This window comes from Pseudomonas sp. Hz4 (genome assembly GCF_054898165.1).
Map to the genome: position 1 here is coordinate 3,776,876 of NZ_CM142719.1, position 57,671 is coordinate 3,834,546.

The following is a 57,671-nucleotide window of genomic DNA, read 5'->3' on the forward strand; positions in this document are numbered from 1 at the left end:
CGCCCATTCAATTGGCGACTGACGTTTGCCGCGCCGCCATTGAACGATCAGGGCTGGCACCTGAACACATCGGTCACGCGGTGATGGGCCATGTGATCCCGACGGAAGCACGTGACGCCTACATCGCTCGCGCGGTGGCGATGAATGCCGGCCTGCCGAAAGAGACGCCGGCCTTCAACGTCAACCGCCTCTGCGGCTCTGGTTTGCAGGCCATTGTCAGCGCCGCGCAAAGTTTGATGCTGGGTGATGCAGGTGCTGCATTGGCCGGTGGCGTCGAGTCCATGAGCCGCGGCGCGTATCTGTTGCCGCAGGCACGCTGGGGCGCACGGATGGGTGATATGCAAGCCATCGACTACATGCTCGGTGTTCTGCACGATCCGTTTGCCGGTTTCCATATGGGTATCACCGCGGAAAATATCGCCGAACGCTATGGCATCACTCGCCAGGCCCAGGATGAACTGGCGCAGGTCAGCCAACAACGGGCTGCCCGGGCAATTGCCGAAGGCCGGTTCATCGAGCAGATCGTGCCGATCGAAGTGGCGTCTCGCAAAGGTACTGTAACGTTTGCGACGGACGAGCATGTCCGGGCAGATGTCAGTGCCGAGCAATTGGGCAAGATGAAACCTGCGTTCAAAAAAGACGGCAGCGTCACCGCCGGCAATGCGTCGGGACTGAATGACGGTGCCGGCGCACTGATCATGGCCACAGGTCAGATGGTTCGCGAGCAAGGCCTCAAGCCCATCGCCCGACTGGTTGGTTATGCCCATGCCGGTGTCGAGCCTGAACTGATGGGGCTGGGTCCGATTCCGGCCACCCGGCTGGTACTCAAACGCGCAGGTCTGACGGTCGCTGATCTGGATGTGATCGAGTCGAACGAGGCTTTCGCCGCTCAGGCGTGTGCCGTGGCGCAGGAATTGGGCTTCGACCCGCAGAAGGTCAATCCGAACGGTTCGGGGATTTCGCTGGGCCACCCGGTCGGCGCGACCGGCGCGATCATTGCCACCAAAGCCATTCATGAACTGCACCGTGTTCAGGGTCGCTATGCCCTGGCGACGATGTGCATCGGCGGCGGCCAAGGCATCGCCGTGTTGTTCGAACGCGTCTGATCGACCCAAACGCTGACGGCGCCCATTGCGGGCGCCGTGTCGTTTTACCACGATGGAGTCATTGCTCAATGCACTCCCATTTCAGCTCGGTATAAGCCTCAAAGACCGCACGTCCACGGGCAGTGGCAATACGGTTAGCACTACACGAAAGGGTGGCGGCTGTGTGCGAGTTAGTAGACCGGTGACACCACCAAACGCTTTTAAACAAGCACTCCCGAACACCCAGTGATCACTGCGCGTCCAGCCTCTCTGCGAACAGTCCCGACTACTGACAGAGCACTGATGGCAGACGCCGCGATGGGGCTTGCTGTTGTCTTTTCAAGCGTTAGCGACGGTCTGGAACTCAGGTGTCAAGCCCAATCAGCTCGACGTTGCGCAGAAGGTTGACTGAAACCGTTTCGTTTGAGTGATTGATTGCGCAGTGGTGCTAAAGTGATAGCACGTCACCATATTCTCCCAAGTCTGCTAATTTCGATGGTGAAGGGCTTATAAAAAGTATGAGTAGCTTGCCGGTGACGCTAACGCTATCAAGCGTGGGCAATTTGAACTGATTCTCGTCATCATTGAGCGCGAGGGGAAGTAAATGAGGTCTGAAAATGATTTTTGAACCCAACAGTACCCGTTCAGTACTCCAGCGAAGAAGCAGTACCAGTATCGTCATTCAGGCCGGTCTCGATTGCGTTGCGGTGACCGGCGTCGCGTGGTTTTTGATCCATTATCATATCGGCTTCATAACGCAGGACTACGTCATCCTGCTCCTGCTGCTGCTTGGGGCGTTGGCCGTCGTGTACGACCACTATGCTATTTACCGCAGCAACGTTGGATTTACCGTCAAAGCCTTCAAACTTTTAAAGGCGTGGACTGCAACATTTGGTTTTCTCGTTGCCATGGCCTTTCTAACCAAACAAAGCGAACAGTACTCGCGATTGTTGGTTGGGGAGTTATTTGTTATTGGATATTTTGCTCAGTTGGTTTTGCACCTGGCGACACGCGAAATGCAGAAGAAGTTTTTGGCGCATTCGACGCAGTTGGAAAACGCTCTTATTATTGGCTCGGGTGAACTGGCCAGCTATCTTCACAAGAAAATCAGCAATAATCCCTGGCTCGGTGAACGCATCGTCGGATGTGTGTTGATTGGCGCAGACGATGATCGGGGAAAGGACGTTTTGGAAGGCACACAACGTCTGTTGATACTGGGCGATATCTCCGAACTTGATGAGATAGTCATTAAACACGCCATTCGTACCGTCTATTTTGTGACGCCTCTGGGTGGCTCAGAGGTTATCCAGGATGTTTATTTAAGGCTGTTCGATAAACACATCTCTGTTAACTGGGTGCCTGACATCTTCTCGTTGCGCCTGATCAACCACAGTGTTCGCGAAATTGCCGGCATTCCCGTGCTGACCTTGTCTGAAACTCCGCTGATGGGGATGCGTCTGTTTCTGAAGAACCTTGAGGACAAAGTCCTGGCTTTTCTCATCTTGCTTTTTGCGGCACCCGTGCTGGCCGTTGTTGCCATTGCGATTAAGATCGATAACCCCGGCCCCGTGTTCTTTCGTCAGCAACGTATGGGGTGGAGTGGAGAAGTTTTCCGTATCTGGAAATTCAGAAGCATGGTCGTCCATCAGCCGTCAGACGGCATCGTCAAGCAGGCACAAAAAAATGATCCACGCTTGACCAGGGTTGGAGCTTTTATTCGGCGAACCAGCCTGGATGAGCTACCGCAGTTATTCAACGTTTTGATGGGAGAAATGTCTCTGGTGGGTCCGCGCCCGCACGCTATTCAACACGATGTGCAGTACTCGCCCGACGTCTCGGGCTACTTTGCGCGTCACAACATTAAACCGGGCATCACAGGCCTGGCTCAGGTACGTGGATATCGAGGTGAAACGAGGGATATAGAGCAGATGATCCGGCGCGTTGACTCAGACATCGAATACATCAACAACTGGTCGCTGTGGCTCGATTTCGTCATTCTTGTACGGACTGTGTTTGCCTTCTCCGGCAAGCATGCTTACTAGCCCGACCTTCCCCAGGAAGCTGTCATGACGGAAACAGATTTAGCGTACGCTCAACCTCATCGGGGTCGATACTAAAGCCCTTGACCTCTTTCTCTACATCAGCAACCTATTCAGGTGGATACAATAGTTTCCAGGACAGGGGGTAACGTCAGATGCGTGTAGCGGCTGCGCAAGGTGTCGAGAAGCACCTCTCCAGGCTTTCTGGAACAATGAAGGTATATTTTGAATAGTCCACCAAAACCCATTTCACGATATCGACCCGCAACCTCCTCATCACTTGGTCCGTCCGGCAACCCAAGATGAAGTGTCAGCATTTTGCCTTCGACAGCAAATAGAGGCGTTTCCCAAAGAAACTGGGCTGCGCCCACCTTGGGCAGTCGAACAAATAAATAGCCGTGGTTGCCCAGCGTATCTACATCACCGCCACGCCGTCTTTTCCACTCGAGAAGTCCGTCGTCCGGGCGTGCCAGACAAGTTCCGATATCATAATAGTCAAAACCATTTTCTATTGCCCACTCAAGCGCCATGAACGTGGTAATCGAGTTAATCTCACGTAACTTCTTAGCATCTGAAAATACAACATCGGGATAACCGAAACGGACTGTGCTCCAGTAGCGTTTTCCTGCCCTGGTAATTACGCACCCAAGATGGCATGCAACAATTTCATCCTCCAACAGAACTAGATCGAGCCGTCCGACATTTTTTGCCACCCTTTGAACCTCATTCGATTCAATTTGAGAGGCGGCTGCTCCATGCCTTGCGCTGGCATAGGGCTTAAGCATTTCCCGATCTGCGATTTCAATTTCGTCATCGTTCAAGGCCTGTTTCATACGATAGCGCAGTCGATTCTTGCGCAGATTTCGACGTAACTCGGTATTGTATCTGGCGGTAATATCCTCAATTGACCTGCTCAGCGGCACGACAGCACTCAAATATTGAGGCACATACAATGCTCCCAAGGTCGGCATTTCACTGACCCACACCGTCCGGTCTGAGTTATCCAACTTCAACGGGCTATCAACCGCTTGAGATTCAGCGCCCAGTAGAACCTTCACAAATTCCCGCTGTGTTTTCCTGCCCACATAGAGAATGACATGGGTGCTGTCCTCTCGCAGTTTGAACCTGGCAACTTCCCAACGCCCAACATACCCTCCCAAGTATATCTCGCAGCCAGGCGGCAGCTTTCCTTAGCTCAAAGCGAATTGAAGGAGATATTAACTTACGTATGAATGCTGTTATGTATTTTTTCATGTGGTTATCAGCACAATTCAAGGAAGGGCCATTTTAGTTTACAAATCAATAACCTAACTACTCGAAATGAAAGCTCGACAGTTGAGTACATTTTCAAAATCAAGATTGTTCGACAACATTTTGTTGACGCCAATCTTAATGAAGAAAACGCCCCCAAACACACCCGTCAAGTCGATAATTCCAACCTGAGTAAAGGTGTAACGCCGGAGTTTTGCAAGATAGTCCAGCCGTGTTTTTTATGGCGCCAGTCAGGCGCCAAATACCCGTAACGTCAGGAATCCCTATAGATCAATGTGCGCAACAAGAACATCGGATTACCCACCACATAGCGACTGAATAATCGCTTTGGCTCACCTATTAGCCTGAACACCCACTCACAACCGAGACGACGCACCCATTGCGGAGCACGAGTCACCTTGCCGCCGAGAAAATCCAGAATCGCCCCGCCGCACACGACCAGACATGGCACGCCGCTGGCGGCTAACCTGGCAGCAACAGCTTCTTGCTTGGGCATGCCCATCCCCAGCACCACCAATTCTGGCTGCAACTGCCGGGCAAGGTTGAGGTAGGCATCCACCTCAGCAAAACCATGGTGAGCAGAGACGATATTTACCGCAAATGTCGCTTCGCTACGCTGCACCGCATTGGCGAGAAAGGGCTCTTCAGTCCCCCAGAAAGCCACGCGCCGGCCCTTGAACGCTGCCAGTAATTTGGGGATGAAATCTGTGCCATTCATATTCAGCCCCGGCTCTAAGCCGAATCGACGAAACAGGATGGCCATGCCGGAGCCATCCCGTAATAACACGTCAGCAGCCGACAGCGTTTCATAGTATTCGGTGTTGCCCGCCACCAAGTTCATGGCTTGGGCATTGACGAATCCAAGCACCGTCGTCGACTCAGTCTTGGATAACGCATCAATCAATCGTTGTTCATCACCCACATCACTGACCACCCTGAGTTTCTGGATAATCGTTTGCCAGTTGTGCTGCCAAGCCAAAGTGCGCATTAAGTGTCATCTCGCTTCGAACGCACCCATTCAACTTGGCGCTTAAGCACAAAGCCTATGTACAGGGGAATTTTCTTCACCGCGTAGAACGGCGCATACAACAAGGCCGAAAAAGAGATGATCTCGCGACCAAATTGGCTCCATGCCAACAAGATAGTCACGCTCAATATTGCCAGCCCAACAGAAGCTATCAATGCTGGCGCCAACGCTCCACCGAATATAAATACTAGCCATGACAGGGTAAAAAACGCCCCCAATACCAAAGTCAGTAACGCCAACGGAGGGACCCATAAATCCACCGTCATAGCCAGCAGGCTCCAGTTACGCCGGGCAATCGACTCCACTACCAGCTTTGGCGCATCACCCAGAATGACCCCCAGATGACCATGTTCCCAGCGCGTACGCTGGGCAATTAAGCCGTCATCGCTTCGCGGAAAATAACTGATCACCAGAGCATCGGGGCAAAACAAAGGCGGCTTGCCGCTTCGACAGAAATCCAGGCCCATCTTCAAATCTTCAACGATGTGGCCACTGGCTAAATTGATCAAAGTCAGATCCTGCCAGACGAAAGCCATTCCCGTACCCATTAACTGACAGGGCAAACCAAGCCGGGTCCAACCCTGCGGCCGTACCCGATTCTTCACACACCAGGCAAACTCGGCAAGCCGCACTTTTAGCCCCGAACCTGCTGGAGCACGCATCAAATTAAGTGCTTGCACTGGCCGCCCTGAGTCGATGCAACAGATTGCCAAACGCTCAATAGAACCCTCAGCCACCTGGCAATCGGCATCGATAATAATCATGACGTCCGGCGCATCGCTCGCCAAATGACGCACCCCACAGTCCAGCGCATAACCCTTGCCACGCTGCTGATCATTGCTTCGCTCCACCACCTCGGCGCCTGCCGTGCGGGCCAGCGCGGCCGTGTCATCAGAACAGTTATCCGCCACCACCAATAGGCGATCACCCAAAAGCAACTGCGGCCGAATGCTATTTAACGTCGCGACTATGATCGAGGATTCATTGTTTGCCGGTATCAACACCGCCACCCGCGGTCGCGATCCTTGCGCCGACGAGCGCGACCGTGCAGGCAGACAGGCCATCAGCACCTGCACAAACAGCACCAACACCGGCAGGACGATGAGTATCAGCAGTGAGCTGAACAGCCAATCAAATAACGTGATCATGCTTGCGCCTTAAACAAATTAGCCAATTTGGCCGCTTCGGTATCGATGTCGTGGCGCTCCAGCACTCTCTGATAAGCCGCCTCGCCCATCCGCTGCAACACCTCGACAGGTTGCGCGAGGCAGTCCGCCAGCGCCGCCGCCAACTCATCCACCGCTCCAGCGGGAAACAACCAACCGTTCTCACCCTGACGCACTAACTCGGGAATGCCCGCCACATAACTCGTCAGTACGGGTCGGCGCAACGCCATGGCTTCCATGATGACCACCGGCAAGCCCTCGGCGAAGCTCGGCAACACCAAGGCCCGCGCCGCAAGAATTTCCGCGCGCACCTGTTCGCTACTGATCCAGCCGGTAATTCGCACCCGCGCCTGCAAGCCATGCCGTGCAATCAGGGCTTCGATTTGCGCACGCATTTCCCCATCGCCGGCCAGTACTATCTCGAACTCCACGTTTTGCGCTGCCAGGATGCGGGCGGCCTCAAGCAGCAACAGTTGGCCCTTCTGCTCACACAAACGACCGACGCAAACCAACCGCGGCGCGGATGGCACGGCAACGGCCGGCACATCGTGAAACGCCCGCTCCAGCCCACAGTGCACCACCTTTACCCTTGGCCAATGCGCATGAGCTACCCAGCGATACAGCTGGCTGCGCCCATAAGAACTGATCGCCGCGACAAAAGCCGCGCGCCGGACTTTCTCGCCCAAATGAATAAACTGCGGTTTGTCGAACTCTTCCGGGCCGTGCACGGTAAAGCTGTACGCTGGCCCGCCGAGTGCATTGGCCAGCATCACCACCTCGGTTGAGTTAGTGCCGAAATGCGCGTGCACATGCTCGGCGCCGAACACCTGCAACCAAGACAGCACGCGACATGCCTCAAGCAAATAGATTAAATGGTACGGCCAGGGGCGATCGGCACGCCGGCCCATGCGTAGCGCCAGCCACAGCGCCGAAAAAAACCGTCGCGGCTGGGCGCGCAGCACCTGCAGCGCAGGCACTAACAGGCCTTTGACTCCGCCCTGCAGCACATAACACGTTTTACTGCGTTCGGACACGTCCTCGGCATCCACCAACTCGGCATCCCAGCCACGCAGAGCAATGCGCTGCACCACAAAGCCCTGACGCTCTAACGCCAGAATCTCGCGACGAATGAAGCTATGGCTGACCTTGGGGTATTGATTGATGAAATAAGCGATACGCATAGGAACCAAGCTTAGTTGTCGTTGCGGTGGATTATTACTGCAGGTAATCCCACAGCAGTACAGGTACCAGGAACATCAACTCGCAACACGGTGGCTGCTATAACTGCCTATCAATACGCTGTCTATCTTTTTAAAAGTATCATCTAAAAGTTCGTAACGTCTGCGGTACATCGCGCGTTTTTTTGAAGGAATACTTTCAAGCGCCTTTTTGGACAGGACCATGGGGATTTCAAAAAAATCTTCGCGCTCTGACGGAGTCGCTCCATGTTCCAGCCAGATCAAATCATAATTGGCAGCAAGCTCTTTAGCTTTTTCAGCGCCGAAGTACGGATGACGATGATGACGATACCCATCCCCTACCGCATAAATCCTCCCAACACCAATATTGATTGCAATATATTTAATCACTTCAATCAGAAAACTTCTTGGCCGAAGACCTTCAAAATCTTTTGTCAGGTCCCTATAAATACTCAAGGACCGATCACTCTCCACGCCTTTGTGTATTCCTTGAACTGCACCGATAAAAATACACAACTCAGTGTCCGTGCGACACAAGGTGAATGCTATTGATGCAATACGCAAATCTCCCTGAAACAGGTTCAGCACCAGCTCCCCTTCACGCATAAACCATACTGGACGATCCAGAACCAAGGAACAACCCGCAGCGAACGCCGATAAATCACTTAATATCAAACTGTCATTTCGCCCCAACAGCAACAGCTGCGGGCAACTTTTGCTGACGACTTCGTAATGCGAGGCTAATACGCTAAGTTTATGCTGAGAACTCCAGCTTCTACTGATGTAGGGCCAATGAACAACACCCACACAATCCCTGCCCAACTTCTCAACACCGGACTTCCCCAGAGCGCTCGACATGCGCCAGAAAAACAATTTTAGCTCAGACCAGTTTTTTATAATCAAAATCAGCATCTTAAACTTATTGTTCAACGCCCTTAACGAATACCCTGCATGTAAAAACAATACACTTTTTAATATCACCCAATTATTCATTGCAGTCTCACTTGTATTCGATCAACGCCGTCTTGCCGGCGCCGAATCTGTTCAAAAGAAACTTGACTTGCCCGAGCATTTCGGGAAATTTCCCCAGCACGAGAAAGAAAGCCCGCAGCCAGTTTTCGCGCGTGGATCTAACGCCCCTGCGGGCCAAGCGCACGACCTGCAATGGATAGACCAGCAGCAGAAGCAGCCCAAACCACTCCAACATCAAACTCGCGATAACAGTCGCCAGCGGGACACCCAATCCCCAGAACCAGGCACGGCGCGACTCACGTAACCAATGCTGCTCCGGTGCGGCCCCATGCAAAAATGCGCCCTCGGCAAAGGCATAACCACCGCGCAGAGTACGCTGCCACCATTGGCCGAACCGGGTCATGGTGGCATCGTGCAAAGTCATTTCCTCACCCAGACGCCAGACCTTCCATCCATTCCCACGCAGACGCACACACAATTCAGGCTCTTCCCCGGCAATAAGTTCCGGTCGAAACCCGGACGCTTCGGCGAAGGCGTCAGCCCGCATCAGCGCATCGCCACCACATGCCATGGCCTCACCTACCGGCGTATCCCATTCGAGATCACACAGCAAGTTGTAAATCGAGAGCTGTGGAAAACGTTCGCGGCGCCGTCCACAAACCACCGCAACGTCAGGATGTGTATCAAGAAAGGCCTGTGCCTGGGGCAGCCAGCCACCGACAACCTCGCAATCACCATCGACAAACTGCACATAACGCATCGCCGGCAATAAGCGTTGCACGCAGGCAAATCCTTCATTGCGCGCGCGCGCAGCCGTAAACGGAATCGTCATATCCAACTCGACCACCTCGACCCCAAGCGCCAAGGCCATCTGCACTGAACCATCCGTTGATCCAGAGTCGACATAAACGACCTTCTGCGCCGCACCGACCAGTGAAGCCAGGCAACGTTCCAGACGTGGTCCTTCATTGCGACCGATAACAACGACACCCATACCCGTAGCCATGGCGTTCACTCAGCGACGCAATTGAAGGAATCCATCCGTTGACTCATGAGCATTCCCTCGCGTCTGCGTACTTCCTTTTCTTGATAGTCGCAGGCACACCCACTGCCACCGAGTCGTCTGGCACATCGGTCAGCACCACAGCATTGGCACCAATCACGACATTGTTACCAATGCGGATATTGCCCAGCACCTTGGCCCCTGAACCGATATCAACATTGTTACCCACCACCGGGGCAATCGGCTCATTCACATTCTTAAGTCCCACGACGACGCCATTGCGAATACGGCAATCATCGCCAAACTGCGCATAGCCGCTGATCACGATTCCACCGAAATGATCGATGACGAAGTTACGCCCGATCACAACCTCACACGGCAGCTCGATACCCGTGACGATCTGCACCAGTTTGAAGAGCACTTTGTATATAAAGGAGAGCAATTTACGCAACAGCGCTGGGCGCACACCGTAGCGCCAGCGCCCAAAGCGATAAACCACCATCACCCAAAACCCCTGAGCCCCCCAATCTCCCGCGTAGGCACGCAAGTCAGCACGTATGTTTTCGAACATAAATTGCTCTACCGTGTGGGTTGGCTAGCGAGTTTGGTATCACGCAGCAACGCCCAGGTCACACAAGCATGCTGCCAACACGCCCCTATGGCAGCCCAGCCGTGGCCTTTCAATAGCGCCTTGAGCGCCAAAATCAGATCACCCAGACTCACCAACACCATATGTGAGGCCAAACCCACTAGACCGTGATGCTTGCGGAAGTACAAAAGCTCACTTTCGATTTGTAATGTGGGGAGCTGGTGACAAATCGCACTGAGTTTGGCAACAGACTTGGCACTTTCACCGCCGATATGCACCACCGTGGTATGCGGGTAGTAAACCACCTTCCAACCCGCCTGTTTAACGCGCTTACAGTGATCTATCTCCTCGAAATAAAGGAAGTAGCGCGGATCGAACAAGCCGACCTGGTCGATGACTTCACGGCGGATCAGGTAATAGCACCCGGGCACCCAGTCGCACTCACGCACCGAAGCATGATCCCAGGCCATGTCGTCGACCCTCTTCACCACAGGGAAAAAGCGCTCAAGCCCTGTGCGCGAGAGGAAGACATTTAACGGCGTCGGAAAATAGCGGCAGGAGGGTTGCAAATCTCCCTCTCGCCCAACCAACCGAACGCCCAGGACACCACAATCAGGATGAGCCTCCATATAGTCGAGGGTCTTGCTCAGCGTATCCGCAGCAACGAAGGCATCGGTATTGAGGAGCAACGCATACTTGCCCTGCAGGTGTTCAACCAATTGATTGTTGGCACGCCCAAAGCCAACATTATTTTCATTGGCCAGTTGCAACGCCTCAGGACAAATAGTTGCCAGACACTCCAGCGAATTATCGGCAGAGGCATTGTCCACCACCAAATAGCGCGTGCGACCCACACTATTAGACTGGCGTAACGCATTAAACATCGGTTGCAACAGAGCCGCTGTATTGTAATTAACGACCAACACGTCAAGGGGAGCACTAACCATTGGGCTGCTCGCCAAAAAAATGTTGCACTCTCATTGCTTTAAGTTTCGGTTCAAATTCCGGATCGAATAGTCCGCTGCGTTGCCTGATGAGGTCAATCCACGGATAAGTGGCGCAACGCTCTTCGACTTTTGCCAACAGATCTTCCAGCGTACAAATAACCTTGGCGGGATTACCCCCAACCACGACCCCAGGCGGAACATCTTTCACCACTACTGCACCGGCTGCAACAATTGAATCCGGACCAATAGTCACACGTGGCATGATGATAGCGCCATAACCGATAAAACAATTATCACGTATATCGATAGGGCCGACGGAGTCAAGTTTCGTACCAAAGCGCACATCGAGCAAGCCGACTATGCCATCGTGGCCGAACAGTGTGCAATCAGATAAAGCTATATTATTTCCGAGTCGTACTAGCGTAGGGTCCGTTATGTTGCACCCAAGATTGATCCATACGCCTTTACCGACAGAGTGCAGAGACCCCCATCGAGCCAGGTGATTAGCCCATTCATACCCGTCCGGTTTACAGAATTTTTTATAGAGCGAGGTTCCACGCCCCGTTGTTTTGGCAATATGAGCAATAGTGCGCTTTAGTAGACCAATCATCCTGTCAGCCTCAATAATTCAGCGATATACATCTGTGCCAAGGTTAGATACACCCTGATTCTTGATTACCACTACCCTAAGCGTAGACGCCTCCCTGAAATTCAACACTCAAAAAATCCACAAATGCTCCCTCTCAGGAATACCTGCCCAGCACGGGCCCCATTTGATGGTTAAGATAATCCGCCAGCCTTAAAGCAAGCTGCAAAAGAGGCATCGTGGGGTTACAGGCACCGCCTGTAGCGAAAACACTGCTGCCCGCAACGTATAGATTCTCGACACCGAACACTTTGCAGTTCTCGTCGACCACGCCAAACTCAGGCGACGTCGCCATGCGTGTGGTCCCCATATGATGAGCATGGGGATTGACCTTCAGTGGCACATTGACGTCATACACGCACTCTTCCAACTTGACAAAGCCCAGCCCTGTGTCAGCAAAACACTTCGCCACTTCGAGCCCGATGGACTTGACGGTATTTCTGTCTTCGGGGCTTAGTTCCCAATGAACGTTTACCTTCCTCACCCCCAACGCATCTCGTTCGTCGAGCAATGAAATACGGCTATTGGGGTTGGGAAACTGCTCGATCAGCGTGCCGAGCACCCCATCCCCAGGGCAATCGAACTTGGCAATAAATTCAATCTTGTGCTCCGCACCCATCTCGCAGGCGAGATTCTCGAAAAAGCTCTTGATGGCAGCCATTCGCCCATAGGATTTCACTTCAGCTACAAGCGAGGCCGTCACATTCCCTTTACCCGACCCGTGCGCCATCACGAATGCATCGGTCGTGAAGTACTGTCGAGCATCTGTACCCTGCCCGTCTTTCAGGATGAAGGCACCCAGATCGACGTTCAGGTGCTCCATGAAGCATTTACCGACGAAACCATCCTTGCTTACGATACCGCCAGCTGCCAGGGACTCACTGTTGAGCAGGTGCCTGGCATTCTCGATTGCGCCTGTCGCCAAAATGAATTGTTTTGCCGTGACTCGCTCTCGATGCAACTCGTAGTCCGAGACGACTATCGTTGCTATGCGGCCGGTCTTGCTGTCGAACTCAAGATCGACGCAATTGCAATTGATGAAGACATCCAGCCCCTCGGTCTCATTAAGTGCCTTGGCATATTTCTGTGCAAATCGCGTCGGCGGGCTTAGCAGGAAACGATCAGCGTCAAATTCGGTGCCGTCCAAAGTCGCATTGATAGCCTTGAATCCGGAGTGCGGCGCAAGATCTACAATATCCATGGCCGCCGACAGATTGCGCTCGATCTCGGAAAACGCGATGGGCCAACCGGGCACGTGCACCGGAGGGCCTACGGTAAAGTCCGACTGTTCAAATGGACGGCATCGCCCGGCCCAGTGATTGGAAGTCCCGCCAAGAAAGCGCAGGCGTGTTTCCTGAGCGTAGACCTCGAGGCCTGACGAGGAGACCTTATAAAGGTTCTGCGAGGCCGGTGAGTACTCGTGCCCACCGCCCTCGACAAGCACTACACGCCGACCATTACCGGCTAAACGCAAGGCCAGCGTAATGCCGGCTGGGCCCCCACCGATGATGCAGACGTCATAGTGGTCGCGGAGCTCTTTCTGCGATTGGTAGTCTTTGATCATGCTTGTGTTTGCCGAAAATGCTGGGCAGGCAGCACCCATCCGTTGATGACAACAAACTCGGATTTAGCAGCAGAAGGCCGGGCAACGGCTTTGGAAAATCCAAACATGAGCCCCCCAAGACTCAACAGAGCAAAAGCCTGGAGGAAGCCTCTGCGGTCCATCACAGAGGTATTCAAATCAGTTTCTCTCATGATTCAAAGCTCCACGACATCGAGATTACGCTGGAAATTTCAGTTGCACATCAAGGTCACATTTTTTTGGCGACCACCATCAACACCTCAATGGCGACGCTGTGCCACAGCTTTGGAAACATCAAGAGAAATAGATCAAATCAAAGCCAGCTAGCAATACTCGTCAACAACTCCCCACACAAAGCCCCCACCGCCAGCATTGGCAGCACTACCAGTTCACGCTTGAGATTGAACAGCCCCAGAAGACAATTGACATAAAAAACCAGGATAAGCGTAGGAAACGTATACAGGGCAGCACCCCAAATCGCATATTCGACTCCGCCAATCGCCAGCAGCAGAGGCAGCAGCACCCACAACGAGACCACGCGAATAATGTTATCCATGGCCTGGTATTTTGTGTGCCCCAAGGCAATCCAGACCTGATGCGCCAGCATGTAGCGCATTGTGAAAAAAGAGAGTGAAAGAATGGCCATCATGTTGCCGGCCTGGGCGTAACGCTCATCGTACAAAACGCTGATGAGCAGTGGACTGCCAGTCAAGAACAGTCCACATAGAAACAGACAGGCAAGATCCAACATCAATTTCAAGCGGTAGTACAAAGCCAGGAGCCGTACGGGGTCATTAGTTCTTGAGGCCTCACTGAAGGCCGGTAAGGCCACGGCCCCGAATATCTTTTGCATCCCAAGCTGGACAGCTCCCAAAATCAGCACGGCAATGGAGTAAACGCCCAGTTCGCTGGCCGTCATGCTGCCGCCGAACCAGACACGATCACCGTACATGGCCAATACGCCCACAGCCGACGACAACAGTATCCAACGGCCGAAGCCGACTAATTCCTTGAGCGCAGAACGTTCCCACTGCAGACGGTTAGGCGGGCCCTCAAACCAGAGATGCCCCACCAGCGTGCTGACCATCGCTGAGACCAGACCCGCAGCCACCAGTGACCAGATGGACCTGGTGAAGTAACCGATGCCCAGCATCACCAACAGCCCGGTGAGCTGGGACGCAAACTCGGCGAGTACCACTTTCTTTTGCTGGAAAGCGCGCACTGCCAGGTCGATTTTCGTCGACTGAAAACCAGTGATGATTGCCGAGAAACTGGTCACGGCCAACACCAGCGGCAACTCGGGTGCGGCGTAGGTGGAATTGACCGCCCACAGATTGTGGGTCTGTGCAAACCAGGCGAGAGCCGCGAGGAGAAGTGTCGAAGCAAAAAGGATAAAGCCGCGCACGATCTGCACGGTCCAGATGGTATTGAGAAACACCGGATCGTCGCCACGCGGGCTCTGAATAATGTTCTGGCGCAAGCCGACGTCGGAAAGCAAGTGCAGAACCAGCGAAACGGTGATGGCGATCATCATGATGCCGAACATTTCCGGCATCAGCAGACGGGCCATTACCAGGTTGCCACCCAAGCGAATGGCTTGAGACGTAACCAGCGCCCCCAGATTCCATGCCCCAGCAGAGATCGCTCGCTTACGAAGGCTGAGCGTTGGCGATAAATCAACTAACGACATAACATCAACCCCGGACCCAATGGCTCAAAAGGTACTATAGTCGCGTTTTGCCATTCCACTAGCCGTCGCTTCAATCAATAAGTCCAATCATCCATGCCTGAGCACTTTCGCGCGTTAATCGTCATTCTGGTCCTTGCTGGCGTCGTTTTTGCCATGGCACGTCGACCAGCAGCGGACCTGATTCCCGACCGTAATTTCACTCGTCGGCGCAATCTGTGGTTCGTATTGACGCTACTGGCCTTTGTTTCGCACAGTTTTTGGGTGTACGCGGGCATTGCCGCGATCGTTTTGACCTTCGCACGAAAAAGCGAACGCAATCCCGTGGCGCTATTTTTCCTACTGCTGTTTCTCATCCCGCCGTCCCCAGTGGAGATTCCTGGCTTCGGCCTGATCAACTATTTTTTTGCCCTGAACCATGTTCGTCTACTGGCACTGTGTGTGTTGCTTCCGGCTTTTTTCGCTCTGCGCAGGCGAGCAGACACGGTCCCTTTCGGGCGCACCTGGCCTGACAAGCTGTTAGCCGCCAACATCGTGCTGACGAGCCTGCTTTACCTGCGTGACACCACGGTCACCGACACGTTGCGCCAAACGCTCTACCTGTTCATCGAAGTTTTTTTGCCTTACTACGTTGCCAGTCGGGCGCTAAAGAGCCTCAGCGACTTCAAGGACGCTCTGTTCGGTTTTGTACTCGCCGCCATGGTGCTGTCGCTTATAGGTCTCTTCGAATATTCCAAGCACTGGCAGCTGTACAGCGCGGTGGTCAACGCCATGGGCATGCAATGGGATCCCGGCTACTTGAGTCGTGGTGGCTCATTACGCGCCAGCGCCACCACCGGCCAAGCCATTGCGCTGGGGTTCGTCATCAGCGTGGCCATCGGCTTTTACCTGTACTTGCAGGAGAATGTACGTAGCAAATTGCAGCGCAGCTTCGGCGCGTTGTTGCTCGCTGGTGGTCTGTACGTGCCGCTGTCGCGTGGGCCCTGGGTCGGTGCAGCCGCCATGATCGTCGTGTTCATCGGCACCGGCCGTAAAGCGGTCAAACGCCTGATGCTGCTGGCGGCCGCCGGGGTGCTCGCCCTTCCCTTGCTGGCCGTCGTGCCGGGCGGGCAAAAAGTGCTTGATCTGCTACCGTTTATCGGCACGGTGGAAGTAGAAAATATTACCTACCGGCAGCGCTTGATTGATAACGCAGTGATCGTTATTCAGCGCAACCCTTGGCTGGGTTCTTTCGATTACCGCAGCACACCGGAAATGCAGTCCTTGACTCAGGGCCAGGGGATCATCGATATCGTGAACACCTATATCGGCGTAGCGCTGTCGTTCGGTTTGATTGGTTTGACGCTTTTCGTGGTTTTTTTCGTCAGCGTTCTGCAGGGCATCCGCAAGGGGATGCGTTCGTTCCCCAACAAAGACGATGAGGCACGCCGACTCGGACGTGCACTTCTGGCGACATTGGCCGGGATCCTGGTCACCATCGTTACCGTCAGCAGTATCTCGGTGATCCCCGTGGTGTATTGGTCGGTGGCTGGGCTGGGAGTTGCCTATGCTCAGATGGCGCGCAGGCTCAAGCACACCTCAACTGCAGTCTCTGCGAGTGCCAACCTTCAACTCAGGTAATGCCAATGACTACTCTGTTTCGTCGCACTCCTATGCTGCTCCTCGTTCTCCTGTGCCTTGGCGTTTGGCCGTTCAGGACCTGGGCGTTGGACTGGGTCGTCAGTGTGGATGAGCGCAACGGCCTGCCAATGCTGGTGCGTGGTGGCAGTCCGGTAGTTGCTACGACATTCTCGTTCTTTGGGAGGAACTGGGACTGGACGTATTTGCAGACCGAATTCAAGGTAAACACCCCTTATCGATACTCCCTTGCAGGCAAAAACAAAGCGCTGGATTTCGACTTGACTGCGCAGATTCAGAAGCAAGACGAGCAAAAGCTGACCTGGAACTTTGTCCTGGATGCACACAGCATGAAGTCGGGCGTGTCAGGTGGCGGCATCGTCTTCACGTTCGACCCCGCCCTTTTCGCTGGAGAAATGGGCGAACCCACTTTGCTACCCGGCAACCGCGGCTGGTCCTGGGGGAATGCGCAAGGGCGACGCATCGAAATGCGCTTCGAGCCCGCCCTGGCGAGTGTGTACTTTGAACCGGGCGGTAAATCCGAGGTGCGCGCTTTTTTCTACAAGAACACCATCAAACCTGGGCGCCAGGATTTCACAGCCACCTTGAGCGTTTCTGGCGATGTGGCGGTCGGCCCAACCAATACCGAGCGTTTCGGGCTGTCGGACCCAAAGAGCTGGCCGACTGACAAGCTCGACAGGAAAACCTCGCCGGTCGACCTGTCCTTTCTCAACGCTCAGGAAAAACCTGCAGGCAAGCGCGGCTTCATCAAAGCCTCCGGCGAGCAATTGCTATTTGCGGACAACACTGCGGCACGTTTCTGGGGCACCAACCTTTCGGCCTACACGCTCTTCCTCACGCCAGACGATGCAATCAAGCTGCAGGCCAAACGCCTGTCGGCACTGGGCTTCAATCTCGTACGACTGCACCACCATGACTCGCCATGGGTCTTCCCGAACATCTTTGGCGACGGCAGGGTCACGCGTAACACCCAGCAACTGAGCCCGGAATCGCTGAAAAAAATCGACTGGTGGATCAAATGCCTGAAAGACGAAGGCATTTATGTGTGGCTTGATATGCACGTCCAGCGAGTCTTTACAGAAAACGACAACATTTATGGCTTCGATGAATTGCCAAAAGAAGAGCAAAATTTTGCCTATCTAAAGGGCTATTCCTATGTGAATCTCACCATTCAAAAAGCCATGAAGCGCTTTACCGAAGCCTACATGACCCATGTAAACAGCTATACCGGTCTCGCCTACAAAGACGACCCGGCGATCGCCGCCGTACTGATTACCAACGAAAACGACGTCACCCGCCACTTTGGCAACGCCCTATTGCCAGACAAGAACGTACCAAAGCACAACAAAATCTACATGGCGGAGGCCGAGGCCTTTGCCAACCAGCACAATCTATCTGCAGACCAGACCTGGCGCGCCTGGGAGCCTGGCCCCTCCAAGTTGTTCCTTAATGATCTGGAGCGACGTTTCAACGTCGACATGATTCAACACCTGCGTGGGATAGGCGTGAAGGTCCCCATCGCCACGACCAGTAGCTGGGGCGGCGATAGCCTGAACTCCCTGCCGGCCCTTACCGCCGGCGACGTAATCGACGTTCATAGCTACGGGGGCTCGGGACAGATAGAGAAAAACCCGCTCTACAGCGAGGGCATAGTGAATTGGATTGCCGCCGGCCAGGTCACCGGCAAACCCTTGACCGTCACCGAGTGGAACAATGAGCCCTTCCCGACACCAGATCGTCACTCGCTGCCACTCTATATCGCCGGCACCGCCCGCCACCAAGGCTGGGATGCACTGATGCAATATGCCTACAGCCAGGAACCACTGGGGGGCGAAGGGATGAGTGCCGACAACTGGCACGCCTATAACGACCCTGCAATGCTGGCCACTCTGCCCGCCGCCGCCTTGCTTTATCGCCGTGCAGACGTTCGCGAAGCAACAACGACCTACGTCTTCGCGCCGACGCCAAGCACCCTGTTCAACCAAATGATCACACCGGCCAACTCTGCTCTACTGCGCACAGCCATGGAGAAAGGCAAGCTGGAAATCGCGATGCCACAGACGTCGGAATTGCCTTGGTTGCAACAGAGCGTTATCCCAAGCAATGCACAGGAATTTCATGACCCTGACCAGTCGCTGCTGGACGCCAATGCCAGCGAGTCCACGACAGACACGGGTGAGCTAAAGCGCAACTGGAAACAAGGCATCTACACCATCAATACACCGCGTACCCAGGCCGCTACCGGCTGGATCGGCGGTGAGTCGATCAGCCTTGGCAACATTCAGGTTCAAGTGAAGACCGCCAACGCCAGTGTGGTGGTGCAGAGTCTGGACGACGCGCCTGTGGGCCGATCGCAGGATTTACTGATTTCGTTAGGCACCCGTGCCATCCCCCAAGACGACGAAAAAGTACCTTTTTACGTTGAGCCGCTCGAGGGCACGCTAACCATCCAGGCGCCGCAAGGCTTGACACTGTTCACCCACGGCATTTTGGGACAAATGAAGAAGCTGCCCGCGACCTACTTTGATGGCCGCTATGCAATCAAGTTCGACGGCTTGCAGGCGTCGAACTGGTTGTTTTTGAAAAAAGGCGTCACGCAAGCTCAACCTTAGGCGACGCGCAGCCGACCCCTGCCAATACAGCATCATCACGCACGCCGGCGAGCCAATAACTAGCCCGAGGGTTGCTTAATAGGTGTCAAAATCAAACGATGGAACATAGCCTGCGCCGAGCATGTGTGGACATTTCGACGATACAAAATCATCACTTAATAAATCATCCGAACTTTTATACTTACTCGTGAAAACCCCTGTGATATTTAGAAGAGTATGTGGCAAGGATGAGATGCTGATTTTCTGACTCTCTCTTTCCTTCAGCTTTAAAAGCTTGAGCGATTGCTGGCTTGAAATATTATTGGATGCCCAGATAAATGCCGAAACAGGGAGGTCATATTTATTGCCAATTCCATGACCCAAGAGCCCTCGGCGGTCATCCATCATGTTTTCACCATGATCCGATGAATAAACCAAGACAGATGGTTTTTTGCTTGACTTCAATTGATCAATAATGGTGCTTAATAGCCAGTCCGTATATAAAATAGTATTATCATACTCTGCGGTAATTCTGTCTTTGAAGCTGTTGGTTGATGGCTTGAATTTATCGAAATGTTCGGGGTATCGGCGTGAATACTCGAAATGGCTACCCTTGACATGAATGAATATGGCTTTCTTTTCTGTATCGCTTTTCTTTAATATTTTTTCATATTCTGAAATCAAAGCTCCATCATAGCTTCTCTCAAAATATTGACGGTATTGTGCCTCTGCAGCTATTTGTGGAATTATTCCACCAAAACTATCAACTTCCTGAGCAGACAACCAATAGGTCATGTATCCAGCTGCGCGATATATACTCACCAATGATTTTGTTGACGCAATGGCGTCCCAATCCCATATAGGCTCAAGGCTCAGCATTGAAGGAACCGCGAACGAGGTATAGGGGGCTGTCGTGCAGATATTATTAAACTTGAAAATCCCCGCCTGCTTACCGAGATTTGGGGTTGTTTCCTTGTTATAACCGTAGAGGGACCAGTTGTGCGGCCGTGATGACTCACCGATCACAAAAACAATGGTTTCTATATTTGATTGATTCGACAGGCTGGTTATTTTTACATCAGATTCTCGACGGCGCTTGATAAGCTTCTCCGTCCCCAAATACAAGTCTGCAGTAAGGGCAATTTGCGATAAATAACCTATTGGCGTGCTTTGATCTTTAGCAAGGAGATCCATGACTGCAGATTTCCCGAAAGAATTAACTTTGACGGTTTTATAAAAATACGCCCCATACCCCACTAGCAAGGCGCTAACAACCAGAACAAAAATACCTTTGTTTTTATATAATTTCCGCTTATGCAGGCCTATTAATCCAGCCCCGTAGCAAAATATGAAAATCACCAAAACGATACTGATGGACCGCCAGTAGGTCGGTAGAAACTCGCTTGCCTCCTTATGGTTTGTCAGGCCAATAAACATATAGGCAGCTGTTAATCTCGAGTTGAAATTTAAAACCAAAAAGAGATCAACAGTTGCTGCCAAATAGAATGGCAATAGAATGATGTGAGCTTTGAATTGATTGGCTGAAATAAATCTAATTGCCAAAAGCCACAACACCGACATACTAATGGTATAAAAGACCAATAAATCAATTTTAGAATATTGATAGTTTGCCAGCAATCTGACAATCAAAGGCGATAACAGATATGACCACAATACTAAATTTGGCCATTCTGCCTTTAATATTGTTACTGAGTAATCAGTAATTATGGCGGAATTTTTCATTTTATAATTGTTCTCGCAAGATCCCCATATACCTCCTCAAGGGTAGCTCTAATTGGCGCGCACGCTGTATCTTGTTCAAAATATTCTCTCCTTTGGCGTTCCAAACGTAGCGAGTCTCGGCTATTAATGGTCAGGCGGATCGCACTGACGTTGCAATCTGTGCTTGCACAGCAATAGTGTCCAGGAAATCGGAGATCAGGATGAAATTTTTGGTGGTGGGTGGCGCGGGTTATATCGGCTCGCACATGGTCAAACAGCTACTGCGTGCAGGTCACGACGTGGTGGTGGCAGACAATTTTTCCACCGGCCACCGCAGCGCCTTGGCGGGTGGAAAATTGGTCGAACTAGACATAGCCGACGCGCAAGCCCTGGACGTGTTGTTGGCCGCACAGCACTTTGATGCCGTGTTCCATTTCGCCTCTTTTATACAGGTGGGCGAATCCGTGACTGAACCTGCCAAGTATTACCAAAACAATTTGGCCGCCACGCTGACCCTGCTACAGGCCATGGTTCGTGCGGGAGTAAAAAACTTCATTTTCTCCTCGACTGCCGCCGTCTATGGTGACCCGGTGTATGTACCAATCGACGAGGAGCATCCCAAGGCCGCGATCAACCCTTATGGACGCAGCAAGTGGATGGTGGAGCAGATGCTTGAAGATTTCGACCGCGCATATGGACTGAAATCGGTCTGCCTGCGCTACTTCAACGCCGCCGGAGCAGACCCAGAAGGACAGTTAGGTGAACGCCATGAACCGGAAACCCACTTGCTGCCCCTGATCCTGCAAGCAGCCTCCGGACGCCGCGCAACCATCACCGTCTATGGGCGTGATTACGACACGCCTGACGGCACTTGCATTCGCGACTACGTCCACGTTGTCGATCTCGTTGCAGCTCACGCACTTGCCGTGGACTATCTACTGGCCGGAGGCGCAAGCACGGCGTTTAACCTCGGTAACGGTCAAGGGTTCTCAGTACAGCAAGTGATAAATACCGCGCGCAACGTGACTGGCCGGGATATCGCTGTCAGCGAAGCGCCACGCCGCGCTGGCGATCCACCACGCCTTGTGGCCGATCCCCGCAGGGCCAACTCATTACTTGGCTGGCAACCGCAATTTGGCTCACTTGAACAGATAGTGGCGCACGCCTGGAGCTGGGAGCAGAAGAACCCTTGGCAATGAAAGTCGGCGCTTGCCAATAGCGCCGATTTCCTGAGGGTGACGCTCTAGTAGTAAGAGCGGTTTTCGGGCTCGGCTTTGTTTAACACCGTGCCAATCAGATTGGCTGTCCCAAGATGATGCAGGCTTTCCTCGATCTCTTTCTTGCTGTTCAATCCATTAGCGACCACGAGCAGAACGCAGTCGAACTTGGACAGGACGTTAATCACATCATCTGAACTCAACAACGGCGGCAAGTCGAAAATCACGATGCGAGAGTTGTAGCGCTCGCGCAGATCAGCAATCAAATGACTCACTGCGGGCGATGACAGCACCTCGGTGGAAAGAGGAATCGGCTCACGCGTCGGCAGCACCACAAAGCGCGGCAAGGTCGGATTGACCAGTACATCTTGCAGATCAGCTTCATCTGCCAACAATTCATTAAGCGATTTATCCATCGGCAGACCCAGATACTCACCCACCTTCGGACGACGCAAGTCGAAGTCCACCAGCAACGCCGTCTTGGTCGTGTGATGCGCGATACTCATTGCCAGGTTTATAGCCACCACCGTCTTGCCTGCCTCCGGAGTCGGCGAGGTGATGGCGAGCGTGCGCCAGCCATTTTCTTCCATGATTTTTAGAACTTGTGTACGCAGCAGATCGAAAGCCCCGCCCATATTCGAATTCTTGTTGTAAGCCACAATGCGGTTGCGCTCAAGGTGAGCTGGCCGCAAAGGTACAACCTTGGTTTGCACATAACTGAGCGCATTCAATCCTGTGGACTGCGCGGTCGGTGTCATGGCTTTTGACGAGGTCTGTTGCTCGGCTTTTTCGGTATCGGACTTGATTATTTCCATGGCTATATTCCTTATGCAAACCGGCCCAGAGCTTTAAACATCAGAAGATCCAGAGGCATGTAGAGGAAGTGCAGGAGCACCAGAACGATCGCGACTATCGCGACTCCACAGACAATCAACAGCGCTCGCCACTTCCTGCGGCGTGCCAGTTCAGCCTTGGTGTGAATGTAGGGAATGGAAACCAGTACGCGTCTACCCAGCACGCTGGCCAAGACCTGGGCACCGCGCACACGCTGACTCAACATCTCGAGGAGCATCACCAGTGCGCCAGCACCCACTGGGGCAAGCACGAAACCCATGGCAATCACTTTTTTGCGGTTCGGCCGTACCGGCTTTTCGGGAATCAGCGGTAACTCCAGAACAACAAAACGCTCGGCTTTGTTTTCCTGTTCCAGGCTTTCGGAAATTTTCGCACTCATTTCCTTGGTGCGAATCTCCTCATATTTTTTACGAGCGTTATCATGGTCACGCATCACCGTGACCAAGCCGCGCTCGATTTGCGGCGTCTCAAGAATTTGCGCCTCGTAGTCGGCTATTTTTCTGAGTATTTCCTGCTTTTGATCGGCCAGCGACTTGATACGTGCTTCTGCTGCGAAGATCCGCGCCTGGGCCTTTGCAACGTCCAGACTGACCGAAGCCACTGCACCACCAGCACCAACACCTTTGCCAGCCCGAAGTGCAGCAATTTTGCGTTTGACGGCACGCACGTCGGGGTGGGCTTCCGTATACAGCAACAGCAACCTGGTGTACTCCGCTTTGAGGCTACCCAGATCCTGTGGTTTATCAACTGCCGCACCGGGTGCTCCAGGCTTGGTCGCTAGCCCGGCATTCGCGGCGGAAAGCTCCAACTCATTGAAGCGCAACTCCTCACGGGCAGTTTTGTAGTCACGGTCGACCTCTTTAAGCTCGGTTTCGGCGCGCGACAACATATTCATGCGCAGCTCCTGATGCTCGGGCAGCGCGTTGCTGTGTGCCTGTTTGAAGTCCGCCAACCGGTTCTCCAGCGCTTCCAGTTCCACCCTGAGTTTGTCCGCCTCCTGCGTCAGAAACTCTGTGGTTTCACTGGCGCGTTCGGTGCGCTGCTTGATGTTTTCATCCAGAAACAGCGTTACCAGCTCGTTGGCAACTTTATTCGCAATCTCTGGCTGCCTATGCTCAAAGCCAAGACGGAAAGCAATCGTCACCTCTCCGCGCCCCTTGATGACAGCACTGACCAGAGAGACTGTAATCGCATTGCGCATTTCATCGATCTTCTCGGTAACGCTCAGTTGCCGGCTTTGCGAAGCAAAAAGATTGTATTTGTCGATGATCCCTTCCAGATGTTCACGGGTCATCACGCGCTGGCGAATGACTTCGATGCGCTCATCGGCAAAGGTATTGTTGTTGGCCGCCACCAGGTCGGGCGAAATCTGCTGAGACTCCACCAGAATCGTGCCGGATGACTCATAGGTAGGCGGGAGAGAGATCGCAACCGCTACGCACACGCCGAGTATGACCACGAAACTCAGGATCAACAGCAGCGCATGGTGCTTGATGATAGCTATGTAGTCGTTGAACGACATTTCGTATTCAGAGGTCATATTTCTCACACAGCTGAATTTCAGAGACCGGGATAACTATAAGTCACCGTCAACCCGACGACGTTTGCAGTGGCATCCGGCAAGCCATCTTGCTGGCGTTGTTTGTATGTGTAGGATAGGCGCGCAATCCAAAAAGGCGAGAGTTCTTGGCTAAACCAGGCACTGTAATTTTGCAGGGTATTAGGCGTCTGGCCTTTGGCGTCTTGCCAGGAGGCATCGAAACCGAGGCGTCGGGTCTCGTCGACGGCATAACTCCATGTACCCCTCAGGGCATCAACCTCGACGAAACCACCGTCCCCGCTGGCGAGAGTGCTACGACTGGCGTCGATGCTGGTATCAATACGCTCACCGGCATATTGCAACGCAATACCGCCCTGGCCTTTGGGGCCGCTACCTGTGCCGGAGACTTGATTGAGACCCGCGTAGACTGTCCCCTTAAACCGCTCGGAAAATTGGAAATTCAAGCCCGCCGTGGGGGTGTAGCTGTTTGAGGAACCCACCGCAGCCCCCTCCTCCGGCTCATAGCGCCTCACGCTAAAACGGGTGAACAGCTCGACCTGCTCACTCCATGCATAGTTCCAGCTAAAGCGGGTCGCCAGCTCGTCATAGTCGGTCAGTGAATCAACATCGTAAGTGACATGAGTGTAGTCAGTCTCGTTAACCAGGGTACTTCGCTCGCTGAGAGCAGTGCTCCAGTTGCCGCCCAGCAAATACATCTTTTGCGTGCCATCGGAGGCAACTACGCCGGTTTCCTGAACCACCGTGGAAAGCGTAGAGTTTTCTTCATATCTCGCCGTCAGCCCAAAAGCACCCGTTTCGGTCTCGCGCTGCCACCCTAACTTTAATCTGGGGTCTTCTCGGTCCGAAACGATGGACGTATCCGACGAACGCACGATATTTAACCCGAGACCGAATTGGAACTCATCCCGCCCGGAAGTACCCACGAGGCTGTAATCGGGGGCGATGATGGTACGGGTCACCCCCTTCTCACCACTCGTAAGAAGCGTCGGGTTGCTGTCGTACTCAACCGTCGAAGGTATCGCTATTGCTGATTTCCACGTGGCAGCATAGGCCATGTGCGAATACGACAAAGCCAGGATTGCCGTAGCAACCCCGGTCGTTCGAAATCCAATCAAAGTAATCCCTAGTGCATCGCGCAAGGCTATGGCACGACCAGCGTATCGCCGGCCTTAAGTGGAAAATTGGTAGACATGTCATCCCCTGACATCAACTCGCTGTAGTTGACGTGCAGGATCTCTTGTTTATCCCCATTAGGTCGCACGACCTTGATTTCATCCTTGTCGGCGAATTTGTCGAGCCCACCCGACAGGCTCAATGCTTGCAGCACAGTAGTGAGACCTGACATCGGCACTGTGCCCGGTTTCACCACTTTGCCTTGCACGTAGACTAGATTGCCTGCGGGGTTCGTGATGACAACGCTCACCTGCGGATCGGGTATGAACTTTTCAAGTTTGGTCGCTATTTTCTGCTCGGCTGCTGTGGAATCAAGCCCTTCCACATCGACTTTCCCTGCCAACGGGAAGGTAATGCTGCCATCGGGAAGTACACGCAACTCCTTATTTAGCTTGTCTTCACCCCAAACGGATACAGAGAGTAAATCACCCGGATTCAACAGGTAAACCGGGGTTTTTTCGACGGCACTGGAAAGGCTGGGCCAAACGGCCAGCGTGCAGAGCACAGGTATCAATGAACGGAACATCGGAATCCCTCCGCCTAAGTAGCCATGCAAGGAGTTTAGAACAAAAAACCGAGCCAAATCACTCTATCCTAATTTCACCCCAAAGAAACGACTAAACAACAATCACCTGGAGCGTCTGGGCGGCCCATTCCGCCAACGCAACTCACCCGCAACCAACAGGGCACCCATTACAGCAGAAAAACGTTATTTAACAATAGCTTGGATTAAACAAATCGCCCCAATGCTTACCGCGCCAAAATTAACTACATCATGCCAGTTAGAGCTGACTCGGCTGAAACACGGCGAACCTATTATCGCTGCCGATACCAGCACAACTAACCGGCATCAATAATTACAAACTAAGCATCATTGCAAGAAAGGCAATCATCCGTAAAAAAACTCCCCCTATATCTTCCGCCGGTTGGCGACCACAATAAAGCCAAACAACGCGGAAGAAAACAACCATGCTGCTGCCTGAAGCGGTACGGCATTCGGTTGATTGATATAAGAATCAGATCCCCCAACCAACTCTTTATCCTGAACATCCAGCCCCACTAACGGCTCACTGGTAGGCGCCGCCATTAAACCGTCGCACGAAAAAGTATTGACGGTACTGCCTGCCCCCGAGCCAGAATCCATCCTGCTGTTAGGCTGGTCATCATCCAAAATAGCGGCTAACGAAGAAGCCAACCGCAGGCCACTTCCAACCGTTAACGGCGCGCCACTCGGGTGCTCTTCGAGAGCCTTGCCAAGTTGAGAGCCTACCGCTTCGCAAGTTTTACTTATGCGACTAATTTCATTGGGCAAACTAGTCGCATGAACACTAGCAACGGCCGCACCATTGAGAATCACAGAAAACAACACAAATTTAATGACAAGTGTTGGGCGCATAACACCGCCTCCTTGCGCAGGGGGTTATTCTTTTGTCGGTTGAAGAAATCTGAATCGGCTAAAATGAGCGTATGTGCACATCGCCATTACGTCAATGGCTCGTCACCATAATAAATCGAAATTTAATTGTACGGAGAGTGGCGTCAAAATAGCGACACGACAAGCACGTCAATCATGAGAATCTATTAGCATGAAATAGCTTCTCGCTTGGGCATTAGCCGCAACAGGACGCTCGCCTCCGACCCGGCGCAGCGCCCTGCACCGGGCGACGAAGCACTGTCGGCAACGTTCTTCAAACAATGCGCAGCTGCCTTCCAGCGCCGAAGAAGTCTCGGCGCTGCGCCAGGAAACCCTGCTCGATTTCCCTGGCACCCGCGCCGAGCTGATCAAGGCAATGCGCGTAAAAGGCATCGCGATTGAAGACGGGATGAATGACTGACCGTTACTTCGGTTGCGCCACCGTGCGCAAATAAGGTTTCACCGTCTTGAAGCCGTCCGGGTATTTCTTCCTGGCGTCCTCGTCGGATACTGACGTGGGAATGATCACGTCCTGACCCGGACGCCAGTTCACCGGGGTAGCGACAGTGTGCTTGGCGTTCAGCTGAATAGCGTCGAGCAGCCGTAACACTTCATCGAAGTTGCGCCCGGCACTCATCGGGTAGACCAGCATCGCCTTGATCTTCTTATCCGGGCCGACAATAAACACCGACCGCACCGTGGCGTTGTCGACGGCAGTACGAGCGCCCCCACTGGCATTCGGGTGAATCATGTCGTAGAGCTTGGCCACCACCAGGTTATCGTCACCAATCATGGGGTAGTTAATCGCATGACCCTGGGTCTCTTCGATGTCTTTGGCCCAGGTCTGATGGTTACCGACGGGGTCGACGCTGAGGCCGACAATCTTGGTGTTGCGTTTGTCGAACTCTGGCTTGAGCCCGGCCATGTAACCGAGTTCAGTGGTGCAGACTGGGGTGAAGTCCTTCGGATGCGAGAACAGGATGGCCCACTTGTCGCCGATCCATTCGTGGAAATGGAGCGCGCCTTCGGTACTTTCGGCGGTGAAATCCGGTGCTTCGTCGCCAATACGAATGGTCATGTGCGTTCTCCTCGTTGTGAAGGGCAGGAAACTCTTGGAACGAACCAGTATAGGAGACCTTGAAGACCTCGCTCTGCACCCCGCCGAAGGGTCGCGCGCCGATTTACAAGACCAAATCTTCATCCGAAAATGCTGCCTATACTGCAATCCGGGTCGATAGAGAAAACGGACAAAATCGCTAAGCATTCAGCCTGTCAGGTTGAGGTCATGGAAATTGACGCCGAGCCGTCAGGAAATGCAGAAAGTGGCCCTGCTCTGACGCTGCGCGAGTGAACCGCCTGGCGCCTGGTTGATGAGGTGTACTTCAATCGGACACACCCAGAAGACGTAAGGGATTGCCGCCTGTCGGCAGTGCCTAGCGTACGATTTTTTCCGAATTCTGCGAGCTCCCCAATCCAACCGCCCTGATTGTCTGCGCTGAGGACCTGACAGATGAATGTGATCGACTATTTTGATGGAGCAAGAATCATCAACATCTCGTCAAGACAGGATCGCCGTATAGAAACAGTAGAAGAATTCGCTCGCTACGGCTTTCACATTGATGATGAAAAAATAGGCTTTTTTGAGGCTGTTACGCCCAGTGAGGGAAATGGCTTCCCGAGCGTCGGGGCCAGAGGCTGCTTTTTGAGCCATTTGGGGGTGCTGGAAGAGGCAATGCGCCTGAAGTTGAAAAATATCTTGATCATGGAGGACGACATACAGTTTTCCAGACGCATTTGCGAGTATGGGAGACAGGCCATCGAGTCTCTGGAAGGTATGGAGTGGGACATCGTCTATTTTGGGCATCCGTTTGAAGGAAATTCAAACTTGCCCGATTGGAAGGTAGTCGACCGACCCATACATTTGTCCCATTTCTATGCTGTAAATGGGAAAAGCTTTGGGAAATTGAGGGATTTTTTATTCCAGATTCTGGAGCGGCCGCCGGGACATCCTGACGGAGGTCCGATGCATTATGACGCTGCTCTCAATACGCTTATTCAAAAAAATAAAGAGATTCTGGCTTACTATTTCACCTGGAATTTTGGCTATCAAAGGCCCTCACGGACGGATCTGCACGAACTTTCCCTCTTTGACAGGACGCCTCTCCTGCGGCCGGTAATGGATATGCTTAGGAGGTTAAAGGCAAAAAACCTGAGAAGAACTCGATAGTTTTTTGTTACTTCTCTTTCCTTAGGGAAGGTCTAATGTATTTACCCAGCCCGGCACCGCGCAGGAGCCGTGTCCGGGTGATGGAAGCGGACCGCACTCGTCATTTGCGCGCCAACTTATACCGGACACATTCCTCATAAAAACTCTCGCGCAGGGCTGCGGGCTTCATCCGCGAACGACTGTCATAGGTCTGCTCGGTAATGCCCATTGCCATCATGTGCATCCACGACTTGCTGAACTTGTAGGTGTGTAACTTCTGCCGTGCTGCATACAGTGAAACCCCGGACAGTTTGAGTTCCTGGGCTCTCGCCGCGGTTCCTGCGCCCCAGCTGCAGAGGTAACGATCATTCGATGCCAGTTCTTTGGCCTGGACAGAGGCGGCAACGCTCGCCAGGCCTAACGAAATCAGCGCAACCATCACATTCCGCATTTGCATTCGATCCCAACCAACTGAAAATAAATTGATTTTGGTCAAAAGTTTTAAACTTCGGGGCCAGCAAAATGCCTTAAGTGAGCTATAGCCTGTTTTTCTCAGTGCCTTGCGGACATTTCTTGCGGCACTTCAATCCTTTGCTATAGCTAACTCTTCTCAATGCATTCAGTGAGGCAACGGAATGTCAGTTGCAAAGAAAATGACGGTGGGCCAGCTGACGATGTTGACAGCCGTCAACATGTTGGGCTCAGGCATTGTGCTGCTACCCACAAAACTCGCCGAAGTCGGCGGTATTTCCATTCTTTCCTGGCTGATCACAGCCACCGGCTCCCTGGCGCTGGCCTATGCCTTTGCGCGCTGCGGGATGCTTAGCCGAAAGACCGGGGGCATGGGCGGCTATGCCGAGTACACCTTTGGCAAGGCGGGCAACTACATCACGAACTACACCTATGGGCTCTCGCTGTTGATTGCCAATGTGGCGATCAGTATTACGGCGGTCGGCTACATCCAGGAACTGTTCCACATCAAGCTTGATTCGCTGCAAGTGGGTCTGGCGACCATCGCTCTGCTGTGGATCACCACGTTCGCCAACTTCGGCGGCGCACGGATTACCGGCCGGATCGGTGCGATCACAGTTTGGGGTGTAATTGCACCAGTGGTGCTGGTGTCCACCGTTGGCTGGTACTGGTTCGACAGCAGTGTCTACGCCGCCGGCTGGAACCCGCACAACATGGGCTGGTTCGAAGCTGCAGGCGCTTCGGTGGCGATCACCTTGTGGGCATTCCTGGGTCTTGAGTCCGCGTGCGCCAACACCGATGCCGTGGAAAATCCAGAGAAGAACGTACCCATTGCGGTACTTGGCGGCACCCTCGGCGCGGCGGTGATCTACATCGTCTCCACCAACGTCATCGCCGGTATTGTCGATAACCCTGCACTGGCCGCCTCCACCGCCCCCTTCGGTCTGGTCTTCGCCAAGATGTTCACCCCGTTGGTCGGCGACATTGTGATGGCCGCGATGGTACTCGCCTGCATCGGTTCGTTGCTGGGTTGGCAGTTCACCATTGCTCAGGTGTTCAAAAGCTCGGCGGACACCGGTTACTTCCTGTCGATCTTCGCCAAGTCAAACAAGGCCGGAACGCCGATTGTCGGCATGTTGGTGCTGCTGGCCGCGCAGACGGCGCTGGGCTTTCTCACCATCAGCCCGGACCTGAGCAAGCAGTTCGACACCCTCGTCAACCTCGCGGTGGTGACCAACCTGGTGCCGTACATCCTGTCCATGGCCGCCTTGATGACCATGCAGAAGGTGTCCAACGTACCGGCAGGCAAGGCGCTGGCCACCAACATCATTGCGTGGGTGGCGGCGTTTTATAGCTACCTGGCGCTCTACAGTTCGGGCGAGCAAGCCCTGATGCTCGGCGGAGTGGCGACCATTTTCGGTTACACGCTGTTCGGCTTCGTCAACAACCGCTTGATCCGCCTCGAGGCGCTCAATAACAGCGTACCGACGCAGACCGTCAGCGCTCAGCACATCACGGGCAAACCGGTGCCGGTCAACAACTTGCAAGCAGTCACAGTGGAGGTTCAATCATGACGGAACATAGACATACGCTCGGGATGCTCACGCTGTTGGTCAGCAGCCCGCCGGACAAACGCACCGTCTTTGGTCGCGCGCTGAATCAGTTGGTCAACGATGTGGAAGAACGGGCCGTCCGGGTACTGGCGTCGGAAACCTTGAGCGACGCCACGTCGATCCTGCGTTCGGACCCGGCCATTCAATGCGTAATGCTCAGCTGGGAAATGGACAAAAGCGAAGGCCACGAGGAATGCATCAAACTGCTGGTCAGCCTGCGCGAGCGCAACACTCGGGTGCCGGTCTTTTTGATCAGCGACCGCAGCACCGCGTCGAGCATTCCGCTGGTGGTCATGCAACACGCCGATGACTTCATCTGGCTACCCGAGGACACCAGTCGCTTCCTCAGCGGGCGCATCCTGGCGGCCATCGAACGCTATCGCCAAGCCGCGCTGCCCCCCATGTTCGGGGCGCTGGTGAAGTTTTCCCGGACCTATGAATACTCGTGGCACACCCCCGGCCATGCTGGCGGCACGGCGTTTCTCAAGAGTACGGCGGGCCGGGCATTCTACGAGTTCTTCGGAGAAAACCTGTTACGTTCCGACCTGTCGATTTCGGTCGGCGAACTCGGTTCGCTGCTCGATCACAGCGGCCCCATCGGCCAGGGCGAGCGCTACGCCGCCAAGGTCTTCGGCGCGCACCGTACCTATTACGTCACCAACGGCTCGTCGACCTCCAACCGCGTCATCCTCATGGCCAGCGTCACACGCAATCAGATTGCCCTGTGCGACCGCAATTGCCACAAATCCGCCGAGCACGCGATGACCCTGTCCGGGGCCATTCCGACGTACCTGGTGCCGACCCGCAATCGCTACGGCATCATCGGCCCGATCCTGCCGCAAACCCTGAGCAGCGACGGCGTCAAAGCCGCCATCGCCAACAACCCCTTGGTCAAGAAAGGGATCGACCCGACACCGATCCACGCCATCATCACCAACTCCACCTACGACGGCCTGACTTACAACGTCACCCGCGTCGAAGAGCTGCTGGGCCAGAGCGTCGACCGTCTGCATTTCGATGAAGCCTGGTACGGTTATGCGCGTTTCAACCCGTTGTATCGCGAGCGCTTCGCCATGCACGGCAGTCCGGACGATCACGATGACTCGAAGCCGACCGTGTTCGCCACTCAATCGACGCATAAGTTACTGGCCGCCCTGTCCCAGGCATCGATGATTCACGTGCGCAACGGCCGTAACCCGATCCATCACGGGCGTTTCAACGAGTCGTTCATGATGCACGCCTCGACATCGCCCAACTACGCGATCATGGCCTCCTGCGACGTCAGCTCGGCGATGATGGAAGCGCCCAGCGGCCAGATTCTGACCACCGAATCCATCGAAGAAGCCATCAGCTTCCGCCAGGTCATCTCGCGCATGCACAACGAGATGCTGAGCAAGGACGAGTGGTTCTTCACGTGCTGGCAGTCACCGTCGGTACAGGTTGGCGCGGTATCAGTGCCGTTCCATGAAGTAGATCCGGTGCTGTTGAAAACCGAGCCGAACTGCTGGGTGCTTCATCCCAACGAGGTGTGGCACGGTTTCGGTGACATCGAAGAAGGCTACTGCATGCTCGACCCGATCAAGGTCTCGGTGCTGAGCCCCGGCATGGGCGACGACGGCAACCTGCTCGACTCGGGCATCCCCGCCTGCGTGCTCACGGCGTACCTCGGACGTCAGGGCATCGTCGTCGAGAAAACCACCGACTTCACCATTCTGTTCCTGTTCTCTATTGGCATCACCAAAGGCAAATGGGGCACCCTGGTCAACGCGCTGCTCGACTTCAAACGTGACTATGACGACAACGTCGACCTTGAGCTGTGCCTGCCCGACCTTCTCAGCGCCAACCAGCAGCGCTACGCCGGCATGGGCCTCAAGGACCTGGCCGACGATATCTTCGCCGCCATGAAGAAACACAAAACCACCGCCAACATGGCCCAGGCGTTTGGCGTGCTTCCACAAGCCGAATTCAGCCCAGCGCAAGCCTACGAAAAGCTGGTCAAGAACGAAATCGAACGGGTCACACTGGAAGAAGCCGCCGGGCGTGTCGCCGCGACCGGGATCGTGCCCTACCCACCCGGCATTCCACTGCTGATGCCGGGCGAAAACGCAGGGCCAGCGGGCGGATCGTTGCTGGCCTATCTCAAGGCGCTGGAAAGCTTCGACAAATCCTTCCCGGGTTTCACCCATGACACCCACGGGATCGAAAGCGAGGGTGGGGTTTATCGCTTGCTGGTGTTGAAATGAGCTAGCGCCAGTATGGGCTGCGAAGTAAAAAAACGGGCGCCCTGAGGCGCCCGTTTTATGTGTCTTCTCCCAAGCGATTAACCCGTCGGGGTTAAACCCTGACATTGCGCCCTGGCAATGATGATCGCTGACGGGTTTCCCAATCCTGGACCAGACCGACAGGCGCATCGGACGCCGGCAGCAGGGTGCGCCCACGAACCAGATCGGAGGCCAGCTCAGCGCCGCCATGCACCTTGATGAGCACGATATGCCACTGGCACACCGCTTGCTTTCGGTCCTGGAGCGGCGCACCGGGCGTATCGTCGTCAACACCTTCGCACATCCACAGGAGGTGACTTTCGCCACCATTCACGGTGGACCGTTTCCGGCCACATCGGACAGCCGCTTTACCTCGGTTGGCATGACCTCGATTGAACGCTTTTTGCGCCTGGTGTTCTACCTGGGTTTTCCTGATGCGCTACTGCCCGAATCATTGCGTGAGGTTAATCCCTGGGGACTGCCTCGCCTCGTAGACGGTCAATAAACGCTACCCGGTTCGGCATGACTGAATCCCTGCCGAACTGGATTTGGCCAGCGTTGCTGACCGCAGACAAAGATTCAGCCCTTGGCCGCCATCGCGGTGACTTCCACGCGCATGCCTTCGACCGCCAGGGCGGCCACGCCAACGGCGGCGCGAACCGGCCAGGGCTTGGCGAAGAAGCGCTGGTAGACCTCGTTGAAAGCGGCGCGGTCGGCCATGTCGGTGAGGTAGATGGTCAGATGCAGAACCCGGTCCATGGAACTGCCGGCGTGCTCCAGTGCAACCTTGAGCGCCTGCAGGGTGCACTCGCTCTGCTCGATGATGCCGCCCAACTCCAGACTGCCGTCGGCGCGGGTGGGGATCTGAGTGGAGACCAGCAGGCCGCCGAAACCGGCGACGTCGGAGGAGATGGATTCCTGATCAGGGTCGGGGAGGAAGGTGATGTCGTGGTTTGCCATGGGGACTCTTGCTTGAGGGGGTAAAGAGGCTGTCGAGTATACGCTCCGCTATTTAGTGTTTAGGGCTGAGATAAACCCCAATGCGAACGAAAACGCGATACCCCAAGCCGCCCCCTTCAAAGGCAAGCCCAAAGATGCGGTGAGCAGATACAACCAGCGCCGAGTAACCTGCGGCGAGGACCTTGTCGGACCGCCGCACCGTCCCGATGGGCCGTGCAGCGGCTCCCAAAAGGAACAACCGCCCAACCCAACGTCAGTTACCCACTCACGACAGCAGAACGCACCTATTCAGGTGGGTCGATCAGATCCAGCAATCGGTTTGCCGTGATTTCAGCCAGCATGACGCTATTGGAAATGCCCAACAGGGAATAGCGCGAGCCACCATCCAAGCGGTCCACCAACTCGTGGACCATCACATCAACCGAGGCCAGGGTTTCGACCAGATACACCGCCAGGGTTTCGGTCGTGGCCTCTGCGTCCACGGAAAACAGGGTGCTGCGTGTTCGCGGGGTGGCTTTGATGTCGGCTATCGACGAGAAGTGGTAATCGAGAGCTCGCTCGGCGGCTTCGTTGAGTTTGTTTGAATCGGGTTCGTACGGGGACGCCGGATCGGTGTCCGGCGGGTTCGGTGTAACCTTGAACATGGCAACTCTCCGTCTACGAGTTAAAGCTGCACCATTCGGTTCCAAGCGAAGGGAGGCAGCTGTACGCAGGTTGGAACCCGGGGTAAACGGAACCCGGCAGACCCTAAGGTCTCCCGCGCACAGCTGCCATAACGGAGTACACACTTAAAAGCGTGCAAACAAATGTCATGAAGGGCGTCATGCGCCGTTTATTCGTCAGGGTTCCAAGCCTGGTCGCTGAATTGGCAACGACCCGGAAACGATAGAACCTAGACCCAAGGCGCACAAGCCGGCGGATTCTGACGTAACCGTAGGCAACGGCGCAAGGTCTTGTAGCTTTCAGGAAGTAACCTTGAGGGCGCTTAAACAAGCACCCTTCGGCGATGTTGAATAAGCGGAAATGCGTTTAAATTGAGGCAATGTGCCATCCGTTGATTCCCTGCACCCCGAGTGTCACCCTGCGCGCGTTAATCAAGGATCAGGTCCAAGGAATCAAGGAATGAGTGGCTACGTACCCAACCCGCCTAAAAACTATCGTTACGAAGAAGCCAAACCCGTCGATATACACGCCCGACGCTGGGCGGAATACGAAAAACACGGTAAAGAACCCGCATCTGCGCCACAGAAAACCGGCATAGCCTTACGGATCGGCGTGTTTTTTGATGGTACCGGCAACAACGCCAACAATACCGCCGCAGGCATCCTTTGTGGTGCCCATCACCCCATTTCACCCAAAGACATTGACGCCAGTTGCAAGCCGTTCATGGCCGACCCAGACAGTAGCTATGGCAACGATGCCAGCAACGTGAAAAAGCTGAGCGACCTTTACTACGCACCTCAGCAAGCGGAAGGTGAAGGCCCGCAAAAACAGGCTTTTCGCAGCCTTTATATCGAGGGTATAGGCACCCTATCGGGTGAAAAAGACAACTTGATGGGCCAAGGTGCGGGCCGAGGTGATACCGGCGTTGCGGGGCGCGTTCAACTATCGTTTTCACAGATCAAACAGCGTATTCAAGACTTGCTGGTCGCTCACCCCGACAGTGAGATTACATCTCTGACCTTCGACACATTCGGTTTCAGCCGCGGTGCCGCAGCCGCTCGGCATTTTGCCAATGAAATCGTGCGCGGGAACCAAGGTCCTTTAGGCGATGTTCTGCGCGGCAATCCCAAAGCCTTTAGTTCGACTTTCATTGACCAATACAAAAGCGGCATCAACATGGGCTTTATCGGCCTGTTCGATAGCGTGCCATCGATCGCCGGCTGGTCCAATTTAGGGAATATCAAAAGCCCCATCGCGACAGGCATCAAACTCTACCTCGATCGTCGTTTTTTCACTGACGTCATCCAATTGGTAGCGCGTGATGAATGCCGAGCCAACTTTGCACTCAGTCGAATCAAACCCGCTTTCCCGGAAATTACAGTGCCCGGCGTCCACTCGGACATCGGTGGCGGCTACCTCGACGAAGCACAAGAATGTGTGTTGGTCAGTCCAATGCAAGCCTTGGAAGTGCCGGTAAATACCAACGTCGTCACCACCTCGATCTACCGCGACGCCGCGAATGTAAAAAGCCAATGGCTAGCCAAAGGATGGCCGTCTGGTTATTTGGAGATCGTCACACCCACCGCGTTCGAAGTGCCACAAGAGCAGCAAGACCAGCTCAGTCCGGGCATAAAACGTATCTATGCCGCATTGCAGCTAAAGCGTCCGGTGAGCGGTAAGCTTTCACTCGTGTACCTGAGGGTGATGCATCAGTTGGCGAAAGAAAAAGGCGTTCGGTTTAACGATATTCAGGACACTTCTGAATTCGCAGTTCCGCAAGAACTTCAGGCCCTGTGTGGCAGGTTTGTCGCAGGCGACTACAGCACCACACCGCAAGAAGAACAGTTGCTCAAACTGAAGTACATCCACACGTCCGCCAATTGGAACCACCCTTTGGGTAGAAACGATGGTAGCGGTCTAAAGGCTGTTTACATCAATGCCCCCACGCAGGACGCGATTCGCGTGCAACACCCTCATGTACCTGACTGGACGCTTTGGTAATGAAACGACTCATCACGCTACTGGGCATCCTGCTCATCGCCGGCTGTCAGTCTGCCGACCCGCTTTCAGCAAAAAACGACCCCAAGTCGCAATGGTGGGAGCTCGCGTTTACTGAACCCAACTATATGAAGGTGTGGGTAGAGGACAGCTCAGTGCAAGACATCACCGGCAAGGTCTTTTTCAGAACCGGCGGAGGTAGCGCTGCCGGCGGTGAACCTGAAGACGGCAATGAGTCCGCCCGTGGCTGGGTGGCGGTCGGTGGCAGCGGGAAAACAGTCGTTGGCGCCGATTTGCCAATACGTGTATTTGTTCGATGGCAATCCATCGTTGAGCAAAAAACCTGGCGTGCATGGGTGGACATTCCCGAGGAAGCCCGACAACTGATGGCATCATCCACCGCTCAGCGCTGCCCGCAAACATCTGAACAGGAAGCCCGGTTTATGGCGTCGATCTACTTGGGCTTAGCCCCAGGCGGCGTGGTGCAGGTATGGGTCAGAGACTCATGTCACCGCCCCGTTAAAGTGGCACGAACCCAAGCGGAGATCGAGCCATTGGGACCTGATCAAGGCAAGAATGAAGGCCGCTATGCTTACCCGGTGAGTGAAAAATCCAAGCGCTACATCGAACAATTCGGAGTACCTTACGGCAGCTGGTGAGTGTCAAAATTTTCTTGCTCTGAAGAATCGCAGCCAGGTCGCTGTACTTGGGTGCCCCCCGACTCAAGGCGCATTGACCACGACATAAGTCACATCGCTGCCCTGATACTGCGGTTGATACCCGGTTGAACCGCATTGCATGTACGCCGTGTTGTATTGGATGACTTGCACGCAACTGGTGGGCAGTTGCGCAGGCGTGAAGATGGACCCGACTACCGCCGCGGTCACCGCGACCGTTGCGGTGACAGCCGCCGCCGTGGCGATCGAATGGTAGTGATTGTCGCAGCCATAGCGGCCACGCCCGTCGATGTCGACGTCGCGACTGTTGTCGATGTTGACGTTACGGGTGCTGTTGTTGATGTTGGTTCAGTTGCCGACCGTGTTTCCGGCGTTGACCCGATCTCCAGCATTGACCCTGTTGCCAGCGTTAGCCCGATTCCCCGCATTGACCTGGCCGCTCGTAGCGTGGTATTGCCGGTGTTGACGCGCTGCGCCAGTTGGGCAGTGGCGTCGGCGGACGATTGACCGATGCCCTGGCGTGCCCTTGTGCGCGCTGGGGTCGGGCATCCACATCAGTGACCAGGCTCAACGTCAGTACCGAGGTGGTTGCGAGCGATAACAACAGGCTCCACGACATAGTCCTGTTCATGTCATTCCCCTTCCTGATCACTGGCTTTCTTCAAAGGAAACGCCACATCGCCTTTACCCGGTGCGAAGGTGAAGATCGAGTCCTTGATGCCCGGCTTCAGGTTCCAGTGATACACCGCGCTGCATTCCGGAAAACCCGGTTGATCAGTGGTAGCGCCCCGGTATCAAGGCTGATTATTAAGCCTGGACGCGGCGTGACCCGTTCGCCAGAAGGGCAAGAAACTCTATGGGCAAACCCGAGCGGAGCACTCTATGATTGAAGCCCATGACGACCACGCTTCCGATTCGCCCACCCTGCCCGCCCGGCGCCTGCGACTGCGGGCGTGACCCGCTGCTGGAAACACCGGGGGCGGACGTGCGCATTCTGTTTCTGACCCGTTCAGAGGAAAAGCGCCTGATCGAACGCCTGGAAAACCTCCAGAGCCTGAGTGACCTCGAGCGTCTGCAACAGCGGATGTACGAGCAGTTGGGCATCAGCGTGAGCATCGTTCCCGGATTCAACGAAGTACGAACCATGCGCGGTATCGGTATCAATCTCGGCGATCAGCCGGGGCTATGCCGCAAAACCCGTCAGTCGATCCCTGCCGCGATTCGCCGCGGTCTTGAGCGGCGCCCGGAAATTGCCTATGCGCTGCTCAATGCCAACGACTTGTTGCGCGACGCGTGAAATCAGCCCCGCAACGAAACAGGATCAGCGGTCATACGCAGAGTTTGGGCCGCTGCTATGCCACGACTACTTCTTCATCCCGACCCGCCGCCGCATCTCGGCGGTGATCGACTGTCGGGTTTTCTTCAGGTCCGCCCAAGGTTCATCACCGACCTCGGCCAGGCGCTCATGCACGGTGTGCACGTTCCACTGATTCCCACCCTTGAGCTCGCCCACCTCCTCGCGAAAGATCGGCACTGACACCGGCAGCCCTTCGCGGGTGCGCACGGCGTAAGCGCAAATGGTCGTGGCGCCCAGACCGTTGCGCAGGTAATCGATAAAGATCCGCCCTACCCGGTTTTTCGGTCCCGACACGGCGGAAAAACGCTCCGGCAGCAACTTGGCCATGTGGCTGACAATCGCGTGGCTGAAGTCTTTGACCTCGTCCCAACCGAGCTTGCGGGTCAGTGGCACCACCAGGTGAATCCCTTTGCCGCCGCTGGTCTTGAGGAACGCCCTGAGCCCCAACTCATCGAGCACCGACAGGGTCAATTGAGTCGCCTCCACCATGCTTTTCCAGGGCAACGCCGGGTCCGGGTCGAGGTCGAGGACAAAGCGGTCGGGTTTGTCGAGGTTGTCCGAGGTAGCGTTCCAGGTGTGCAGCTCAACGGTGCTCATTTGCACGGCACCGATCAGGGCTTCGGCATTATTGATGATCATCACCGGTTGGCCGGTAAGTTCCTTGTCCAGGGTGGTGATCCCCGGAACGGCCAGGCGCTCGGCGTTTTTCTGGAAAAACAATTCGCCGGCGATGCCGTCCGGGGCGCGAACCAGCGCCACCGGCCGGTCCTTCAGTTCGGGCAAAATCCATTCGGCGACGCTGGCGTAATACTCGGCCAGTTGCACTTTGGTGGTGCCGCTGCTGGCATCGATCACCCGGTCCGGGTGAGTGATGCGCACTTTGCCCGCGCCGAGGCCGATTTGTGATGGCGCGGGTGCGGGGGCGGCTTGGGTGGTTTTCTTTTTGGTCGCGGCAGAGGGTTTTTCTGCGGGGGCTTTTTTAGCGGCTTTGGGCTTCACGGCTTTTGGACGCTCCTCGGTAATGTCTTCGGCAGGTTTGTCGTCACGCAGGCCATGGAACACCGCATGACGGACTGAACCTTCTTTGGTCATTTCGGCAAAAGCGACCTCAGCCAGCAGCGTGGGTTTGAGCCAGTGCACACCCTTGGCGTCAAAACCGGTCGGTGGATTGACCACTGAACTCTTTTTGGTTTGCAACGGTTTCAGTTGCTCGTAGATGCGCTTGAGCGTCGTCTCGTTGAACCCGGTGCCGACCTTGCCTGCGTAACGCAATTCACCGCTGTCGCGGTCATGCAGTCCCAGCAGTAGCGCACCAAAGGCATTGCGCGAACCTTTGGGATCGGTGAAGCCAACGACGACGAACTCCTGCCGATGCTTGCACTTGAGTTTGATCCAGTCGCTGCTGCGCCGTGAAACGTAAGGCGAGCCCAGGCGCTTGCCGATCAACCCTTCCATCTGCATTTGGCAGGCGCTGTTTAGCAGCGCTTCCGGTTCTTCACTAAAGGCATCGGAGAAGCGCAGCAACGGGTCTTTAATGGGGGTGAGCACCGTCGACAGCGCAACCCTGCGCTCCTCGACAGGCACCTCGCGCAGGTCCACACCATTGAGGTAAGGCATGTCGAACAGGTAGTAAACGATGTTGCCGCTGCGGCCCGAGTCGAAGGCGTTTTGCAAGGCCTGAAAGTCCGGCACGCCCTGCTCGTCGGCGACCACCATTTCACCGTCGAGCCAGGCGGATTCGAGCCCCAGCGAAGCCAACGCCTCGGCTTGTCTGGGCAGTTTATGGGTCCAGTCGTGACCGTTACGGGTGAAGAGTTTGACCTCGTCGTGGTCGATGCGGGCCATGATCCGATAGCCATCGAATTTGATCTCATAGCTCCACTCGCCGTCCGGGGCTTTTTCGACCAGCGTCGCCAGTTCCGGTTTGAGCAGGTCCGGCAATTTGGCTTTGCGGGCGCCCGTCAATGGCGCCGACTGTTCCTTGCGCGCCGCGGCGGCGGGTTTTTTGATGGGTTTGGGTTTGGCAGCGGTCTTCGGCTTTTTGGCAACGATGGTCCGATCACTGAGCACGCTGTCGGGCTCGGCGGCGACCACGTCGTAATCGCTTTCGGGTTTGGCCGCGCCGTCCTGATGCTTGATCAGAAACCATTGTTCCTGCTTGCCCGGCATGTGCGTGCGCACCAGGTTCCACAGGCCACCGAGCTTCTCGCCTTGCAACTCGAACTTCAGCTTTCCCTTGGCGTACGCCTTGGCCGGGTCGTCCTGAGGAATCCACACCCCTCGGTCCCAGACAATCACATCGCCGGCGCCGTAATGCCCTTCGGGAATGCTGCCCTCAAAGGTCGCGTAATCAATCGGATGGTCTTCGACGTGGACCGCCAGGCGCTTGACCTTGGGGTCCAGCGACGGGCCTTTGGGCACCGCCCAGCTTTTTAGCGCGCCATCGAGCTCCAAGCGAAAGTCGTAATGCAGGCGCGAGGCGTCGTGCTTCTGGATGCAGAACTGCAAGGCATGGTCTTTCGTGTTTTTTTTGCCCCCGCGTTTGGCGGCGGCCGGTTCAGAGGTCGCCGAGAAGTCGCGCATGCGGTTGTAATCATCCAGGCTCCTGGTCATGGTGCACCGGCTGACGGGGTAACGATTCCCCCAATACCTGGGCCGATGCGCGTGACGATCAGCGCGACGACGGCAATTCGTTCCACCCGTTGATAGCCAGGGGTTAACAGTTCTTCACCGAACACGTCAGGGTCGAGTTCGTGGTAAGTCCAGCCGAACATCGGCGATTCCAGACGCGGCGTCACCGCGTCCAGAAAAGGATCGAGACCGTCAATCATCGCCACGCCGGTGTACAGCACCAGGGAGCCACCGGGGGCCAACCGATACAGGGCCTGCTCGACAATGCGCAACGACAATTGCGCGCCGAGCGCCCCGCCGCCATGCCGGTAAGCACGCTCGGCCGGGTCGGCCATGTAGGGTGGATTGGCGACGATCAGGTCGAAGTTACCGTCGACGTCCTGCAGCACATCGCTGGCCTCTATGCTGACGTTAGTCACCTCGGCGAGCGCGGCGTTGACTGCCGTCATGCGTAACGCCAACGGGTTGATGTCCACGGCCAGCACTTCGGCTTCACGGCGAGCGCGGGCAATCACAATCGCCCCAACGCCCGCACCGCAGCCGATGTCCACGGCGCGCCTGATCGGCGCGAAGCTCTGTTGCAGATGGGCGTGAATCAGCCGGGCAAAACGGTAGGTGTCGGGTCCGAAGAACACCGCATCAGCGGCGTCGGTGGGGTAGCCCGAATGCACGAACAGCAGGTCATCGAGGCTTGACCAGCGCACATGACTTCTCAGTCGACCATTGCCTTCCTCGAGGACGCCAGCCTGTTGCAACTGCCGCTGTTCATCCACCGACAACAGATCGGGTTCAAACGGCCGCGACCAGCCGAATACTTCGCGCAATGTCCGGGCGCTTTGCCCGAAGGCGCGATCATTGACTCGCTGATGGGTCAGCGGCGTTGGCGTGATGAATCGGTAACCGTCAGCCTGCAAGCGGCGCCCCAGTTGCAGTAAGGCCAGATCGGCGGCGCTCATCTGCTCTTCCTGATTCATGAAGGGCTCCCTATCGAATTCCGGATTTGAGTTCGATGAACCGTCGCGTGGCCATCAGGCCAGCCGGGTGAGCGTGTCGATGGGCAGACAGCCATGGGATCAACACCTGCATTTGCTCGTCGGCGGCAAGCCCATCAAGTGTAGTTTGCAAGCTTTGGACATCCGGGTCATTGGCGGGCACTGGCGGTTCGGTCGCGACGCTGGTGCCACGTCGAACCGCTGCCGGCGAACGCTCAGGTCGCCAGTCGCCGGCGATCCAGTCATGCAGCAGCTGTTTTTCGTAGAGGCTGAATACCCCGAACATGGCCGCGCCATTGCCATCGATCAACTGCCAGAAACGGCTGGCTTGCGGGTCTTGGTGACGCTTGATCCAGCCCTTGTTTTCCAAGGCACTGAGGAAGCCTGGCAACTGCTCCGGCGACGACAGCCATTGATTAACGGTCTTGCCTTCAAAACGGCAGTAATCGGAATGCATGTGCTGACCAAACGGGCGCTTGCGCTCAAGCATGTATAGCAACTCGCCGTATAAGTCGAACGACTCGATGATCGCGCGACTGCCCTGCCCCAGATCGTTGAGCCGATAACCCAACGCGACCCTGCGCAGAAAATCTTCGCGGTCACCTTCCACCGGCAGCAATTGCAGCACCGACTGCACGGCTTTTTTCGCGTGGCCGGTGCTGGCATTGTCAATGGTCACGTGCAGCGTAAAGTAATACGGATCGATACCCAGCTCGCTGAGTTCATAGGCGCTGATCAGCAAATGCAGTGGCAGTAGTTCATAGCCGAGGTTGTAGCCGATTACCTCCGGCAAAAAATCGTCGCTGCAATAACCGAGCGCCAATTGCACCGCACCTTGCAGGTAACGCTCATCGTCGATGAAGCCGTTGTCTTGCAAGCCATGCTCGGCGAGCAGTTTGCGGTAGATCACCACATGATTTTGCGCCGGGTTGCCCTCGCCCAACTCTTCCAGATAAGTGCAAATCAACCCTTCGAACCGAGGGTCATGCCATTGCCGCAGCAGACCAAACAGCCACGCACCGTCCACCAGTTTGGTCGGAGCAACGGCTTGCAGGAAAAACAACGCGTGCGCTTTGTTAGTGAAGAACTGCCGAGGCCCGCCGTCCTTGCGCTGTTGCAGGTAGTCGGCGTACTGGCGAGCGACTTCGACGCAGTGCTGTTCGACAAAGGTTTGCAGTGCCGACAAGTCTCGCGGCAAGTCCTCAGGCAGGTCTGCTGCGTGAGCAAGTTGAGCCTCGAGGAAGGTTTTGCCGAGTGCGCGCTGATGTTCGACATCGTCGCTCAGCAATAACTGTTCATAGATAAGCTTCAAGCTGCCGGCGGTCTGAATCGAGCGTTCGTGGGCCGGCAGGGATTCAAGTCGTGTCAGGGCAGTCATAGGTAGTCTCTCGGTCTGAGGCCAGTGGCAGGACGCTGAATCAGCACGTCTCTACATCAGCAGAGCGACACGCCCGGAAAAAAATTCCATCGGCGTTGAAATCCCCCGGACAGACGGGCTTGTGGCAGGTGCTTGGCGGACGTTCGAGTGAATATACTCAGCGGGTGTGGACTCATCCTTCGGAGAGCAATCATGCGCACGGTTCATGTCATCGAGCCCCAGAAAACCCCCGACCCGGTCAATGTCGTGGGTGAGGCCATCACCATTCTCGCGGGCGGGGATCTGAGCAAACCTTTTGAAATGCATATCCAGGAAGGCGTGCAAGGGGGTGGGCCGCCCCCGCATTTTCACCCTTGGGACGAGGCGTTCTACGTCATTGACGGACAGGTGGAAATAACGGTTGCGGGCAAGTCCACCACCGTTTCGCCTGGGGGTTATGTGCATATCCCGGGTGGGTCCATTCATGCTTACAAGAACATCAGCGCCACCGCGAAAATGATTGGGGTGGTGTCTGATCCGCGCGGCGGTCAGTTCTTTGCGGCGGTGGATCGGCTAAAAATTCCAGAGGATCTGCCGCGAATACTGGAGATCGCCGAGAGTTTCGGCGTTACGTTTCTGGTGCCGAAAGCACCTGTCACCCGGTAAAGCCCAGGGCTTCAGCTGATTCAGTCAGGTGTGATTCATGATCGTTCCCACGCTCTGCGTGGGAATGCCTCTCGGGACGCCCGCGTTCCTGCCTCGAAGCTTGAGCCGTGCCTGGCCCGTATTGGTGACACAGAGCGTCACTGGCTGCATTACCACGCGGAGCGTGGGAACGATCATCAATAAAAAGGTCGCCCAGCGCCGATGTTTCATTTAATACCCCGGATTTATCCGGAGTATTTTTTTGCCGCGCAGCTAAGATTTACAGATGGTGAACCTTATCCCCGGATACCCGGTCGATACATGCAACCTGACTTAGTTCGCCGACACCCCCAATTGGAGGGGTGATAACAGGCTTGCTTCACTTTCTGGAGAACGCCCCCGTGATATCGACCCTACACATTGCCAGGCTCAAAGCATGGGGCGCCCATGGTTTTACCGCCACTGGCGTGGTCACTGCCTTCCTCGCCACCCTCGCCTTGCTGGAAAACCAGGCCACAAACTGCTTGCTGTGGCTGGGCGTTGCCCTGATTGTCGATGGGCTGGACGGCGCGTTGGCGCGCAAGGTCAATGTCCAGTCGGTGCTGCCAAGTTTCGATGGCTCGATCCTCGATCTGGTCATCGACTACCTGACGTATGTGTTTATCCCAGCGCTGTTCATCTATCGCTACATACCTTTGCCGGACTACACGCTGCTGCTGACCGTGTCGCTGATTCTGGTCTCGTCGCTGTTTTGCTTCTGCAACGTCAACATGAAGAGCAAAGACAACTACTTCCAGGGCTTCCCCGCCGCCTGGAACGTGGTAGCCCTGTGCCTGTACATCATCGCCCCGTCGCCGTGGATCACTTTTCTCACCGTCATCGGCCTGGCGCTGTTGACCGTGACCCGGATGAAGTTCCTCCACCCGTTCCGGGTGCGCAAGTTCATGCCGATCAACATTGCTGTGACGGCGATCTGGCTGCTGTGCAGTTTGTCGCTGGTGGTCAACCATCCGGTGATCAACCCGATGGTGATGGGGCTTTGGCTGCTGATGTCGGCTTATTTCCTGGGGATCTGCATCTGGCGCACGGCGCTGGAGTGGTTCGATAACTCGCGGGGATAAAGGACTGTAGAGCGTGGCCGATTTCTCCCACAATCTGCAGAAATCGGCCATATCCCGCCGGCTCTGCGGTTATTCAGAGGAAGAAAAGAACAATCTCAGGACTTTCTGCCAGATTTGAGAGGGAACACATCGACCATGCCCATCCATATCGTGCGACTCGGCTCGCCGCGCGCCGCCAATGAAGGCCTGCGTCTGGGAACGGTACGTCGCCCGCCGCGTGGCGTGCCGAAGGCCGAGTTTGCCAGTCGTGATTTTTATGACGTGTGGCAGCCGCTGCTGTCTCCCAGTGCAGAGTTGGTCGCAGAAGCCAAAGCGGCGGAAGACGCTAAGGCGTGGGAAGCCTTCAAACGAAAATTCAAGACCGAAATGAACCACCCAGCGCCCAGCCAATTGCTCGATTTGTTGGCGGCGTTGTCTCATCAAACATCAATGGCCATTGGCTGTTATTGCGAAGATGAAGAGCATTGCCATCGGTCAGTATTGCGGGAGTTATTAACGACGCGCGGTGCGCAGCTGAAATAGAAGCTGTCGCAGGCTACTCCGACGCTGAAGCCTTTTACTTCAAGTTAGGTTATCGAAAAGTCCGCGACGAATTTCACGGAGCCGAGCGTACGATCATCTTGGAGCGACGTCTGACACCCATTGTCCACGCCTCGAACTAATGGCTCATACGTGATTGACCTGGATATCTGAGGTAATACGACCCTGCGTCCTGCAAGCCGGCTGCAGAAACCCGAGCAAGGCCTGCTGGGCGTCTTGCCAGGCCGTCGGGTGTTCCATATCGAGGAAGTGCCCGGTGTTCTTGATGGTATGGAACCGGGACTGAGGGGCGTGATCGGCGAAAAGCCGGGCGTCTTCCACGGAGGTGTACTCATCCCATTCGCCGTTGACAAACAGCAGCGGGATTTCGATGGCATTGGCACAGGCTACGTAGCAATGGGTGTCTTGGCTCAGCACCTCATTGACGTGGAAATGCATCTGCCTGTACTCGTGTTCGGCCAGACTTCTGATATGGCGGTCATTAAAGCGTTTGAACAGCGATGGCAGGTGCTTGCCGATCGTGCTGTTGATCAAGCGACCGACATTGAGACGGTCGCAGGCCTGGAGATGGTTCAGGCCGCTCTCCAGGTAATCGCGCATCGGCGTATTGATCCGCGCTGCGAACGAATTGATCACCGCCTTCTCGATTCGTCGCGGCCGCTGGGCCAGCGCCAACAAGGTAGCCGCGCCGCCCCAGGAAAAGGACAGCACGTGGTGCACACAAAAGTGTTCGATTAATTCCAGCAGTATCGCTGCCTCGTCTTCCTTTCGGATCGGTTGACCGTGGAGATTGTGTTGCCTCGACTGACCGGCGTAGGGCTGGTCATAGAGAACCACATTAAATTTCGGCTGCAGATAACGCACCGTTTGGGCAAAGGATGCAGTTGTTGCCAGCGAGCCGTTGACCAGAATGATGGTCTTGTCAGCGGCGGTGTTGAGATAGTACTCGGTATAAACCTTGTACTTCTTGCAGACCTCGACGATGGCAGTATTCGGCGTCATGTGATTTTTTCCTTGAACCCATTGGACTAAGCGCACAGCGTGAGGGATGCCCACAGGGCCCTATCGCAGAAAGCACAACACGTGGACCTGACAGTAAAGTGCCAGGCCAATACATTAATAACTCAGGGTGGTTTTCCAGCGTCAACGCATAGGCCTCCTCGGGCTTAACCTGGCAACACGAACAAGCAACAACAGCGCGAGGGTGCTCCGATGGCTTTCGTGACCAATAAGTCACTGACTGACCATTGATTCAGAGTTAAGCAGGGATTTCCTCGTCTGCAAGAACGCAGACAAGTTATTGCGTCGCCCCCCAAGCACTGAACGGGCTCAGATCCCGGATCTACAGTTGCAAAAAAACCGCCCGTGGGCGGCTTCTGCCGTGTGCGCTGTTGCAGAGGTGTTGGAGCGCGGACAATGGGTCAGCGCCTGTACCGTTCAAGAGACGGCATTCCTTAGCCGACTAGACGAGGCTTGGCTTCCTTGAGCTTTCGCAGGGATTCATCGACTCGATACTGACCGGGCGTCATGCCGAACCAGCGGATGCAAGCTTTGTGGAAACTGCTGTGGTCGTGGAACCCGAGCAGGTGAGTCACGTGCTTCATATTGAAATGGGAATGGCGCAGGTAGAAGTCGGCCAACTGCCGACGCACATCGTTCAGCACGTCCTTGAACTGGGCGCCATCCTTCTCAAGTGCTCGTTGCAACGTTCGCTTGCTAATGTTCAGCGCGGTGGCTATCGATTCCATATCACACTGCCCTTGCCCCTGACTCAGGCGCTCGGTGATCAGTCCACGAATCCTGCATACAATGGTGAAGCCGTACAATAGGTCCAGCTGGGCTTCGGCATAACTGTCATGGAGTACAGCCAACGCCTCGTTGGCCATGCTCAACGGACGCAGAAGCTCTTGGCCATCGAACAGGATGCTGTCATAGGCCGCCCCGAAACGCAGCTCACAGCCAAACAGCCGCTGATGCTCCGTGATGTCTTCAGGTTCGGGATAGGTGAACTCCACGCTTAACGGTTGCGGCAATTTGCCACCGGCCAGCCAACTACAGAACCCCAACAGCGACGCGAGTCCGGCATCGGTGTACTGCCGTGGTTTGACCAAGTCGCACTGGTGATCCAGCCCGGCCAGTCGATAATTCTGCTCTTCTTGACCCAAAAACAGGCTAAGTCCAGAACTGATCAATGGACTGAAACGCACGAGGCGTTCAAGCGCCCGCTTCAGATTCGAGCTGGACATCATCGTGTACCCCACAATCTGGAAGTTACTCGGATGTACATGCCCGTAGGCTTTCAAACCAATATTCGAATCGCCAGACGCCTGCACCGCCAATTCCCACAGACGGTAAATAACACTACGTTTATAGAAGGCTTGCTGCTGACTCAGAAGCATCATATCCAGTCCGGCTTCCCGGGATAAATTGATCACATCCAAGCCTTCAGCCGAAAGCGTATTCACCAACACACTGGTATAGCCTGTACCCACTCTATACATGACGACCTCAAAGTCCTGTTGAACCCAGCATCCTTTAGTGAGCCATTACGAATTTGCTTTGAAATTCATACTATGGCCATTCATTAAGGCTCGTTATGCGAGCTGTTAATGCCAATCCACGGCAAGTGTAGACCCGAGAGCTTGCTGTCGCCTTCAAAGAGGTTGTCCAGTGAGGCTCAGTGTCAGCAGCCGCGGATGCCAGGAAGACAAAACCGTCTTCGGTCTCGTCGAAATACTTGGCCATTGGCCCAGACCTTGCCTTGGAATCTTTTGCGGTGGGAGTAGAACCGGCTATTACTCGTGAGCTGGCCTTCGGCCTGATCACCCTGTTTCTGTTGATGGGTTAGCGATACACCTACCGGGCAATCATGCTCCGCCACTATGAACACGCCGCGCTTTCGGATCCCGACTTGCAGCGATTAAGCGAATCCTTGCCTGCGCACAATTCAACGGCAAAGGCGTTTGGAGCGTTGGGTATCGCCGCTAGCGCGGCACTCGTTTACTTCGGCTACCTAGGGTCTTGAACCCGACTGTAAATTGCGCCGCCCTTATTTGACGAGTCGCGTTTCCTTGGAAGGCCTGTATCCAAAGTATGAGCTATAGCACTTGCTAAAGTGGCTGGGCGATACAAAGCCACAAGCAACCAACACGTCCACCTGGGACAGCTCTGTGTGCTGGAGCAGCCGACGCGCTTCGGTAATCCGTAACTCCATGTAATACCGTTGCGGCGTTGTGCCCAGCTGCTCCTTGAACAAGCGCTCGAGTTGTCGACGAGAACGGCCTGCGTAAACGGCCAACTGCTCCAATTCCAGAGGCTCTTCGAGGTTGGCATCCATCAGTTTCACCACCTCGCGTAATGGCGCGCTCACACAGATATTTTCAGTCGGTTTTATGCGCCGATAACGAGACTCCTCGAAAGCCAGGATGTCCTCGATACCCTCGACGAGTGCTTTGTCGTGCAACCCTTTGATCCAGTCCAACGCCATGTGGAACGCCCCCGAGGGACTGGAAGCCGTGAGCCGGTCTCGATCAATGACGTAGGGCTCACTGGTGACATGCGTCGCCTTGGAGATTTCCGCGAGTGCGGGGCGATGTTCGGGGTGAATCGCGCAACGATATCCGGCAAGCAAGCCTGCCCTTCCCAGGAACCATGCGCCATTCCACAACCCGGCCAGACTGATACCCTGGTCTGCCGCCGCTCTCAACAGGCTGATGAGGTCATCACTCGCCTTCAGTTCTGTTCGGTAGCCACCACAAATGACCAGCAAATCCAGGTCCAGGATCGCTGAACAATCGAGGCGGGCATCTGGCCGAATGACCAGGCCCAGGTCACTGACGACTTCCCCCTCGGTCAAGCCAAATGTTCGGGAAGAGAACAACAGGGGTCGTAGTAGATTCGCGGTGACGATCGTATCCAGTGCTTGCGTGAATGCGGGCAGCGAGAAATGCTCGAGCAACAGAAATCCTGTCCGAACCCTTTGAGTCGTCTCGTTGGGGTTATCGTTCAAATAGCGAAGATTCTTCCCCTTCATGCCTCCGCTAAATTGGCGTCGCTCGATCAATGTTTGATCCACTCGATTACGTTAACGACCCTGTCGTTGGGTGCGTTGATAACGCGCATGCTAACCGCAAAAGTTTCAAAACCACTAGCGCCATTATGCGATTGATCAGCCAAGCTGAAAGCCGTGACGAAGTGGGTCTTTAGCATCGACAAAAAGGGTGTTGTGGCCAGTAATCCCTGGCCCACTCGAGTGTGATGGACGCAATCGCCTAAACGATGGCGGGATACCCATCGACACTATCGGGCCAACGGGTCAGAACCTCGAAGCCGTCGTCAGTCACAGCGATCATATGCTCCCATTGAGTCGAGAGTGAGTGATCCTTGGTGACCACGGTCCAGCCATCAGCCAGCGTTTTCACATGGCGTTTGCCAGCGTTCAGCATGGGCTCAATGGTAAAGATCATGCCGGTTTTCAGTGTCAGGCCCTGGCCTGGGTAGCCGTAATGAAGGACCTGCGGCTCATCGTGATAAACCTTGCCGATACCGTGACCGCAGTATTCGCGCACGACGCTGAATCCGTCTCTTTCGGCCACGGTCTGAATGGCATGGCCAATGTCGCCCAGCGTAGCGCCGGGGCGGACGACGCGAATACCGGCACACATCGCTTCATAGGTCGTTTTCGCCAGGCGTCGAGCTTCCGGGCCGGGCTCACCCACGAAGTACATGCGGCTGGTGTCGCCGTACCAACCCTCCTTGATAACGGCAATGTCGATATTCACGATATCGCCATCCTTCAGAGCGTTGGCCGAAGGGATGCCATGGCAGACCACCTGGTTGACCGATGTACACACGGTTTTCGGGAAGCCGTGATAGCCGACATTGCCTGGAATGGCTTTTTGCACGTTGACGATGTAGTCGTGACAGAGTTGATCAAGTTCGTCGGTGGTGACCCCCGCTTTGACGTGGGGAGCAATCATGGCCAGGACCTCGGCGGCCAGCGTGCCTGCAGCGCGAGACATGGCTATCTCTGCCGGGCTGTTGATAGCGACATTCGCCTTCATTGCTTGGCTCCTGGGGTTGCATGAACCTGGGAGCTTTGCGAAAAATCGGCGAGTGCGCAGAGCTGTTTTAAATCGAGGCCACCCGCCAGTTCGGCACGAATCAGCAAACGGCAGAGGTCGCGGTGATCCAGGTCGGGATGTAACTCCGCAAGCATCCCTATGCGCATCCAGTGCTCAGCCTGGGCGTTGATCGAGCGGCTCAGCGCATCGCTGGCGACGCGCAGATTCTCGTGCATGCCTTCTGAAATTTTTACGATACCCACTGACTCATCCAATATGAAATGCATACGAAACATATATTAATTGATGAGTGTGTGGGATTGCAATTTTACGGACAGAACCCGCTGAGGCAGCCAGGCACCTGAAGTGCAACGTTCAGCGAGTGCGGTTGCAGCAAACGACGCGCGACATGCACAGCCAGGCAGTCCGTCGGCACGACGTCCCAGCCTACTCCGGGCATCAACATGACGCTCGCCCTCTGCGGCCTGAGCACCCAGTTCTTCGGCGAGGCGATAAATGTTGATCTCGGCCGTCCAGATAGTTGACCCCGGCTTTGATGCAGGCGCGCATCAGCGCTGGCGCCGTTTGGTCACTGGGAACGCCGACAAAAAATCTCGAACTCCAGCCACAGCGCTGAATCCAATGTTCAGGTCAATGGAGGTAAGCGATATGAACAACGATGACAATGTTAACGACGTCGAAAGAGATCATGAGGACAGGGACCCTGACGCCAAAGGTGTGGATGAAACCATAACGCCCTCTTCAACCCCAACCGAGGAGCAGGACGCTGAGGCGCTCCGTCGAAAAATAGCTGAGATAGAACGCAAGGTGGCGGACGGCAACTAGCAAGATGCTTGCCGTTGGCAGGCGTCAAAAAGCGGCCATTGACCTGGGTCGGGTTGGCCGCTTTTTTAGCAATGATGGGGACGCGTTGCCGTTGCAATTGCCTGTGCCTGTGCCTTGAAGTCAACTCATCCAGTTTCCACCGTCGACATTGTAGGTCTGAGCCACCACATATTCGCTCTCGGACGAAGCGAGAAATATCGCCATTCCCGTCAGGTCATCAGCAGTCCCCATCCGCCCAAAAGGCACCTCTTGACCCACGAGCCTTTTCTTTTCACCCAATGGCCGATTCTCATAGTGAGCGAACATTGCATCGACGCCATCCCAGTGCTCGCCGTCTACCACCCCTGGCGCGATGGCATTCACATTGATCCCATGCTTGATCAGATCCAGACCTGCTGATTGTGTAAGGCTGATCACGGCCGCTTTAGTCGCGCAATACACCCCCACGAGCGCCTCCCCTCTCCTGCCAGCCTGGCTGGCCATGTTGATGATCTTGCCGCCATGCCCCTGCCGGATCATCTGACGAGCCGCCGCCTGAAGGGTGAACAGTGTTCCTGCGACATTGATCGAAAACAATCGCTCGAAGCTGTCGCGGGTGATGTCGACAATGGGAGCCAGATCAAACAACGCAGCGTTGTTGATCAAGATATCCAACTTGCCTGTCTGTGTGATGACGGCAGCCATCGCGTCCTCGATTGACACTTGGTCAGTAACGTCCATCTCGACAGCGTAGGCGTTTGGCCCGAGCTCTTCAGCCGTGGCCCGGGCGCGTTCAAGGTTGATGTCAGCGATGGCTACCCTTGCGCCCTCATTCACATAGGCCTGAGCAAAAGCACGGCCAATGCCTCGGGCGGATCCGGTGACAAGCGCGCTTTTACCTTCTAGTCGTTTCATTGATTGTTCATCCGTTTTCTTGAATGTCGGGTACGCCCAACCGAGGGCAGTGGAGAGGCTTGAAGATCAGGCGGCGAGTCGCACCAACGGGGTTGAATGGGCGACCGTCATCGCGAGCAAGCCCGCTCCCACATTGATTGCGTTAAACCTGTGGGAGCGTGGCTTGCCCGCGATGGAGGCAACTCGGTGTCCAGACAATCCAAGGCAGTTGCTCCCATCACACGGTGACTATTTGGGGTAGCCGGCGCGCTTCATCTCACGTTCGGTGGAGGTCTGTGCGGCAGCGAGTGCCTGATCGACCGACATCTGTCCAGTAAGCGCCGCCGAAAACAGCTTTCCAACGGAAGTACCGATCGCCTGGAACTCGGGAATGGTGACGTACTGGATGCCCACGTAAGGAACAGGCTTGATCGATGGGTGCGCAGGATCGGCGTGCTGCATCATCTGCAAGGTCACTTGGGCGAAAGGCGCGGCCTTCAAATAAGCCTCGTTGTAGGTGGACTGTCGAGTGCCTGGCGGCACGTGGGTGATGCCGTCCATTTCAGCGACAAGCTGGATGTATTCTTTCGAAGTCGCCCAGGTGATAAAGGCCTTTGCGGTGTCTTTGTGCTTGGAGGTTGCCGGTATCGCCAGCGACCACGCATACAGCCATGATGCACCTTTATCGGTCACCTCAGTCGGTGCAGGCGCAAAGCCCACACTGTCGACGACCTTGCTCTGCTCTTTGTCGGTGGTGAACGACCCCGCGACACTGGCATCCACCCAAATGGCGCATTTACCGCTGTTGAACAGGGCGAGGGTTTCATTGAAACCATTGCTCGACACGCCTGGCGGCCCGAACTTCTTGAGCGTATCAACGTAGAAGTGCGCCGCTGCGCTCCACTCTGGGCTGGAAAGTTCCGGCTGCCACTTTTCATCGAACCAACGGGCACCAAAGGCGTTGGCCATGGTGCTCATCAGCGCGATGTTCTCACCCCAACCGGCCTTGCCACGCAGGCACATGCCGTACTGCCCTTTATCAGGCTGGTGGAGCCTGGACGCAAATTCGCCCAGCTGCGTCCAGGTTGGATGCTCCGGCATGCTCAGGCCCGCTTGCTTGAACAGATCGGTGCGGTAATAGGTGATCGTGCTTTCGCCATAGAAAGGCAACGCGTAGAGCGTGTTGTTAACCGACAAGCCCTGGCGTACCGAAGGGAAGATGTCTTCCAGGTCGTACTCCGGGGGCAACCCCGTGATGGGCTCGAGCCAATGCTTGGCGCCCCAAAGCGGCGTTTCATAGGTGCCGATCGTCAGCACATCGAATTGGCCGCCTTGTGTGGCGATATCGGTAGTCAGGCGCTGACGCAGGACGTTTTCTTCCAGCACCACCCAATTGAGCTTCACATCAGGGTGCTGCTGTTCAAAAATTTTGGAGAGCCGCTGCATCCGGATCATGTCGCCATTGTTGACGGTGGCAATGGTCACTGTCTCGGCGGCTTGACTGACAAGGGCGAAGGATAGGCCAGCGGAAAGGAAAAGCGCTTTCGGGATTTTCATCGTAGTGCTCTCCGCTCCGCGCCTTGGACGACGGGAGCTATTATTTTTGTTGTTAACCACCGCTGATTAAATACGTCTGACCCGCAAGGGTGGACGACTCGATTACAGCAGCTTGAAAAGGCCCGGACAAACGCATAGTGGATGCTCATTTGATACTTTTTTAACCGAAGCTCGGCATGTAGGCCCGAGATCAAAAAAGTATCAGTTGCAGGCAAAACGTGCGCTAGCAGGTGCTGGCGAAGAAGGCGTATGTTGGTCGCATTCGAAGAACAAATAACTCACATAGGGGCATGACATGCCTGATACCCGAGCAGCCCTGTTCGAGCAGCGACCCGCCGAGCTGGAGGTTATTCTTCCTGAGCCCGATCATTGCTTTCGCTGGTACGAACACGATTACCCCTACTCCCTGGCTCGCTGGAATCATCACCCAGAATTCGAAATCCATCTGATCCGCCAAGGTAGCGGCAAGCTCGTCGCGGGCGATTACATCGGTGCGTTCGGTGCCGGTCACGTAGCGCTCATCGGCCCCGACCTTCCCCATGACTGGCTTGGCGATCTCGCTCCCGGTGAATACCTGGCGGGGCGCGATGTGGTGCTGCAGTTCGATGGCGCAGCCATCTTGGTCTTACGCGCAACGATGCCTGAGCTGGGCGAGCTTCAACACCTTTTCGAACAAGCGCGTCGCGGCCTGGAGTTCACTGGGGCAACGGCTCTACAGGCAGCGCGACTGTTGGAGGACATAGGCCCCGCGCAAGGTCTCGAGCGTTTGATTCTGTTCCTGCAATTGATCAACGCGCTGATGAAAGCACCCGCGCATGACGTTCACTTGCTCGCCAGCGCTTGCTACGCGCCGACCCTGGATGCCCGCAGTTCCGAGCGAATCAACAAGGCCTTTGACTATCTGCTGACTGAGCTCACCGGCGACATTCGCCTGTCGGTTATCGCCCAGCGCCTGGAGATGAGCGAGCCAGGTTTTTCGCGTTTCTTCAAAAGGATTACCGGCCACGGCTTCATCGATCTCATGCGCAAACTCAGGGTTCAGCGCGCCTGCAGGCTGTTGTTGCAAACAGAGATGTCGGTGGCTGACATCTGCTTTGAGGTTGGCTATGAAAACATTTCTAACTTCAACAGGCACTTTCGCATCGAAATGCAACAGACACCGAGCGAGTATCGTCGCGAAACGGCGATGACGTTGTTCAATCGCAACGGTGCTCACCCATCCCTGCCTTTCACCAAAGCCCATTGATCGCAGGTTCTGACACCAAGACGCGCCGCTCCTCTCCTTCGCCACTCTATTTTCATTGACGTTGGAGGCGGCCAGGCCGGTTCCGGTGCTACGCTTTCATTTCCTCGAATAGAGAACGAAGCGATGTCCACCGAACCCTCAATCCCCAGACGTTCACGACTGCAGCCATGAAGCGGATCCTGATCGGTGGTATCGCCGTAGCGATTATCGGCACGATGACGTATGGATTTTTCCAATGGAAAGTCGCCGAAAACCACAAACATGACGTTCTGTGTGGAGAGGCCAGGCAGGCTCTGAAAGGCGTGGAAATCCGGGCGCGGGCGTTGGCGGCCGGTCTGTCCGTAGACGCCTATGGCAAGGCTGAAGAAGACGAAGTGGCGGCACTCATTGGTGCTCTCGACGCCGCCACCAACGACGCTGAGGTTGACTCGGTCATCGAAGCGCACGCTGCTGCCATAGAAGCGGTGGACGCTGCAATCGACGCTGAGGTTGATACACGAGGCGATCAGACATTCCTCGAGCAACGACTCGTGAAGCAGCGGATACCTGTCGATGTCAAGCAAGAACTGCAACGCGCCGCGAAGGCCGTTAACGTCACGTGTAGTTAGCGTTCAACGCTAGACAAGGCGCTCGCGCGCGTGGATCTGCCGCGCCCTGCTCCGCGTTCGACGTGGCGCAGCGCCCTACCCTGCCGCCCCCAGGTAATAGTTCTGGATATCCTCGCGCGCTGCCAACTCGGCCGCCGAACCTTCATCATCGGCATGGCATTCATCTTGGTTTTGCTACCTGAATCATTGAATAGTTGGACGAAGCTGATGGAGCGAATTCTAAGAACTGACGCAGGAGACCTGCAGACCCCGATCCCTGACCTCTATCCAAAGTCGCAATTTCGTAACTTCTCGACGGTAACGAAACGTTTTTTTTCGTTGACACCCCACATGATATCAATGAGCCTTCAGTGCGCATTGCAGCAACAGACTCTGCCCCTTCGATCGCTCACCTTAATAAGGTGATTAAGGAATACCGGACTATGGAAAGTTGGAAAATCAGAACTCATCTGCTTCTACTCACCAGTGCGTTACTGCTCGGATTGTTGTGTGTCGGCGGGCTTGGACTCTTGGGCATGCAATCCGCGGTACGCAGCCTGGAGACCGTCTATCTCGATCGAGTCGTCCCCCTGCGGGATCTGAAAAAAATCGCCGACCTGTA

General features: G+C 55.2%; 51 protein-coding genes and 5 pseudogenes (2 of these 56 running past the window's edge). 22 read left to right on the top strand and 34 right to left on the bottom strand.

The genetic code is table 11. The annotated features are described in order from the left end of the window. A protein-coding gene (locus tag ACYZTR_RS17175; RefSeq protein WP_461972749.1) for an acetyl-CoA C-acyltransferase family protein crosses the window boundary here: on the top strand, positions 1-1,106 show its 3' portion. 79 nt of this gene lie to the left of the window's left edge; 1,106 of the gene's 1,185 nt are visible here — the last part of the coding sequence; its start codon lies beyond the left edge, outside the window; the stop codon is at positions 1,104-1,106. 596 nt (positions 1,107-1,702) lie between these two features. Further along, positions 1,703-3,127, top strand: a complete 1,425-nt coding sequence (locus tag ACYZTR_RS17180; protein WP_461972752.1) for an undecaprenyl-phosphate glucose phosphotransferase — start codon at positions 1,703-1,705, stop codon at positions 3,125-3,127. A 110-nt stretch (positions 3,128-3,237) separates the two neighbouring features. Here the strand turns inward: ACYZTR_RS17180 and ACYZTR_RS17185 are convergent. The 12 genes and pseudogenes from ACYZTR_RS17185 to ACYZTR_RS17240 form a co-directional block, all read right to left on the bottom strand. Next, positions 3,238-4,378 (bottom strand): annotated as a pseudogene (locus ACYZTR_RS17185) (hypothetical protein). 271 nt (positions 4,379-4,649) lie between these two features. Continuing rightward, positions 4,650-5,384, bottom strand: coding sequence for a WecB/TagA/CpsF family glycosyltransferase (locus ACYZTR_RS17190; protein ID WP_461972754.1), 735 nt, complete (start codon positions 5,382-5,384; stop codon positions 4,650-4,652). Further along, on the bottom strand, positions 5,384-6,571 hold the full coding sequence (locus ACYZTR_RS17195) for a glycosyltransferase family 2 protein (protein ID WP_461972755.1): 1,188 nt from the start codon (positions 6,569-6,571) through the stop codon (positions 5,384-5,386). The genes ACYZTR_RS17190 and ACYZTR_RS17195 overlap by 1 nt, the downstream gene beginning before the upstream one ends. After that, on the bottom strand, positions 6,568-7,770 hold the full coding sequence (locus ACYZTR_RS17200) for a glycosyltransferase family 4 protein (protein WP_461972757.1): 1,203 nt from the start codon (positions 7,768-7,770) through the stop codon (positions 6,568-6,570). The genes ACYZTR_RS17195 and ACYZTR_RS17200 overlap by 4 nt, the downstream gene beginning before the upstream one ends. Positions 7,771-7,845: 75 nt before the next feature. Next, entirely contained in the window at positions 7,846-8,781 is a 936-nt protein-coding gene (locus ACYZTR_RS17205) for a DUF535 family protein (RefSeq protein ID WP_461972759.1), read from the bottom strand. Positions 8,782-8,788: 7 nt separating this feature from the next. After that, a complete protein-coding gene (locus tag ACYZTR_RS17210; RefSeq protein ID WP_461972761.1) occupies positions 8,789-9,766 on the bottom strand; it encodes a glycosyltransferase family 2 protein in 978 nt (325 codons plus the stop codon). A 43-nt stretch (positions 9,767-9,809) separates the two neighbouring features. Next, positions 9,810-10,334, bottom strand: coding sequence for a serine O-acetyltransferase (locus tag ACYZTR_RS17215; protein WP_461972763.1), 525 nt, complete (start codon positions 10,332-10,334; stop codon positions 9,810-9,812). 8 nt (positions 10,335-10,342) lie between these two features. After that, positions 10,343-11,299, bottom strand: a complete 957-nt coding sequence (locus ACYZTR_RS17220; RefSeq protein ID WP_461972764.1) for a glycosyltransferase family 2 protein — start codon at positions 11,297-11,299, stop codon at positions 10,343-10,345. Then, positions 11,292-11,909 (bottom strand): acyltransferase, encoded by a 618-nt coding sequence (locus ACYZTR_RS17225; RefSeq protein ID WP_461972766.1) that lies wholly within the window; start codon positions 11,907-11,909, stop codon positions 11,292-11,294. Before ACYZTR_RS17225 ends, ACYZTR_RS17220 begins: the two co-directional genes overlap by 8 nt. 133 nt (positions 11,910-12,042) lie before the next feature. Then, positions 12,043-13,509, bottom strand: coding sequence for an FAD-dependent oxidoreductase (locus ACYZTR_RS17230; protein WP_461972767.1), 1,467 nt, complete (start codon positions 13,507-13,509; stop codon positions 12,043-12,045). After that, positions 13,506-13,700, bottom strand: coding sequence for a hypothetical protein (locus tag ACYZTR_RS17235; RefSeq protein ID WP_461972769.1), 195 nt, complete (start codon positions 13,698-13,700; stop codon positions 13,506-13,508). Before ACYZTR_RS17235 ends, ACYZTR_RS17230 begins: the two co-directional genes overlap by 4 nt. Positions 13,701-13,840: 140 nt before the next feature. Then, the gene (locus ACYZTR_RS17240) at positions 13,841-15,217 is read right to left on the bottom strand and encodes an oligosaccharide flippase family protein (protein WP_461972771.1); all 1,377 of its coding nucleotides are present in this window, start codon (positions 15,215-15,217) and stop codon (positions 13,841-13,843) included. A gap of 93 nt (positions 15,218-15,310) precedes the next feature. On the opposite strand from ACYZTR_RS17240, the gene ACYZTR_RS17245 reads away from it, so the two are divergent. Both ACYZTR_RS17245 and ACYZTR_RS17250 read left to right on the top strand, forming a co-directional pair. Next, positions 15,311-16,834 carry an O-antigen ligase family protein gene (locus ACYZTR_RS17245; RefSeq protein ID WP_461972772.1) on the top strand — a complete coding sequence of 508 codons (1,524 nt, stop codon included), beginning with the start codon at positions 15,311-15,313 and terminating at the stop codon, positions 16,832-16,834. Between the two features lie 5 nt (positions 16,835-16,839). Further along, entirely contained in the window at positions 16,840-19,464 is a 2,625-nt protein-coding gene (locus ACYZTR_RS17250) for a glycosyl hydrolase family 5 (protein ID WP_461972774.1), read from the top strand. A 75-nt stretch (positions 19,465-19,539) separates the two neighbouring features. Here the strand turns inward: ACYZTR_RS17250 and ACYZTR_RS17255 are convergent, their stop codons facing one another. Further along, positions 19,540-21,186 (bottom strand): phosphoethanolamine transferase, encoded by a 1,647-nt coding sequence (locus ACYZTR_RS17255; RefSeq protein ID WP_461972776.1) that lies wholly within the window; start codon positions 21,184-21,186, stop codon positions 19,540-19,542. Between the two features lie 200 nt (positions 21,187-21,386). On the opposite strand from ACYZTR_RS17255, the gene galE reads away from it, so the two are divergent. Beyond that, the gene (gene galE, locus ACYZTR_RS17260) at positions 21,387-22,364 is read left to right on the top strand and encodes a UDP-glucose 4-epimerase GalE (protein ID WP_461972778.1); all 978 of its coding nucleotides are present in this window, start codon (positions 21,387-21,389) and stop codon (positions 22,362-22,364) included. 44 nt (positions 22,365-22,408) lie between these two features. Here the strand turns inward: galE and ACYZTR_RS17265 are convergent, their stop codons facing one another. From ACYZTR_RS17265 to ACYZTR_RS17285, 5 genes are all read right to left on the bottom strand, one after another. After that, positions 22,409-23,140, bottom strand: a complete 732-nt coding sequence (locus tag ACYZTR_RS17265; protein ID WP_461979774.1) for a CpsD/CapB family tyrosine-protein kinase — start codon at positions 23,138-23,140, stop codon at positions 22,409-22,411. 68 nt (positions 23,141-23,208) lie between these two features. Continuing rightward, positions 23,209-24,777, bottom strand: coding sequence for a GumC family protein (locus ACYZTR_RS17270; RefSeq protein ID WP_461972780.1), 1,569 nt, complete (start codon positions 24,775-24,777; stop codon positions 23,209-23,211). Positions 24,778-24,797: 20 nt separating this feature from the next. Then, positions 24,798-25,853 carry a hypothetical protein gene (locus ACYZTR_RS17275; RefSeq protein WP_461979776.1) on the bottom strand — a complete coding sequence of 352 codons (1,056 nt, stop codon included), beginning with the start codon at positions 25,851-25,853 and terminating at the stop codon, positions 24,798-24,800. An 86-nt stretch (positions 25,854-25,939) separates the two neighbouring features. Next, positions 25,940-26,497: a polysaccharide biosynthesis/export family protein gene (locus tag ACYZTR_RS17280; protein ID WP_461972782.1), complete on the bottom strand. Its 558-nt coding sequence runs from the start codon at positions 26,495-26,497 to the stop codon at positions 25,940-25,942. A gap of 384 nt (positions 26,498-26,881) precedes the next feature. Continuing rightward, a complete protein-coding gene (locus ACYZTR_RS17285) occupies positions 26,882-27,367 on the bottom strand; it encodes a hypothetical protein (protein WP_461972784.1) in 486 nt (161 codons plus the stop codon). A gap of 310 nt (positions 27,368-27,677) precedes the next feature. Here ACYZTR_RS17285 and ACYZTR_RS17290 point away from each other — a divergent pair. Continuing rightward, positions 27,678-27,806: pseudogene (locus ACYZTR_RS17290) on the top strand (cytochrome C); the annotation flags it as partial. Positions 27,807-27,809: 3 nt separating this feature from the next. On the opposite strand, the gene ACYZTR_RS17295 reads toward ACYZTR_RS17290, so the two are convergent. Next, positions 27,810-28,463, bottom strand: coding sequence for a peroxiredoxin (locus tag ACYZTR_RS17295; protein WP_461972786.1), 654 nt, complete (start codon positions 28,461-28,463; stop codon positions 27,810-27,812). Between the two features lie 432 nt (positions 28,464-28,895). Between ACYZTR_RS17295 and ACYZTR_RS17300 the strand changes: the two genes are divergently transcribed. Then, a complete protein-coding gene (locus ACYZTR_RS17300) occupies positions 28,896-29,612 on the top strand; it encodes a glycosyltransferase family 25 protein (protein ID WP_461972788.1) in 717 nt (238 codons plus the stop codon). 100 nt (positions 29,613-29,712) lie between these two features. On the opposite strand, the gene ACYZTR_RS17305 is transcribed toward ACYZTR_RS17300, so the two are convergent. After that, positions 29,713-30,048 carry a hypothetical protein gene (locus tag ACYZTR_RS17305; RefSeq protein WP_461979778.1) on the bottom strand — a complete coding sequence of 112 codons (336 nt, stop codon included), beginning with the start codon at positions 30,046-30,048 and terminating at the stop codon, positions 29,713-29,715. A gap of 178 nt (positions 30,049-30,226) precedes the next feature. On the opposite strand from ACYZTR_RS17305, the gene potE reads away from it, so the two are divergent. Both potE and ACYZTR_RS17315 read left to right on the top strand, forming a co-directional pair. Then, on the top strand, positions 30,227-31,636 hold the full coding sequence (gene potE, locus ACYZTR_RS17310; RefSeq protein ID WP_461972790.1) for a putrescine-ornithine antiporter: 1,410 nt from the start codon (positions 30,227-30,229) through the stop codon (positions 31,634-31,636). Beyond that, positions 31,633-33,918, top strand: a complete 2,286-nt coding sequence (locus ACYZTR_RS17315) for an Orn/Lys/Arg family decarboxylase (RefSeq protein WP_461972792.1) — start codon at positions 31,633-31,635, stop codon at positions 33,916-33,918. The genes potE and ACYZTR_RS17315 overlap by 4 nt, the downstream gene beginning before the upstream one ends. Positions 33,919-34,009: 91 nt before the next feature. Here ACYZTR_RS17315 and ACYZTR_RS17320 read toward each other — a convergent pair whose 3' ends face one another. Further along, on the bottom strand, positions 34,010-34,162 hold the full coding sequence (locus tag ACYZTR_RS17320) for a hypothetical protein (RefSeq protein WP_461972794.1): 153 nt from the start codon (positions 34,160-34,162) through the stop codon (positions 34,010-34,012). Here ACYZTR_RS17320 and ACYZTR_RS17325 point away from each other — a divergent pair. Then, a pseudogene (locus ACYZTR_RS17325) lies at positions 34,127-34,441 on the top strand (aldehyde dehydrogenase (NADP(+))); the annotation flags it as partial. The gene ACYZTR_RS17320 and the pseudogene ACYZTR_RS17325 sit on opposite strands and share 36 nt — an antisense overlap. Before the next feature lie 74 nt (positions 34,442-34,515). On the opposite strand, the gene ACYZTR_RS17330 reads toward ACYZTR_RS17325, so the two are convergent. Next, the gene (locus tag ACYZTR_RS17330) at positions 34,516-34,896 is read right to left on the bottom strand and encodes a RidA family protein (protein ID WP_461972796.1); all 381 of its coding nucleotides are present in this window, start codon (positions 34,894-34,896) and stop codon (positions 34,516-34,518) included. Between the two features lie 284 nt (positions 34,897-35,180). Beyond that, the gene (locus ACYZTR_RS17335; protein WP_461972798.1) at positions 35,181-35,540 is read right to left on the bottom strand and encodes a DUF6124 family protein; all 360 of its coding nucleotides are present in this window, start codon (positions 35,538-35,540) and stop codon (positions 35,181-35,183) included. A gap of 478 nt (positions 35,541-36,018) precedes the next feature. Between ACYZTR_RS17335 and ACYZTR_RS17340 the strand changes: the two genes are divergently transcribed. The 5 genes from ACYZTR_RS17340 (at position 36,019) to ACYZTR_RS17360 (ending at position 39,531) form a co-directional block, all read left to right on the top strand. Beyond that, on the top strand, positions 36,019-37,560 hold the full coding sequence (locus ACYZTR_RS17340; RefSeq protein WP_461972800.1) for a DUF2235 domain-containing protein: 1,542 nt from the start codon (positions 36,019-36,021) through the stop codon (positions 37,558-37,560). After that, a complete protein-coding gene (locus tag ACYZTR_RS17345) occupies positions 37,560-38,216 on the top strand; it encodes a DUF2931 family protein (protein WP_461972801.1) in 657 nt (218 codons plus the stop codon). Before ACYZTR_RS17340 ends, ACYZTR_RS17345 begins: the two co-directional genes overlap by 1 nt. 139 nt (positions 38,217-38,355) lie before the next feature. Then, a complete protein-coding gene (locus ACYZTR_RS17350; RefSeq protein WP_461972803.1) occupies positions 38,356-38,490 on the top strand; it encodes a hypothetical protein in 135 nt (44 codons plus the stop codon). Beyond that, on the top strand, positions 38,484-38,741 hold the full coding sequence (locus ACYZTR_RS17355; protein WP_461972804.1) for a hypothetical protein: 258 nt from the start codon (positions 38,484-38,486) through the stop codon (positions 38,739-38,741). Before ACYZTR_RS17350 ends, ACYZTR_RS17355 begins: the two co-directional genes overlap by 7 nt. 388 nt (positions 38,742-39,129) lie before the next feature. After that, on the top strand, positions 39,130-39,531 hold the full coding sequence (locus ACYZTR_RS17360) for a hypothetical protein (RefSeq protein WP_461972806.1): 402 nt from the start codon (positions 39,130-39,132) through the stop codon (positions 39,529-39,531). A gap of 66 nt (positions 39,532-39,597) precedes the next feature. On the opposite strand, the gene ligD is transcribed toward ACYZTR_RS17360, so the two are convergent. Genes ligD through ACYZTR_RS17375 form a run of 3 tightly spaced genes read right to left on the bottom strand, consistent with a single transcriptional unit; the run spans position 39,598 to position 44,592 of the window. Then, a complete protein-coding gene (gene ligD / locus ACYZTR_RS17365; protein ID WP_461972808.1) occupies positions 39,598-42,204 on the bottom strand; it encodes a DNA ligase D in 2,607 nt (868 codons plus the stop codon). Continuing rightward, a complete protein-coding gene (locus tag ACYZTR_RS17370) occupies positions 42,201-43,196 on the bottom strand; it encodes a methyltransferase (RefSeq protein ID WP_461972810.1) in 996 nt (331 codons plus the stop codon). The genes ligD and ACYZTR_RS17370 overlap by 4 nt, the downstream gene beginning before the upstream one ends. 10 nt (positions 43,197-43,206) lie before the next feature. Further along, the gene (locus ACYZTR_RS17375; protein ID WP_461972812.1) at positions 43,207-44,592 is read right to left on the bottom strand and encodes an iron-containing redox enzyme family protein; all 1,386 of its coding nucleotides are present in this window, start codon (positions 44,590-44,592) and stop codon (positions 43,207-43,209) included. A gap of 192 nt (positions 44,593-44,784) precedes the next feature. On the opposite strand from ACYZTR_RS17375, the gene ACYZTR_RS17380 reads away from it, so the two are divergent. The 3 genes from ACYZTR_RS17380 to ACYZTR_RS17390 all read left to right on the top strand — a co-directional run bounded on the left by ACYZTR_RS17380 (position 44,785) and on the right by ACYZTR_RS17390 (position 46,859). Further along, positions 44,785-45,237, top strand: coding sequence for a cupin domain-containing protein (locus ACYZTR_RS17380; RefSeq protein WP_461972814.1), 453 nt, complete (start codon positions 44,785-44,787; stop codon positions 45,235-45,237). Between the two features lie 380 nt (positions 45,238-45,617). Then, on the top strand, positions 45,618-46,337 hold the full coding sequence (gene pcsA / locus ACYZTR_RS17385; protein ID WP_461972816.1) for a phosphatidylcholine synthase: 720 nt from the start codon (positions 45,618-45,620) through the stop codon (positions 46,335-46,337). 135 nt (positions 46,338-46,472) lie between these two features. After that, on the top strand, positions 46,473-46,859 hold the full coding sequence (locus ACYZTR_RS17390; RefSeq protein WP_461972818.1) for a DUF488 domain-containing protein: 387 nt from the start codon (positions 46,473-46,475) through the stop codon (positions 46,857-46,859). A 144-nt stretch (positions 46,860-47,003) separates the two neighbouring features. Here the strand turns inward: ACYZTR_RS17390 and ACYZTR_RS17395 are convergent, their stop codons facing one another. The 6 genes and pseudogenes from ACYZTR_RS17395 to ACYZTR_RS17420 all read right to left on the bottom strand — a co-directional run. Beyond that, positions 47,004-47,879, bottom strand: a complete 876-nt coding sequence (locus tag ACYZTR_RS17395; RefSeq protein ID WP_461972820.1) for an alpha/beta fold hydrolase — start codon at positions 47,877-47,879, stop codon at positions 47,004-47,006. Between the two features lie 452 nt (positions 47,880-48,331). After that, the gene (locus ACYZTR_RS17400; RefSeq protein ID WP_461972822.1) at positions 48,332-49,378 is read right to left on the bottom strand and encodes an AraC family transcriptional regulator; all 1,047 of its coding nucleotides are present in this window, start codon (positions 49,376-49,378) and stop codon (positions 48,332-48,334) included. 548 nt (positions 49,379-49,926) lie between these two features. Beyond that, the gene (locus tag ACYZTR_RS17405) at positions 49,927-50,940 is read right to left on the bottom strand and encodes a GlxA family transcriptional regulator (protein ID WP_461972824.1); all 1,014 of its coding nucleotides are present in this window, start codon (positions 50,938-50,940) and stop codon (positions 49,927-49,929) included. Between the two features lie 208 nt (positions 50,941-51,148). Next, a complete protein-coding gene (map, locus tag ACYZTR_RS17410; RefSeq protein WP_461972826.1) occupies positions 51,149-51,940 on the bottom strand; it encodes a type I methionyl aminopeptidase in 792 nt (263 codons plus the stop codon). Beyond that, entirely contained in the window at positions 51,937-52,203 is a 267-nt protein-coding gene (locus ACYZTR_RS17415) for a ParD-like family protein (RefSeq protein ID WP_461979780.1), read from the bottom strand. Before ACYZTR_RS17415 ends, map begins: the two co-directional genes overlap by 4 nt. Before the next feature lie 80 nt (positions 52,204-52,283). Beyond that, positions 52,284-52,537: pseudogene (locus ACYZTR_RS17420) on the bottom strand (hypothetical protein); the annotation flags it as partial. A gap of 72 nt (positions 52,538-52,609) precedes the next feature. Between ACYZTR_RS17420 and ACYZTR_RS17425 the strand changes: the two are divergent. After that, complete coding sequence (locus tag ACYZTR_RS17425; protein ID WP_461972828.1) at positions 52,610-52,786, top strand: hypothetical protein; 177 nt, start codon at positions 52,610-52,612, stop codon at positions 52,784-52,786. A gap of 120 nt (positions 52,787-52,906) precedes the next feature. On the opposite strand, the gene ACYZTR_RS17430 is transcribed toward ACYZTR_RS17425, so the two are convergent. Together ACYZTR_RS17430 and ACYZTR_RS17435 are read right to left on the bottom strand one after the other, a co-directional pair. Then, on the bottom strand, positions 52,907-53,680 hold the full coding sequence (locus ACYZTR_RS17430; protein WP_461972829.1) for an L-iditol 2-dehydrogenase: 774 nt from the start codon (positions 53,678-53,680) through the stop codon (positions 52,907-52,909). A 228-nt stretch (positions 53,681-53,908) separates the two neighbouring features. Next, entirely contained in the window at positions 53,909-55,216 is a 1,308-nt protein-coding gene (locus ACYZTR_RS17435; RefSeq protein ID WP_461972830.1) for an ABC transporter substrate-binding protein, read from the bottom strand. Between the two features lie 295 nt (positions 55,217-55,511). Between ACYZTR_RS17435 and ACYZTR_RS17440 the strand changes: the two genes are divergently transcribed. The 3 genes and pseudogenes from ACYZTR_RS17440 to ACYZTR_RS17450 form a co-directional block, all read left to right on the top strand. Then, on the top strand, positions 55,512-56,462 hold the full coding sequence (locus ACYZTR_RS17440) for a cupin domain-containing protein (protein WP_461972832.1): 951 nt from the start codon (positions 55,512-55,514) through the stop codon (positions 56,460-56,462). 167 nt (positions 56,463-56,629) lie between these two features. Then, positions 56,630-57,070 (top strand): hypothetical protein, encoded by a 441-nt coding sequence (locus ACYZTR_RS17445; protein ID WP_461972834.1) that lies wholly within the window; start codon positions 56,630-56,632, stop codon positions 57,068-57,070. A 422-nt stretch (positions 57,071-57,492) separates the two neighbouring features. Next, positions 57,493-57,671: pseudogene (locus ACYZTR_RS17450) on the top strand (Tar ligand binding domain-containing protein); its annotated part runs 346 nt beyond the window's last position; the annotation flags it as partial.

Coding starts and splice junctions, on each gene's coding strand:
- ACYZTR_RS17395 (WP_461972820.1), bottom strand. CDS start 47,879: ATGACGCCGAATACTGCCATCGTCGAGGTCTGCAAGAAGTACAAGGTT.
- ACYZTR_RS17230 (WP_461972767.1), bottom strand. CDS start 13,509: ATGATCAAAGACTACCAATCGCAGAAAGAGCTCCGCGACCACTATGAC.
- ligD (WP_461972808.1), bottom strand. CDS start 42,204: ATGACCAGGAGCCTGGATGATTACAACCGCATGCGCGACTTCTCGGCG.
- ACYZTR_RS17275 (WP_461979776.1), bottom strand. CDS start 25,853: ATGGCCTATGCTGCCACGTGGAAATCAGCAATAGCGATACCTTCGACG.
- ACYZTR_RS17295 (WP_461972786.1), bottom strand. CDS start 28,463: ATGACCATTCGTATTGGCGACGAAGCACCGGATTTCACCGCCGAAAGT.
- ACYZTR_RS17345 (WP_461972801.1), top strand. CDS start 37,560: ATGAAACGACTCATCACGCTACTGGGCATCCTGCTCATCGCCGGCTGT.
- ACYZTR_RS17340 (WP_461972800.1), top strand. CDS start 36,019: ATGAGTGGCTACGTACCCAACCCGCCTAAAAACTATCGTTACGAAGAA.
- ACYZTR_RS17440 (WP_461972832.1), top strand. CDS start 55,512: ATGCCTGATACCCGAGCAGCCCTGTTCGAGCAGCGACCCGCCGAGCTG.
- ACYZTR_RS17360 (WP_461972806.1), top strand. CDS start 39,130: ATGACGACCACGCTTCCGATTCGCCCACCCTGCCCGCCCGGCGCCTGC.
- ACYZTR_RS17195 (WP_461972755.1), bottom strand. CDS start 6,571: ATGATCACGTTATTTGATTGGCTGTTCAGCTCACTGCTGATACTCATC.
- ACYZTR_RS17375 (WP_461972812.1), bottom strand. CDS start 44,592: ATGACTGCCCTGACACGACTTGAATCCCTGCCGGCCCACGAACGCTCG.
- map (WP_461972826.1), bottom strand. CDS start 51,940: ATGAAGGCGAATGTCGCTATCAACAGCCCGGCAGAGATAGCCATGTCT.
- potE (WP_461972790.1), top strand. CDS start 30,227: ATGTCAGTTGCAAAGAAAATGACGGTGGGCCAGCTGACGATGTTGACA.
- ACYZTR_RS17330 (WP_461972796.1), bottom strand. CDS start 34,896: ATGGCAAACCACGACATCACCTTCCTCCCCGACCCTGATCAGGAATCC.
- ACYZTR_RS17285 (WP_461972784.1), bottom strand. CDS start 27,367: ATGCGCCCAACACTTGTCATTAAATTTGTGTTGTTTTCTGTGATTCTC.
- ACYZTR_RS17355 (WP_461972804.1), top strand. CDS start 38,484: ATGGTAGTGATTGTCGCAGCCATAGCGGCCACGCCCGTCGATGTCGAC.
- ACYZTR_RS17280 (WP_461972782.1), bottom strand. CDS start 26,497: ATGTTCCGTTCATTGATACCTGTGCTCTGCACGCTGGCCGTTTGGCCC.
- ACYZTR_RS17200 (WP_461972757.1), bottom strand. CDS start 7,770: ATGCGTATCGCTTATTTCATCAATCAATACCCCAAGGTCAGCCATAGC.
- ACYZTR_RS17205 (WP_461972759.1), bottom strand. CDS start 8,781: ATGAATAATTGGGTGATATTAAAAAGTGTATTGTTTTTACATGCAGGG.
- ACYZTR_RS17350 (WP_461972803.1), top strand. CDS start 38,356: ATGTACGCCGTGTTGTATTGGATGACTTGCACGCAACTGGTGGGCAGT.
- ACYZTR_RS17265 (WP_461979774.1), bottom strand. CDS start 23,140: ATGACACCGACCGCGCAGTCCACAGGATTGAATGCGCTCAGTTATGTG.
- ACYZTR_RS17400 (WP_461972822.1), bottom strand. CDS start 49,378: ATGTATAGAGTGGGTACAGGCTATACCAGTGTGTTGGTGAATACGCTT.
- ACYZTR_RS17210 (WP_461972761.1), bottom strand. CDS start 9,766: ATGGCTACGGGTATGGGTGTCGTTGTTATCGGTCGCAATGAAGGACCA.
- ACYZTR_RS17380 (WP_461972814.1), top strand. CDS start 44,785: ATGCGCACGGTTCATGTCATCGAGCCCCAGAAAACCCCCGACCCGGTC.
- ACYZTR_RS17250 (WP_461972774.1), top strand. CDS start 16,840: ATGACTACTCTGTTTCGTCGCACTCCTATGCTGCTCCTCGTTCTCCTG.
- ACYZTR_RS17305 (WP_461979778.1), bottom strand. CDS start 30,048: ATGCAAATGCGGAATGTGATGGTTGCGCTGATTTCGTTAGGCCTGGCG.
- ACYZTR_RS17390 (WP_461972818.1), top strand. CDS start 46,473: ATGCCCATCCATATCGTGCGACTCGGCTCGCCGCGCGCCGCCAATGAA.
- ACYZTR_RS17220 (WP_461972764.1), bottom strand. CDS start 11,299: ATGGTTAGTGCTCCCCTTGACGTGTTGGTCGTTAATTACAATACAGCG.
- ACYZTR_RS17315 (WP_461972792.1), top strand. CDS start 31,633: ATGACGGAACATAGACATACGCTCGGGATGCTCACGCTGTTGGTCAGC.
- ACYZTR_RS17240 (WP_461972771.1), bottom strand. CDS start 15,217: ATGTCGTTAGTTGATTTATCGCCAACGCTCAGCCTTCGTAAGCGAGCG.
- ACYZTR_RS17425 (WP_461972828.1), top strand. CDS start 52,610: ATGAACAACGATGACAATGTTAACGACGTCGAAAGAGATCATGAGGAC.
- ACYZTR_RS17245 (WP_461972772.1), top strand. CDS start 15,311: ATGCCTGAGCACTTTCGCGCGTTAATCGTCATTCTGGTCCTTGCTGGC.
- ACYZTR_RS17255 (WP_461972776.1), bottom strand. CDS start 21,186: ATGAAAAATTCCGCCATAATTACTGATTACTCAGTAACAATATTAAAG.
- ACYZTR_RS17430 (WP_461972829.1), bottom strand. CDS start 53,680: ATGAAACGACTAGAAGGTAAAAGCGCGCTTGTCACCGGATCCGCCCGA.
- ACYZTR_RS17370 (WP_461972810.1), bottom strand. CDS start 43,196: ATGAATCAGGAAGAGCAGATGAGCGCCGCCGATCTGGCCTTACTGCAA.
- ACYZTR_RS17190 (WP_461972754.1), bottom strand. CDS start 5,384: ATGCGCACTTTGGCTTGGCAGCACAACTGGCAAACGATTATCCAGAAA.
- ACYZTR_RS17270 (WP_461972780.1), bottom strand. CDS start 24,777: ATGACCTCTGAATACGAAATGTCGTTCAACGACTACATAGCTATCATC.
- ACYZTR_RS17300 (WP_461972788.1), top strand. CDS start 28,896: ATGAATGTGATCGACTATTTTGATGGAGCAAGAATCATCAACATCTCG.
- ACYZTR_RS17215 (WP_461972763.1), bottom strand. CDS start 10,334: ATGTTCGAAAACATACGTGCTGACTTGCGTGCCTACGCGGGAGATTGG.
- ACYZTR_RS17445 (WP_461972834.1), top strand. CDS start 56,630: ATGAAGCGGATCCTGATCGGTGGTATCGCCGTAGCGATTATCGGCACG.
- ACYZTR_RS17435 (WP_461972830.1), bottom strand. CDS start 55,216: ATGAAAATCCCGAAAGCGCTTTTCCTTTCCGCTGGCCTATCCTTCGCC.
- ACYZTR_RS17180 (WP_461972752.1), top strand. CDS start 1,703: ATGATTTTTGAACCCAACAGTACCCGTTCAGTACTCCAGCGAAGAAGC.
- galE (WP_461972778.1), top strand. CDS start 21,387: ATGAAATTTTTGGTGGTGGGTGGCGCGGGTTATATCGGCTCGCACATG.
- ACYZTR_RS17225 (WP_461972766.1), bottom strand. CDS start 11,909: ATGATTGGTCTACTAAAGCGCACTATTGCTCATATTGCCAAAACAACG.
- ACYZTR_RS17235 (WP_461972769.1), bottom strand. CDS start 13,700: ATGAGAGAAACTGATTTGAATACCTCTGTGATGGACCGCAGAGGCTTC.
- ACYZTR_RS17335 (WP_461972798.1), bottom strand. CDS start 35,540: ATGTTCAAGGTTACACCGAACCCGCCGGACACCGATCCGGCGTCCCCG.